Genomic DNA, 56443 nt, shown 5'->3' on the forward strand with positions numbered 1-56443 from the left:
AACTCGTGAATGATATGAAGCATATCGGCCATGCACTGGGTGGGGTGGTCGATATCGCACTGGAGATTCACCAGGGTAGGCCGCTGCTCCAGCACCCCGTCCCGGTAGCCCTCGGCCACCGCGTCGGCCACGGACTGCATATAGGTGTGACCCTTTCCGATGTACATATCGTCCCGGATACCGATGACATCGGCCATGAAGGAGATCATATTGGCGGTCTCCCGCACGGTCTCGCCGTGGGCGATCTGGCTCTTGCCCTCGTCCAGGTCCTGGACCTCCAGGCCCAGCAGGTTGCAGGCGCTGGCGAAGGAGAAGCGGGTCCGGGTGGAGTTGTCCCGGAAGAGGGAGATGCCCAGGCCGGAATCAAAGATCCTCGCGGAAATGTTCCGCTCCCGCAGATCCCGCAGCGCGTCCGCCACGGCAAACACCCCGGCGATCTCCTGGTCCGTCTTGTCCCAAGTGAGGAAAAAGTCGTTTTTGTATAGCCTGGAGACATCCAGGGTCCCCAATTCCTTCAAAATCTCCTGAAACTGGCTCATGGTCTTTCCTCCTGACGTAATCGGCCTTCCGCCTCTTCTCTTACCACCCATCATAGCCACCCGGCGGCCTCCTGTCAATGCATCTTACAAATTCTTAGCCGTCCAAACTGTTTTTTGATTCTCGACTTGATTTCTGTCTCTCATGTGCTATGATGGAGATACCAATAAAATGACGGCAAGATATCCGGGCGCAGGTTGGGGGCCATTGCCTCCCCTGCTCTCCTGGGCCTGTCGGGCGCGGTCGCGCCGCCCGCGGACGGATATCCGGGCTGCCTGGCCCACGTCCCAAAGAGGCCGAGCCCTTGTTTGCGCCGCCTCACCTTCTCACCTTAAAAATGGTCTATTGATAAAGGAGGTTTTTCCATGATCGACCTGACCATCCACCATGAGAACTTGGCCCACAACATCCGCAAGGCCCGCGAAAACCGCGTCGTTATCCCCACCTATCGGCAAATGAAGCACCCCGAGACCATTCCGGGCGTCATCCGGGATCGGCTGAAGGCTGTGGGGCTTTGGGACGTGGATCCCCTCAATCTCTTCCGCATCACCTGGAAAAACGAGGCCAAGGAGACCGGCGGGCTCTATCAGGACGTGCCCAATTACATCGAGCTGCCCCCCTCTCTCACCGGCGTCCCCGCCCGCATCGTGTGCCTGGTGGGAAAGTGGTTTCCCACCGGCTGCCATAAGGTGGGAGCCTCCTACGGCTGTCTGGTACCCCGTCTGGTCACAGGTCAGTTCGACGCCACCACAGATCACGCCGTCTGGCCGTCCACCGGCAACTACTGCCGGGGCGGCGCCTTCAATTCCAAGCTGCTGGCGGTGGACTCGGTTGCCATCCTCCCCGAGGGCATGAGCCGGGAGCGTTTCGACTGGCTGCGCTCCATCGCCGGTCAGGTCATCGCAACCCCCGGCTGCGAGTCCAACGTGAAGGAGATCTTCGACAAGGCCAACGAGCTCAAACGCCAGCCCCACATGATGGTCTTCAACCAGTTCGAGGAGATGGGCAACCACCTGTGGCACTATCAGGTCACCGGCGACGCCATCGCCACCGTCTTTGAGCATGTCAAGCGCCCCGGGGACCGGATGGCCGGGGCCTGCTTTACCTCCGGGTCGGCGGGCACCATCGGCTGCGGCGACTACCTCAAGGAGCAATATCCCGCCATGCGTCTGGCGGTGGGAGAGGCCCTCCAGTGCCCCACGATCCTCAACAACGGCTTCGGTGGCCACCGCATCGAGGGCATTGGAGACAAGCATATCCCCTGGATCCACAACGTGAAAAACACCGACATGGTCATCGCCATCGACGATGAGGATTCCCAACGCCTCCTGCGCCTTTTCAGCGATCCGGCCGGGCTCCGCTACCTCAGGATGGAGGCCGGTGTGGACGAAGAAACGCTCTCCCGGCTCTCCTGGCTGGGCATCTCCGGCATCGCCAACGTTCTGTGCTGCATCAAAATGGCCAAATATTACGAGTTGACCGGCCGGGACGTGGTGTGCACCGTCCTCACCGACTCGGCCGCCATGTACGGCTCCCGCATCCAGGAGCTCTCTGCGCAGTACGGTCCCTACGACGCCGCGGCAGCAGCCGTGGACCACCAGCTCCACATGCTGGGGCTGCGCACCGACTCCATGGAGGAGCTCACCTACCAGGGCCGCAAGCGGGTCCACAACCTCAAGTACTACACCTGGGTGGAGCAGCAAGGCCGGACGGTGGACGAACTGAACGACCTGTGGTATGATGAGGAAAAGACCTGGAAGGGCGTCCACGCCCAGGCGGACGAGCTGGACGGACTCATAGAAGCCTTCAACGAGGCCACCGGCGTGCTGAAGAGCCTGTAGAGGGCGGCGATATGAAATATGTCCGTCACGCCCGCTGTGTCCGCTGCGGCGCCATCTACGAGGCCGTCCCCGCCCTCACCACCTGCCGCTGCGGCGGCATCCTGGACATCGAGTACGATTACGAGGCCATCCGGGCCGACTTTTCCCCCGCAGACCTGGACGGATGCCGGGATTATTCCATGTGGCGCTACCGTCCCTTCCTTCCGGTGGAGGACGGCTCGCCGCCCACGCCCCTGCGGGTGGGCTGGTCCCCCCTTTACCGGGCCGACAGGCTGGCCCGCACGCTTGGGCTGAGGACCCTCTACCTCAAGGATGACGGCCAGAATCCCACCTCCTCCCTGAAGGACCGTGCCTCCGCCATGGCGGTGGTCAAGGCCAGGGAGGCGGGGGCGGATACCATCGCCTGCTCCTCCACCGGCAACGCCGCCTCCTCTCTGGCCGGGAACGCGGCCGCCGCAGGCTTCCGCACCTACATCTTCGTGCCCGCCCGGGCCCCCAAGGGAAAGGTGGCCCAGCTTATGATCTTCGGCGCCGCCGTCATCACGGTGGACGGCTCCTATGAGGACACCTTTGCCCTCTCTAAGGAGGCCATCGACCGCTGGGGCTGGTACAACCGGAACGCCGCCATCAACCCCTACCTCTCCGAGGGAAAAAAGACCGTCACCCTGGAGATCATGGAACAGCTCCACTGGCAGGTCCCGGACTATATCGCCCTCTCCGTGGGGGACGGCTGCACCATCGCCGGAGCCTGGAAAGGACTCAAGGACCTCTGCGCCGCCGGGTTTATCGACCGGCTACCCCGCCTGATCTCTGTTCAGGCGGAGGGCTGTTGTCCCTTGAACCGGGCCATTCAGACGGGAGAGCCCTGGCGCCCCATGGAGGAGAACACCTTGGCCGACTCCATCGCCGTAGGCGTCCCCCGCAACGCGGACAAGGCCCTCGCCGCCATCCGGGAGTCCCGGGGACTGGCCGTCACTGTCTCCGACGAGGAGATCCTGGATGCCATGCGCCTGCTGGGCCGCACCCAGGGGATCTTTGGCGAGCCCGCCGGTGTCACCGGCACCGCCGGCATAAAAAAGGCCCTGGAGCTCGGCCTTATCGATCCGGATTCCACTGTGGTTAGCGTGGTCACCGGCAACGGTCTCAAGGACGTGCAGAGCGGCATCCGGGCCTCGGGCGAGCCTATGCTGGTCCCGCCGGATATGGACGCCCTGCTCTCCGCCTTCGCCCAGCGCCGCATCGCCCCCTAAAATAAGGAAAAGTGAGGATACCCCCTATGGATCAGACTTCCAAGGCCGTCACGACCGGCGTCATCGTCTACCGCATCATCACCGTGGCCAACCTGGCTCTCACCTTTGCCCTGTTTATCAGCGGCAGCGGCGGCAGCCTGACCCGCACCGTTGTGTTCATGGCCTGGCTGGCCCTGGGAGTGTATTCCCTCATCCACATGCTCAGCGACGTCCTCTCCGGCCAGCACAAAAAAGCGCAGAATTTTCAAAACACCATCGCCCTTTGGGAGCAGAACACGGGAGATCACGGAACCGCCATGCGGTATTTTACCCTGATGCTGGTCGCCTCCTCCCTCCTCAAGCTGGCGGTCCCCGTGGCCCTCTGGGTGCTCTTTCGCTGACCCGGCGGCCCCGCGCCGCAGCGCGCGGGCTTCATTTTGACGCGGCAGGGTCAGAATGGGGCCCGTTTTTCTTTCCGCATCTCTGTCCACTTTTAAAATAATATCGCTTTGCAGTGTCTTTTGGCAAATTCCGCCGCATTTGAAAAGAGGTGTCTCCTGATGTCCATTCTGATCCAAAACGGCATCCTCGTCCTCCCCACGGGCCCTATCCAGGCCGACCTGCGGGTGGCAGGCGGCAGGATTGCAGAGCTGGGGCCCGGCCTCGCCCCTGGCGCTTCCCGTGTCATCGACGCCCAGGAACGGCTGGTCTTTCCCGGCTTTATCGACACCCACACCCACTTTGAGATGAACAAGGGCTTTCCCAACGAGACCGCTGACGACTGGTACACCGGCACCCGGGCGGCGCTGGCCGGAGGCACCACCACGGTGCTGGACTTCGCCGAGCCGGAGCGCGGCGCCACTCTGGCCTCTGCGTTGGAGACATGGCATGGCCGGGCGGACGGCGCGGCCTGCTGCAACTACGGCTTTCACATGACTGTCAAGGACTGGTCCCCCTCCATCCGCAGCGAACTGCGGGAGATGACCGCCGCTGGAGTCACCTCTTACAAGGTCTATCTGGCCTACGACAACCTCCGCCTCTCCGACGCCGCCGCCTATGAGGTGGTGAAGGCCGTGGGGGCAGAGGGCGGCGTGGTGGGCTGCCACTGTGAAAACGGCGACCTGGTGACCGAGGGCATCCGTGCTCAGCAGGCGGCCGGAAATCTGAGTCCGGCCGCCCATCCCCTGTCCCGCCCGCCTGCGGTGGAGGCCGAGGCGGTGGGCCGCTGGCTGACCATCGCCGAGCTGGCGGGCTGCCCGGTAAACATTGTCCACCTGTCCACCCTCCGGGGGCTGGAGGCCGTGCGGGCCGCACGGACCAGGGGACAGCGGCTGTATGTGGAGACCTGTCCCCAGTATCTGCTGCTGGACGAGCGGAGCTACCGTCTGCCCGGCTTTGAGAGCGCCAAGTTCGTGCTCTCTCCTCCCCTGCGCGCGCAGGAAAACTGCGCCGCCCTGTGGGACGCCCTGGAGGCGGGAGAGATCGACACCATAGGCACCGACCACTGCTCCTTCCGCTTCCACGGCGCCAAAGAGCTGGGACGAGAGGACTTCTCCAAGATCCCCAACGGCATCCCCGGCGTGGAGCACCGTCCCAGCCTGATGTACACCTACGGGGTGGCGGCGGGGCGCATTACCGCCGTGGATATGGCCCGGCTGCTTGCGGAAAATCCGGCCCGTCTCTTCGGGATGTATCCCCAAAAGGGGGTCCTGGCCGTGGGGAGCGATGCTGATCTTGTTATTTTTGATCCAAATGATACAGGCCGTATTACCGCTGAGACCCAATATCAGAATGTGGATTACACCCCTTATGAGGGAATGGCGCTCCGCGGGCGGGTGGACACCGTCCTCCTGGGGGGCGAGGTGGCGGTGGAGGGCGGCCGGGTGCTGCTGGAGCGCCGGGGCCGCTATGTCTCTCGGGGGCCCAGCGGTTTCTGGCGGTGAGGGCGGGACCATGGAGATCGGTTGCGTCCTCCTCTGCTCCGGCTACGGCCGCCGCTTCGGCTCCAACAAGCTGCTGGCCCTTTTGGACGGAGTTCCCCTCTATCGCCGGGCCTTTGCCGCCCTGCCCCCCGCCCTCTTTACAAAGGCGGTGGTCACCAGCCAGTATGGCGAGATATTGGCCCAGGCGGGAAAGCTGGGCTACCTTCCCCTCCTCAATTGCCACCCCTGGGAGGGGGTGGCGGCGGGTATCCGGCTGGGCCTCGCCGCCCTGCGGAATATGGACGGAGTCCTGTTTTCGGTCTGCGATCAGCCAAATTTGACAACAAAAAGTATTGAAAACTTGATAAATTCCTTTCTGGAATCGCCCGATTTCATTCATGCCCTCTCTTGGCAGGGCCGGCGGGGCAATCCGGTCCTCTTCCCCAAGGCTCTCTTTCCAGAGCTGATGGCCCTCACCGGAGATGCCGGGGGCAGCGCGGTCATCCGGCGCCACGCGGAACTTCTCCGCCTCACCGAGGCGGGGTCTCCCCGCGAGCTCTCCGATGTGGACTACCCTGAGGAACTGTAGGCCGCTCCGTATCAGATACGGCGCCCCGCAGCGGTCAACCGCTGCGGGGCGCTTTCGTCTCGAAATTTTTTGCCGGCTCCCAAGAGGAGCAGGTTGGTTCTGGCGTCCGCCTTTTGGGGCGCGGACAGCGGCAGTGCCCGTACCAGATGGCGCTGTATTTCCCATGCCGGAAAATATAGTGCTGGTAATAATGCACACATATCCCGCAAACCTCGCCTGCAACGATCTCATGTTTGTACATAAGATCCCCTCAGACACCGTTTGGTGTTTATCTAAACATATTATCTATACACCAAATGGTGTATAGTATCAACAACAGGAGGGATGATTTATGGCACTCTATCCACGCATGCGGGACTTACGGGAGGATTTAGACTACTCGCAGGCCAAGATGGCCGCCGCATTGGGGTTATACAAGACGACCTATGCCCGCTATGAGAGCGGAGAGCGGGACATCCCCCTCTCTGTTGCAATCAAAATTGCTGTCTACCATCATGTCACTCTGGACTACCTGTGCGGTCTCTCCGACAAAAAGACGGCGGACAGCTAATGCTGTCCGCCGTTTACAGATGCGGCCGCCGGCTCTTCGGCTGCCAGGCAAAAGACCCGCTCGATGTCCTCCCGCTCGGCGTGGCCCTCATGGACCTTTTCCCCGCCCACGTAGTAGGTCGGGACATAATAGTAATCATACGAATTGGCCAGCTCCGGCTCCTCCGCCTCGTCGATCATCTGCAGCGGGATGTCACGCCATTCGGGGTGCGCCTGAAAGAGCTCCTCCTGAAGCCGCAGGGCCAGCTTGCAGTGGGGACAATAGGTCAGCTTGAACAAGATCACGTCCTTCATCCTTCTACCTCCTTGCCTTTCTTCAGGCTATCCGAGATGTTCCCCCAAAATCTTGAATCCTATCCCGATGAGCACCAGTCCGCCGGCCAGCTCCGCCCGCTTCTGAAAGAGGCAGCCCAACCGCCGCCCCAGCAGCCCGCCCGCCAGGGAGAAGGCAAATGCCACACCGCCGATGACCAAGGCCGCCCACAGGATATTCACATGCTGGAGAAACGCCATAGAGACGCCCACGGCCAGGGCATCGATGCTAGTGGCCACAGCCAGCAGGCACAGCCGCCGCCGAGTGAGCTCCGACGGGGCCCGGCCCCCCTCTCCTCCACAGCTCTGCTCCAGGGCCCCGGCCACCATCCGTCCGCCGATGAAGGCCAGGAGTGCGAATGCCACCCAGTGGTCCACCGCCCGGATGCAGCCGCTGACGCCGGTGCCCAGAGCCCACCCCGCCAGGGGCATGAGAAACTGAAAGAGCCCGAACCAGAGTCCCACCCGTGCCGCCTGCCGGACCCCAAATCCGGGCACGGAGATGCCGCAGGATACGGACACGGCAAAGGCATCCATCGCCAAGCTCACCGCGATGAGGAGAATCGTCACAGGCACCCGATCACCGCCCTCGTCAATACTGTTATAGCACAGGAACATATGCTTTTCCACCTGAATTTATGCCGGACCCTTGCCTTTTGGAGGAAAACCGGCTAAGATAGCATCGACAATCCCGAGAAGGAGGCTCCGCCGTGACTTCAGAAGATTATATGCGCCGCGCCCTCGTCCTGGCCCGCCGCGCCCTCAGCACCGGGGACGTGCCCGTGGGCTGCGTCGTCGCGGATGCGGATGGGGCGATCATCGGCGAGGGCTGGAACCGCAGGGAAGCCGAAGGGGACGCCCTGGCCCACGCCGAGGTGGAGGCCATTCGCAGCGCCTGCCGGCGCCGGGGCGGCTGGAACCTGCACGGCTGCACCCTCTATGTGACCCTGGAGCCCTGCCCCATGTGCGCCGGGGCCATCATCAACGCCCGGCTCAAAAGCGTCTGCTACGGCGCACGGGATGAAAAGGCCGGGGCCTGCGGCTCCGTCCTCAACCTCTTTATGGAGGACTTCAACCACAAGCCCCGGCTCTACGGCGGCGTCCTCCGGGAGGAATGCGCCGCGCTGCTCCAGGAATTTTTCCACACCTTGCGCAAAAAAGGCGGGATATCCACGCTGATTTAAAACATTTGTAACAACTCCGGTCTTCTTTTTTAACAAAGCCCTGATAGGATATCCTCAGCAAGAGACGATACTTCTTTTCATTCTATCCTCCAAATCCGGAAAAAAGCGGCGGAATATCCGCCGCTTTTTTCTGTCCAAACGCAAATTACACAGATTTTACTGCTTTCTGCAAAGATTTAATCTTTTTGTAACAACTCCAGATTTGATTCTTAACAACTCCCGGGTATTATAATACTTGCAAGAGACAGTTTCTTTTCATTTCATTGTATCCTCTTTCCTTTGGTGAGAGCCGGACGTCAGGAGCAGGCGTCCGGCTTTTGCTATGCTCAGGGGGTCTCCCTCTCCCTGGCCGAGCAGAGATAAAGGGGGATCGCGGCCAACTGCGCGGCCATGGAGACAGCTACCATCGCCGGAATGCTCACATCGTACAGCGCGCCCAGGAGCCAGCTCCCCAGGAACCAGAACACGCCGAAGGAGCACTCGAAAATACCATAACCCGTGGCCCGACTGCTCTTGGGCACCATGCTGCTCACGGCGGCCTTCAGAATGGACTCCTGGGCCCCCATCCCCACTCCCCAGAGGGCGATGCCCAGAAGCAGTGCGGGAATAGAGTCAAAGGCGAATACAAACAGGGCGAAGGGGGCGGAGAGCAGGGTGGACCAAACCAGGGCCCTGACTCCTTTTTTATCGTACATGTGACCGAACACCAGGGCGGCGGCCGCATCCACCAGCATGGCTCCGGCGTACAGCAGGGGCAGGGTGCCGCTGTTCACCAGTGCGGAGGTCTCGGCAAGGCCCGAGGCCAGGGGCGTATACAGCCGTGAGACATGCATGAGGATGATGGAGTAGTCGATAAAACCGAAGGCGAAGAGGCTGATCCCGGCGATATACAGCACGAACTCCTTTTTCATCCGAAAGGGCACGTATTCCTTGGGCTCCGGCTCAAACTGCTCCGGATTGGGGAATTTGTGCTTGGTCACCAGCAGCAGCACAATGGTGATCGCTCCGGGGACTGCCAACACGGCAAAGCAAGCCGAGTAGATCTGAAAGGTGCTCCCCTCCGTCTGGAAAAGCATCACCAGATAGAGCAGCACCGGCCCCAGGAAGGCCCCGATCTGATCCAGCAGCTCCTGGAGGCCAAAGCTCTTGCCCGTGCCCTCCTGGGTGGCGGCAAAGGACATGATGGTGTCCTTCGCAGGCTTCTTGATGGCCTTGCCCATGCGCTGAACCACCAGCAGAGCGCAGGCCCAGAGCCAGCCGTGTTCTCCCACCAGGGCCAGCGCCGGGACGGCCAGCACATCCAGTACATAGCCCAAGATGGTCATGGTCCAGTATTGGCGCGTCCTGTCCGTGAGCTTTCCGAACACATAGCGCATGGAATAGCCGATGAGCTCCCCCAGCCCGGAGACAAAACCGATGGCGGCCGAAGAGGCCCCCAGCAACGTAAGGTAGGCCCCCCGTATGCTGGAGGCTCCCTCATGTGTCATGTCGGAGAACAGACTCACCACACCGAAGAGCAGGATAAACAGCATGGCCTGGGACAGCCTCCGCTTCTTTTTTTCATTCCTCATTTCGATCCTCTCCCTTTATCCGCTCCGCTACATTGGGAAAGCCCGCCCGGCTCTCCGCCTTGGACCGCTGATACAGGAGCTCCAGGACCCGGACGAACTCCCTGCGCTCCTTCTTTCCCAGAGGCTCCAGCAGCCACTCGTAAAAGAGCGTCTCCACCTGGGTCTTTGAGTTCTTCAGCCGCTCGGCTTTCTCCGTGGCATAGAGGAGCTGGCTCCGGCCGTCCTTGGGGTTGCGCGCCCGGATCAGATAGCCTTTGCTCTCCAGGTTGGCCGCCTGCCGGGCCACGGCTCCCTTGTCCACGCCCAGTCGCTTGCAGGCCTCCGCCTGCGTGATGCCAGGGGCATGGCGCACCACATGGATGAGGTCGAACTCCGCCGTCCCCACCCCGTCGGCCCGCAGCGTACGGGTGGTGAACTTGGCGGCCTCCCGCGCGATCTTCGTCATTCTCCGCTGTGTGATGTCCACTGTCATCTCTCCCAAACAAGTTGTAGTATCAACCTGATAGATGATACTACAACTTGTTTCCTTTGTCAATGCTTCCCACAAAGACGGCCGCCGCCCGAAATACCGGGCGGCGGCCTTAGGCTGTCGAAAAGGTCACCCTGTCCGTCATGAGAAGTGTCATCTCCGAGGCGTATGTCCCCGAAAACGGCGAATCTTGTGTTTCTTCCGTCGTATGTGGACGCCGGGATTCTGTGAAGCGCGCCTGCGGGCATTTTTTTGACAGACCACGGCCGCAGTCATCGCTCCTCGCGGAAGAAGGGCAGGCCCAGGCTGGCCGGGGGCTGTTTATCCTTGCTGTTGCGCATGCTGGTGAAGATCAGGACGATCACCGTTACCACATAGGGCAGGATCTTATAGAGCTGGTCGGGGATGAAGGGGAGCTGGAGCCTTAGGTAGAGGATCATCAGAGCGCCGAAGAGCACCGAGCCCCAGATGGCGTTGACGGGCCGCCACAGGCAGAAGATGACCAGCGCCACCGCCAGCCAGCCCTCGCCGGAGAGGCCCTCATGGTTCCAGACGCAGCCTGCGATGGTCGTAATATAGACCATGCCGCCGATGGCCGAAATCCCACCGCCGATCACAGTGGACAGGTACTTGTACTTTGTGACGTTGATTCCGGCAGCGTCTGCGGTGGCGGGACTCTCCCCCACCGCCCGCAGATGGAGGCCGGGGCGGCTCTTGTTGAAGAAGAACGCCATGGCCACCGCAATGGCCACGCCCAGGTAGACGAAGATGTTGTAGCTGAACAGCAGCGGGCCCGCCACGGGAATGCTCTGGAGTGCCGCGGGAAAAGGCGAGCCCTGAAAGACCGCCTTGAGCTCGTTGCTGATGGCCACATAACCGCCGGAGGTCACGCGCATATACTCGCCGATGAACTGCCCCGCGCCGGTGCCAAAGATGGCCAAGGCCAGACCCGTGACATTCTGGTTGGCCCGGAGCGTGATGGTGATGAAGCTGTAGATGAGGGCCCCGAACGCGCCCCCCAAGAAGGCGAACAGGATGGCGATGAGCACGGCCACCAGACCGTTTGTGTTTCCGCCGGTCATCATCTCGTAATAGAAGGCACCGCCTAGGCCCATGGCGCCTCCCATATACATCATGCCCTCCACGCCCAGGTTCAGGTTGCCGGACTTCTCCGACAGGATCTCTCCCACCGTGCCGAAGAGCAGCGGCGTGCCGTTGAGCACTGCGGCGCTGATGAGGAGAACCAGAAAGCTCTGATTGATGTTCATGCGCCGGACACCTCCTCCCTATGCTTTCCCCGGAAGATCATCTGATAGTTGATGAAAAATTCACAGCCCAGCATGCAGAAGAGGAAGATGCCGGTGATGATGTCGGAGATGGAGGCAGGGACCGTCATGCGGGTCTGCAGGGTGTCCGCCCCCTTCTCCAGCACGGCCAGCAGCCCGGATATCCCGATCATGGCAAAGGGATTGAGCTGGGCCAGCCACGCCACGGTGATGGCGGTAAAGCCCACTCCGGCCGCCACGCCGTCGTAAAGGGTGTTGTTGGCGCCGGAGCACACGATAAAGCCCACCAGACCGCTGATGGCCCCGGAGAGGAACATGGTGCGCATGATGATCCGCCCCACGTTCATGCCCGCATAGCGCGCGGTGTTCTCACTCTCTCCGATGACGGCGATCTCATAGCCCTGCTTGGTATATTTCATGTAGATATACATGAGCACGGTCAGCGCCAGCACGATGATCCAGCCGCAGTGGACCCCGAGGACCTTGGGCAATACGGCGGCGGAGTCGAACTGCGGGATGATCTGGGACCCGGGGCGCCCCTCCCAGGGGCCGCCCTGGAGCCATTTGACCACACCGATGATGATATAGTTCATCATCAGAGTGAAGAGGGTCTCGTTGGTACCCCATCTGGCCTTGAAAAAGGCGGGGATCAGGGCCCACAGGCCGCCGAACAGCGCGCCGGACGCCGCCATGACCGCCAGCAGCACCGGAGAGGGCAGCTTGTCGTACCAGAAGAGGGCAAAGTAGCTGGCCGCCACAGCCCCCGCGGTGATCTGCCCCTCGGCCCCGATATTCCAAAACCGCATCTTGAAGCAGGGCGCGATGGCAAGGGCGGTGCCCAGCAAGGGGATGGCGATTTTTACCGTCTGCCAGACGGCCGTCTTTTTGCCCAGGGAGCCGGAGAGGATGGTGCCATAGGCCGACACAGGACTATGGCCCATAATGAGGAAAATCAGCGCACCCAGCAGAATGGCCGCCACAAAGGAGCCGCCGCGGATGCACCAGACCTGCCACCGGGGCATGTCGTCCCGTTTGGCCAGACGGATCAGGGGCGTGTTCTGTTCGTGCATCTACGCTTCCTCCCTTCCGCCGCCCACCCGGGTCATAAGCAGGCCGACCTCTTCCTTGGTGGCGGTACGGGCGTCCACCACGCCGCTCACCCTGCCGCCGCAGAGGACCAGGATCCGGTCGCACAGCTCCAGCAGGACGTCCAGGTCCTCCCCCACGAAAAGAACGGCCACTCCCTTTTTCTTCTGCTCGGTCATCAGATTATAGATGGTATATGAGGTGTTGATGTCCAGACCCCGGACGGCATAGGCGCTCATCAGCACCGTGGGCGAGGAGGCGATCTCCCGACCCACCAGCACCTTCTGGACGTTGCCGCCGGAGAGCCGCCGGACGGGGAACTCCACGCTGGGCGTCACCACCTCCAGGCTCTCCTTCACCTTTAGGGCCAGCTCATTGGGGTCCTTCCGGTTGACGAAGGCGCCCTTCCCCTTCCGCCAGGAGCGGAGCATCATGTTGCCCGTCATTCCCATGCCGCCCACCAGGCCCATACCCAGCCGGTCCTCGGGCACGAAGGCCAGAGATACGCCGGCCTGCTTGATCTGCATGGGAGTCCTCCCCACCAGATCGAAGGTCTCCTTCCCCTCCGGCGTATACCGGATCGACCCCTTGGTAATGGGGTAAAGGCCGGCGATGGCCTCCAGCAACTCCTTCTGTCCCGAGCCGGCGATACCGGCCACACCCAGGATCTCGCCGCTCCGGGCGGTAAAGCTCACATCGTCCAGCTTCTTCACGCCTTCGGCATCCAGGCAGGTGAGCCCCTGGATCTCCAGACGGGGCTCCGGGTTCACAGGCTCAGGGCGGTCAATGTTCAGGGTGACGGCGTGTCCCACCATCATATCGGTCAGCGCCTGGGGGTTGGTCTCGGCGGTGTTCACCGTGCCGATGTATTTCCCCTTGCGCAGCACCGCCACCTTGTCCGAGAGGGCCATGACCTCGTGGAGCTTATGGGTAATGATAACGATGGCCTTGCCGTCTGCACGCATGGCGCGGAGAATATCGAAGAGCCGGTCCGTCTCCTGGGGCGTGAGCACCGCTGTAGGCTCATCCAAAATCAGGATGTCGGCGCCCCGGTAGAGCACCTTGACAATCTCCACCGTCTGCTTCTCGGAGACCGACATATCGTAGACCTTCTTGTTGGGATCGATTCCGAAGCCATACCGGTCGCTGATCTCCTTCACCTTCGCCGCGATCTCCCTGCGGTCCAGCCTGCTGCCGTCGTGAAGGCCCAGAACGATGTTCTCCGCGGCGGTAAAGACATCGATCAGCTTGAAATGCTGATGGATCATCCCGATCCCGTGGTCGAAGGCGTCCTTGGGGGAACGGATAGCCACCGGCCTGCCCTCCACCAGGATCTCCCCCTCGTCGGGAAAGTAGATGCCCGAGAGCATGTTCATCAGGGTGGTCTTTCCGCTGCCGTTCTCTCCCAGCAGGGAAAGTATCTCACCGCGGTCCAGGGCCAGGTCGATGTCGTCGTTGGCCACCACCTTGCCGAAGCGCTTGGTGATGTGCCGGAGTTCGATTGCATGGACAGTTTCCAAGGCTGTCATCCTTCCTTTTCATGCGGCAGGAGCGAAATCCCTTCGGCTTTGGCTCCTGGGCGCCAGACTTGCGCTGGGAAATTCGGCGCGCCGATCCGGGTGCGGGCGGGCGCCCTTCACAAGAGCAAAAGGGGGCTGCCGTCGCAGCCCCCTCTTGGTGATACGCGCATCAGAATGCAGAGTTCAGCCACTCGATGCCGTCAATGGTCAGGGCGAAGTAGGGAGCGGACTGGAAGTAGGACTCGTGGAACGCGCCGTCAAACACGGCCTCCTCGGAGTCGGGCGTGAAGTCGCCGTCGGTATCCAGCGCAAAGGCCTGGGTCAGCTCAGCGCCGTCAATGGTGAAGGTGGAGGTGTCGAACACCTGGAGGGTCCCGTCATGGATGGCCTTTTCCACCTCGGCCAGCTTCTCGGCGGTGCCCTCGGCGGCAATGGCCTCGTTGAGATCGGTCATGACCACGGCTCCCATATCCATGCCGTGGCACCAGTCCTGGTCAAAGCTCTCGCCGTTGGCAACGGCCTCGATGGCGTACTCAAAGTAAACGGACCAGTCGATGCGGGTGGAGATGAGTGAGGCTTCGGGGGCCACGGAGATCATGTCGTTGTTGTAACCGCAGCTGAAAGCGCCCTTGGACTGGGCGGTGGTGGCGGGAGAGGTGTTGTCGGAGTGCTGGGAGATCATGATGCAGCCCAGGTCGCACAGCGCGGCGGCGGCGTTCCCCTCCTCCGTGGCGTTGGACCAGGAGCCCACGAACTGGACCTTCATGGTAGTGCTGGGGCACATGCTCTTGGCGCCCAGATAGTAGGCGGTGAAGCCGGAGATCACTTCCGCGAAGGAATAGGCGCCCACATAGCCGATCACGGCCTGCTCGGGGGTGATGTCGCCGTTGTCGATCATCTCCTGCATCTTCATGCCGGCCACCACGCCGGCCAGATAACGGCCCTCGTAGATGTTGGCGAAGGCGTTGTGGGTGTTCTCCAGCCCGTCGTTCCAGGAGCCCTGGTTGGTGCAGGAGATGAACTCCACCTCGGGATAATCGGGAGCCACCTTCAGCATGTAAGGCTCAAAGCCGTAGGAGTTGTTGATGATGAGGTCGCAGCCCTCCTCGGCCAGCTCGATATTGGCGTCCTCACAGCCGGAGTCCTCGCCGATGTTCCACTTGACGACCCACTCCACCTCGATGCCTTTGGCGGCCAACGCCTCGGTGGCGGCCTCCTTGCCGCGGACAAAGTTGTAGGTATAGCCCTGGTCGTTCTCGTCGCCGATGCAGATGAGGCCCACCTTCACGGTCTTGGCCGGCTCAGTGGTGTCGGCGGGCGCGGAAGTATCCGCGGGGGCGGTGGTGTCGGCGGGGGCCGGGGTGGAGCTGCCGGAGCCGCCGGAGCATGCGGCGAGGCTCAGCGTCATGGCGCCTGCCAGGAACAGGGCAAGAATACGTTTCTTCATTCTTTTCATTCCTCCTCAAAATAGTTGGTCGATATCCGGATCCGTCAAAATGAAAAACGGCTGCCACAGCCGGGATATCCAAGAAAATGTCGTATACCGCCAGCGGGCAGCCGAAGGGCTCCATCCGCTCATCCCAGGAGAGCGGCGCTCTCTCTGGCTGCGGCAGCATGCGGGGCGCGCGGGCCCCGCGAAATTTGGTATGCAACCAGGCGCGTCAGCAGAACGTGATCCCGTTCTCCTCGCTCATGGACTTGACCCGCGCCAGAGATTCCACCCGGACGCCCATGCTGCGGATCAGATCTCCGCCGGGCTGAAACGCCTTTTCCACGCAGATGCCCGCCCCAACCAAGGTGGCGCCCGCATCCCGGACCAGATTGATGAGTCCCTGCAGCGCCGAGCCGTTGGCCAGGAAATCGTCAATGAGCAGGACCCGATCGGTGGGAAGCAGAAACTCCTTGGCCACAATGATATCATACACCTTGCCGTGGGTAAAGGACTCCACCTGAGAGGTATAGACATCCCCCGCGATATTCTTTGTCTTATTTTTTTTGGCGAAGATCACCGGGCAATGAAAAAACTGCGCAGTCACACACGCGATCCCGATCCCCGATGCCTCGATGGTCAAAATCTTGGTGACTCCGCAGTCCCCGTACAGCCGCTGAAACTCCTTGCCGATCTCATTGAAGAGGTCCACGTCCATCTGATGGTTCAGAAAACTGTCCACCTTGAGGACGTCGCCGCCCTTAATCTTTCCGTCCTTCCGGATCCGATCCTCCAAAAGCTTCATTGCAGCCGCTCCTCTGTAAGTATACTCAAAAGCAAAAGTAAGATAACCTTATTCTACAGTAAAATCTACCAGCGTTCAATGAAGCAAATGTAACAAAAAACCCAATGTATTCCACACGCTTTTGACGAAAGCGACGGCATGTCCAGCCGTCCATCCACCTCTTTCCTTCCTGGAAATAACCGTTGTATAACCGCCTCCGACCTGCTAAAATAGGGTCTGTCGAATCAATTGTTTTACGGTCCGCTTCCACCGGCCTCAGGAGGGCGCGGATCTCTGCCGCTGCTTCGCCGGTCCCCGGCGGCAGCCTGGAGGAGGAAATCCATGTTTATCAAACGCATCTCCGCGCTCCTGGTCTGCGCTGCCCTGCTCAGTGGGCTCACCGCTTCGGCCCAGGCAGTGGAGTTTCCCGACGTGTCCACGGAACACTGGGCCTATGCCGACATTCAAAAGGCTTCGGGATACGGGCTGATCCAGGGGCTGGAAGACGGGACCTTTCGTCCGGAGGAGACCCTGAACCGCGCCTCTTTCGTCACCATCCTTCAGCGCATGTTCTCCTGGGAGGACGTATTGCCGGCCTCTCCCTCCTTCTCCGATGTCCGGCCCGGCGACTGGTATTACGCGGCCGCCGAGACAGCCCGTGCCCACGGCGTTACCGGCGAGGAGACGCTCTTTCAGCCTATGGCCTACATCACGCGGGAGGATATGGCGGTCATGCTGGTGCGGGCGCTGGGGTATGAATCCCTGGCCGGCGACATCGCCTCCCTGGGCGTCCCCTTCCCCGATGTGACCTCCCACCCCGGTCACATCGCCCTCTCCGCCGCCATCGGTATGACCACCGGCGTGGAGGTGGACGGCCAGCTTCTCTTCCAGCCAGATGCCTTCGCCACCCGTGGACAGGCCGCCGCCATGCTTTCCCGTGTCTACGAGCGCTACTGCTCAACCATCGACTGGCTCAATGGCTTTTACGCCTTCTCCTCGTATTCCCAAATCTCCTTTACCGACGAGATGGACGTGGTGTCGGTGGGCTGGGCCCGAATGAGCTATGACGCCGACGCCGGCCCCTGGCTCAACTCCACCAGCTCGGGGGGAAACGACTGGGTCAAGCCGCAGGATGCTTCCACCGCCACCTCTTATTTCCAGGGAAACGGCACGCCCTATACGCTCAACGTCTATGCAGACACCACACAGGACGTCGCCCTTCCCGACGGCTCCAGGACCAGTGTACTGGAGACCATTCTCCCCGACCCGTCGGTCAGGGCGCAGGCCGTGGCCGCCTTGACCGCCGCGGCTTCGGACTATGCGGGCATCACCATCGACTTTGAAGGACTGCGGACCGATCTCTTAAAGGCCGACTTTGTCTCCTTCATGACCGAACTGCGGGCCGCGCTTCCCTCCGGCAAGACCCTCTTTGTCTGCGTTCCCCCCAACGACTGGTACAAGGGCTATGATTTCAGGGCCCTTGGCGAGGTGTGCGACAAGGTCATCTACATGGTCCATGACTATCAGTGGACCAGCGTACCCAGCTATCAGATCGGCAAGCCCATGGGGACCACGGAGGATACCTCCTCCCCAGTCACCCCCTTCCCCGACGTCTACCGGGCCCTGCAGGCCATCACTGACGCGGAGACCGGTGTGCAGGACAAGAGCAAAATCGCCCTCCAGATCTCCTTCGGCACGGCGGGTTTTCAGGTGGATGAGAACGGGAACCTCCTCTCCTCCACCATCTACCATCCCGCCCAGAATACCATTGCCAAGCGCCTGCTCCAGTCCGACACGGTGGTGACTTACGATGACCACACCCGCAATCCTGCGGCCCTCTATACCACTGAGGACGGCAGCCGCATTCTTCTCTGGTACGAGGATGCCCGAAGTGTGGCGGACAAGCTGACCCTGGCCCGGATGTTCGGCATCACAGGGGTGTCGGTGTGGCGCTTGGGAAATATTCCTGCCTACTCCGACGTCCCTAATTATGACGTCTGGTCCGCCATTTTGGCCCAGCGGTGAAGCTGCTGCGCCCATTGATCAGGAGATGATGCGCCCATGCTCACAAAGAAGACCCTTCAGGAATTTCTGCTTCTCTCCCTCGGCACGTCTCTGGTATCCATCGGCGTCTATTTCTTTAAGTTTCCCAACCACTTTTCCATGGGCGGCGTCTCCGGTCTCTCTATTTTGCTGGGTGAGCTTTTTTCCGCTCCCTGGCTCACCCCCTCCACCTTTAACACCCTAATCAACATCATCTTTCTCGCTTTGGGCTTTGTGGTGCTGGACAAGGGCTTTGGGGTCCGTACGGTGTACTGCTCACTTCTCTACTCCGGTCTGGTCCAGGTCCTTGAGTGGATCTATCCCATGGAGCGTCCCCTCACCGACGAGCTGATGCTGGAGCTCTTTTTTGCCGTTATCCTGCCGGCTCTGGGCTCGGCCATCCTCTTCAACCTGGGCTCCTCCACCGGCGGTACGGACATTGCGGCCATGATCCTCAAGAAGTATACCGGCGTGGATGTGGGGCGGGCTCTGCTCTACTCGGATGTTCTCATCGCCGCCTCGGCCCTCTTTGTCTTTGGTATCACGGCCGGCCTGTGCTCACTGTTGGGCCTGGTCCTCAAATCGGTGCTGGTCGACAATGTGATCGAATCCCTGAACCGCCGAAAGGCCTTTATCATCGTCACCGCTCATCCCGAGATCGCCTGCAGCTATATCACCGACAATCTGGTCCGGGGCGCCACCCTCTGGGATGCCGAGGGGGCCTACACCCATCAGGAACACCATATCGTGCTCACGGTCCTCTCCCGGAGTCAGGCCGTCCTCCTCCGCCGCCATCTGAAGGCACAGGATCCCCAGGCTTTTATGATCGTCACCAATTCCAGCGAGATTTTTGGAAAAGGCTTTCTCAGGGCCTGACCCGTAATGCAAAGTCGGCCCAGAGCGGGGACCTCCTAAATGAGGCCCCGCTCTGGGCCGACTTTGCGCTTTACGGCTGGACACCGTCCTACAGGCGGTAGCGTTTGCGCAGATATTCCAGAAAAGAGCACAGCTCCGTTCGGGCCGCCTCGGGCAGGTTGTCAAAATAGAGAAATCCGCTCTCCGTGTGCCGGATGGGCACCTCTTCTCTGGTCAGCCCCATGAGATAGTCCATTGACACGTTGAAATATTCAGCGAACTTTTTCTTCAACGCGTCCTCAGGTTCATTGACATTGCGCTCATATTTGGACAGCGCACTCACTGAAATCCCCATCAATTCCGCAAATTCCTTCTGGCCGATCTTTCTGCCCTTTCGGAGCTCCGCCAGACGTTCACCCTCCATTGCAATGACCCCCACTTCGGGAAAAGAGTATTCTCCCTCTCCACCTCATTTTTATATTCTGCCCAAATCAGAAAATATTTACTTGATAATGGCCGAATTCTGCGTATAATTAGTTTTGAATAGCAAATAACGGCGAATGGCGTGGTTTTATGATTGAGCGTTTCCTTCTCCTGTCCGGCGGCTATTTTCCCGAAGCCCTGCGAAAGACCGTTCTCTTCCATGCGAAGGAGTCTATGGAACAGGCGAGGCGGGACGGCGCCCTTCTTTGGACGGATCTCCCCCTCTTCGACCTTTCCCCTCTCCCCTGGAGCCACGGTATCATCTCCATCCCCCGCTCTTTCTGGCAGCGCTTTGACACCGATCGCGCCTATTACGGCTGTCTGGTCCGTCGATCCGCTCAGGTCTGTATTCTGGCCCTCCATGCCGATCCCTACCATCGGGAACGGGTGGCCCTGGTCAGCGGGCTATGCACGCTCCATGAGGTGCCTTTCCGTGCCCATCTCTTTTAGCGCATCGTTCCAATATTCAAAACAATCCCTAAGCGCCCTGCTTATGGACGCAAGTGTGTTTGCTCCTGCCATACTCCGGAAATAAAAAAATTTCCCCCTCGACGGTTTTCCCCTTCTTTCTCTTACAGCTATGGTAAAATATGGTTATCAAAGCAGAAGGGAGTCCTCTCTATGCAGTTTCTTCGCAAAAAAGGCCTCTTTGAGTCTGGCAGGGTGCTCTATCTGTCGGTGGACTCCCTGCGGCCCAATCCCAATCAGCCCAGGACTCAATTTTCTCAGGAGGGCCTGGAGGAGCTATCCGCCAGTATTCAGGAGCACGGGATTCTCCAGCCTCTCTCAGTTCGGCGGGTTGAGGGCGGATATGAATTGGTTTCCGGAGAGCGGCGCCTCAGAGCCGCCAAGTTGGCAGGGCTGAGGGAGGTCCCCTGTATCGCGGTAGATGTAGATGATACGGCTTCCTCGCTTCTGGCCCTAGTGGAAAATCTACAGCGCCGGGATCTGGACTTTCTGGAGGAGGCCTTTGCGCTGGACAAGCTGATCCGCACCTATCACCTCTCCCAGGAGGAGGCGGCCCGGCGCATTGGGAAGTCCCAATCGGCAGTAGCCAACAAGCTGCGGCTCTTGAAGCTTCCTCCGGAAGCGCTGTACCTGCTCCGTGAGAGCGGCCTTACTGAGCGTCACGCCCGGGCGCTGCTCCGCTTGGAGGGGGATGAGGCAAGGCTTTCCGCTCTTCGCCATGTGGCCGCCAATCACTTGACGGTGACCAAAACCGAGGCTTATGTGGAAAGCCTTCTTTCTCCCAAGCCGCAAAAGCGGAAGCCCACTTATCTGATTAAAGATGTGCGATTTTTCCTCAATACCGTTACCCGTGGCCTCTCACTGATGAAGGGTGCCGGAATTGATGCTCAGTGTGGCCGGCAGGAGACTGCAGATGCCATTCTTCTCACCATCCGCATTCCAAAGTGCTCTTGACAGGCTCCCCTCTTCTCCCCCGGCGGAATGTTTCACGTGAAACATTCCGCCGGCTTCTTTTTGGAATGTTTCACGTGAAACACGGAAATTTAGTTGAATTACCACGGCGCACGCATTATAATAGAACCTGTTGAAATACCGGGCACCCCTGCAAGGGGGTGCTCGCCCGCTCCGGCCTTTGGTCCTCAATCCGCATTACTTCCAACCTCCCGAAAGAAAGAGAGCAGGTGTCCCATGGGAAAAACCATCGCAATCGTCAACCAGAAAGGCGGCGTCGGCAAAACCACGACTTGCGTCAACTTGGCCGCCGCACTCAAGGCCCTGGACCGTCGCATCTTGGTCTGCGACTTTGACCCACAGGCCAATACCACTTCGGGATTTGGGGTCGATAAGACCGCCTCTTCCCCCTCCATCTACGATGTGCTGATCGACGATGCCGACTGCCGGAAAGCCATCGTCCCCACCGTCTGGGCCGATGTGATCCCCTCCAACAAGGCTTTGGCCGGGGCCACTGTGGAGATGATCGGTATGTCCCGGCGGGAATATCTGCTCAAGGATGCTTTGGCTCCCTTCCATGAGGAATATGACTACATCTTTGTGGACTGTCCCCCCTCTCTGGAACTTCTCACCCTCAACGCACTGTGCGCCGCAGACACCATTCTGGTTCCCGTTCAATGCGAATACTACGCTCTGGAAGGCCTCAGCGACCTTCTCTCTACCATACGCATCGTAAAGCGGTCCCTGAATCCGGACATTGATCTGGAGGGGGTGGTCCTCACCATGTTTGACGGACGGACCAACCTTTCCATGCAGGTGGCGGAGGAGGTCAAACGTCATTTCCCCGGTAAGGTCTATGCCACGGTCATCCCCCGGAACGTCCGCCTCTCCGAAGCCCCCAGCCACGGGAAGCCTGTCACTGCCTACGACGGCCTTTCCCGGGGCGCCGAAGCCTATCGCGCCCTGGCGGAAGAGCTGGTGGAAAAGAACGGCTACGCAGTGACAAGAGTCTGAGCTCCGCCTGTTTTCCTGCGGCGCAAGCGAGCTTCCTTTTATCAAAACCCAAGTAAACTGTAACGTAGAAGGAGTGATCCTATGGCATCAGAACGCGGCCTGGGCAAAGGTCTGGGTGCTCTGCTGGGCGACGCGGCCCTGCAATCCCAGGAGGGCGGCTCGGTCTCTCTCCCCCTGGCCCAGGTGGAGCCGGGCCTGAAACAGCCCCGGAAACGATTTGATGAAGAGACTTTGGCCGATCTGGCCGACTCTATTCGTACACACGGTATCATCCAGCCCCTTACTGTGCGGCGGCTGTCCTCCGGCTATTATCAGATCATCGCAGGCGAGCGCCGTTGGCGGGCCGCCAAGCTGGCCGGTCTGTCAGAGGTGCCCGCTGTCATCATAGAGGCCGACGATCGCAAGGTGATGGAGCTGGGCCTTATTGAAAACCTCCAGCGCGAGGACCTCAATCCCATGGAAGAAGCCATGGGATATCGAACCCTAATGGAGGAATACGGTCTCACCCAGGAAGAGACTGCTCAGCGCGTAGGCAAATCACGCCCCGCTGTAGCAAATGCGCTGCGGCTGATCGCCCTGCCCGACGCCATCCGTCATCTTGTGGAAGAGGGGCAGCTCTCCGCAGGCCATGCCAGAGCGCTTCTGAGCATCTCCAGCAGCACCCTTCAAAAAAAGCTGGCCCAAAAGATCATTGCCGAGGGACTCTCCGTCCGGCAGACCGAGGCCCTAGCAAAACGCTTTGCCAGAGAAGAGGCGCAGGAGGAAACCGCATACGCAGCGCCGCCCGACCCCATGAAGCTCTATCGGGACGCCGCAGCGAAGGACCTCACCACCCGCTGGGGCAGAAAGGTCTCGATCACGATGGGGCCCAAAAAGGGAAAGCTGGAATTTGAGTTCTATAATGACGAAGACCTCACCGAGCTGTTGGACAGGCTCTCCGACCTGAGGGGAGGAGGCCAGTCTTGAACCGGGAACCAGAAGAAAAGCAGGAGCATGAATCCGGAGGGCTCCAACACGCCGCCGAGCATGAGCGGCCCCATAAGCGGCTCTCTGTCATGAATTACCTCACCATCCTCTTTGCCGCCGCGTTTTTGCTGCTGCTCCTCAGCTATCTGATGCAGCAGCGCACCAACAGCGAAACCATCGAGGGGCTGAAACAGTCGGTTTCCGCCATGCAGTCCATCGACAGCCTCCAAAAAGAAAAAGAGGGACTGGAGTCCCAAGTGGCATTGCTGGAGGAGCAGGTCGCTCACCTGGAAGGCCAGGTCAGCGCCCTCCAAAATGAAACTGCGGCGCTTCAGAGCACCGCCGAGGACCAAGCACACGCTGCCGAGGCCATGGACTGGTTCTGGAGAATTCAGCGGGAGCTCTCCCGGGGCCGTTACGGCTCAGCGCGTTCCCTGGTGGAGGCATTCCAGGCCACCGGCTTGGAGGACTGCCTGCCCACCGACCACCCTGCGGACCCTGAGGGTCCTTCCCCCGCCGAGCAGTATCAGGAGATCCTCGCCGTGCTATACTAAGGCGTAGCCGACCAGATAGAACGCCCACCCGAGGGCCTTTGTTTCACGTGAAACATCCCCGCGCTGAACGACTAACAATGAGGTGAACAACATGTTGGATATCAAGTTTATCCGCGAAAATCCCGAAGCGGTGAAAGAAAACATCCGGAAAAAATTTCAGGAGGAAAAGCTTCCCCTGGTTGACCAGGTGCTGGAACTGGATAGCCAAAACCGCCAGACCATTCAAGAGGCCCAAGACTTGAGGACCCAGAGGAACACCCTCTCCAAGCAGGTGGGAATGCTGATGGGGCAGGCCAAGAAGGACCCGTCCAAACTGGCAGAGGCTGAAGCCCTGAAGGCCAAAGTCACGGCCGACGCCCAGCGCCTGGCCGAATTAGAGGCACAGGAAACCGCCCTTGCTGAGGAGATCCGAAAAATCATGCTGGTGATCCCCCAGATCATCGACCCCTCCGTCCCCATTGGGCCAGACGACTCCGCCAATGTGGAGGTCCAGCGTTTCGGTGAGCCACTGGTGCCCGACTTCGAAGTCCCTTACCACACCGACATCATGGAGTCCTTTGATGGCATCGATATGGACGCCGCCGGGCGGGTGTCCGGCTCCGGCTTCTATTATCTGCTGGGCGATATTGCCCGCCTCCACGAGGCTGTTCTGGCCTATGGCCGGGACTTCATGATCGACAAGGGCTTCACCTACTGTATCCCCCCCTTCATGATCCACGGGAACGTAGTGGAGGGTGTGATGAGTCAGACCGATATGGACGGCATGATGTATAAGATCGAAGGGGAAGACCTCTACCTCATCGGTACTTCTGAGCACTCGATGATCGGGCGCTTTATTGATCAGATCATTCCAGAGGAAAAGATCCCCCAGACCCTCACCTCCTACTCCCCCTGCTTCCGCAAGGAAAAGGGCTCCCACGGCATTGAAGAGCGGGGCGTCTACCGCATCCACCAGTTTGAAAAGCAGGAGATGATCGTAGTCTGCAGGCCGGAGGAATCCATGGACTGGTATGAAAAGCTGTGGCGGTATTCTGTAGAGCTCTTCCGCAATTTTGATATCCCCGTCCGGCAACTGGAGTGCTGCTCCGGCGACCTGGCCGATCTAAAGGTAAAATCCTGCGACATCGAGGCCTGGAGTCCCCGGCAGAAAAAATACTTTGAAGTCTGTTCCTGCTCCAACCTAGGCGACGCCCAGGCCCGGCGGCTGAAAATCCGCATCCGGGGAGAGGATGGGAAAAATTATCTGGCCCACACCCTCAACAACACCTGTGTGGCCCCTCCCCGCATGCTCATCGCCCTCCTGGAAAACAATCTCCAGGCCGATGGCAGCGTAAAAGTCCCCAAGGTCCTCCAACCCTATATGGGAGGAAAGGCGCTCCTGGTCCCGAAGACAAAATAAGAACTGCCGCCCGCAGATCCCATACCCTTCCGCGTCTCCCGCTGAAAGAGAGGAATCCAATGAGACCCCGATTTTTTCCCCTTGCCCTGGCGCTGTCCGTGCTGCTCGCCCTCCCCGCGGCCGCCTTTTCCGACGTGCCCGCAGACACCTGGTACGCCAGCAGCGCAGCCCAATGTCAACAGGCCGGCCTGCTCAAAGGCACCTCCTCAGACACCTTTTCCCCAGACAAAACCGTCACCTTGGCAGAGGTCATGACTGTGGCCGCCCGTCTGTCCTACCAGCAGTCAGGCGGAAACGGAGACCTCCCGACGGCTCCGGAGAGTTGGGGAACCGGTTCGATCAACACGCCTGCCGGTGCAGTCCTGCTCTCCTTCTCCTCTGAAGACCTGGACCACAAATTGTCCTATTATTTTGACAGTACTACACCCCGCCGTCTCCACCTGCTGTTGGAGGTGAACAGCCAGGAATATAAAGCCCTCTCCCCCGCTGGCGGAGCCGCAGAGGTGAGTCTGACGCTGAATGGAGCCATTGTGCTCACAGGCTTCCTCGCACCCGCATCCGACGGCACGCTCCGCATCGAGTTTACCGCCGCCGTAGGGCTCGACTACACTGCCTTCCACCGCGAACTCTCCTCTTTTCTTCCCGCACCGGCCCGTGGATTGTGGTATCGAAACGCCCTGTGGTATGCGCGCGAACACGGCCTGATGGACGCGCAGCCCATGGAAACCCCCTTTGAAGCCCCCGCCTCCCGGGAAGAACTGGGGGAGTGGATCCTGTCCGCACTGCCAGCAGACTGTTTTCCCGCCATCACCACCCTGGACTCCCTCCCTGACACGGAAGATCCGGGCGTACTCACGCTTTACCGCGCGGGAATCTTCACCGGTGTGGATGCACAGGGTACGTTTGCAGGAAATCGCACCCTTACCCGCGCCGAACTGGCTGCCGTATTGGCCAGAGTTCTGGACCCACAGCAAAGAGTTTCCCTTAATTCCAGGAATTAGTTTCTATTTTTATAATTTTATGGTATTACACAGGCTGCTCATAACCAAAAGGAGGGTCAGATCATGTATCAGGAAAAAACCAAAGGGTTTATCGCAGAGTTCAAGCAATTCATTGCCCGCGGCAACGTCATGGACATGGCGGTGGGCGTCATCGTCGGCGGCGCGTTCAAGGCCATTGCCGATTCCCTCACCGCCGATATCATCATGCCCATCATTGGTATCTTTGTCAGCGAAAATTCTTTTGCGGACCTAAGCCTCACCGTGGGGACCGCCGTCATTACATATGGAAATTTCATTCAGGCTGTGCTCAATTTCCTCATTATGGCCCTTGTCGTATTCTGTCTGGTCAAGGGTATCAACCGCTTCCATCGCAAAAAGGAAGAGGCGCCCGCCGCTCCCCCGGCACCCGCCGAGCCCTCTGAGGAAGAAAAGCTCCTGATGGAGATCCGCGACTTGCTGAAGGAGCAGAAGTAACCTCTATTTCAATCCGCAAGGAGAACATTATGCCTGACGAAAAGCAGAATCAGGACCCCGGTCAGCAAAGCGAACCTCCCGTCTACGCATCTCCCGTCAAACGGGCCTGGGCATGGGTGGGAATCGCCTATATGCTCATCACCTTGGCCACCTTCACCTACTATCTGGCCACCGCGAGGATACTCACCGGCATCGGCCCTCTCCTCTTCTGCCCCGCGCTGGCGGGGCTGGGAGCCACCGCCGTACTGCGCTATCGCGCCGGCGAAGGGCGGGGCGGACCGGTGGCCTGCGCCGTTCTGACCGCCCTCTGCGCGGTGCTGCTGCTCCTCAACCTGGGGATCGGTATTCCCGCACTGCTGCGGAATTTTGGAGGCTGAGCCATGACCGAACAGCTAAAAGAGGGGCTGGCCCAATTGGGGCTTACACCGCCGGAAGGCGCCGTGGCACAGATGGTCCGGTACGCCGGACTGCTCCTGGAGCAAAACAAGGTGATGAATCTCACCGCCATCAAAGAGCCTGCGCAGGTGGCAGCCCTTCACTTTCTGGACTCCGCCGCCCTGCTGGGCTGTGCCGACCTGAGGGGAAAATCCCTGGTGGACGTGGGCACCGGCGCCGGTTTTCCCGGCATGGTGCTCAAGCTCATGGTCCCGGAGCTGCGGCTCACCCTGGTGGACAGTCTGGGCAAGCGCCTGGACTGGTTGGGCGAGGTGTGCGGAGCACTGGGACTGGAGGGGGTGGAGCGCCGTCACGCCCGCGCCGAGGAGCTCGCCCTCCAGTCGGGCTGGAGGGACTCCTTTGACTTTGCAACGGCCAGAGCCGTAGCCGAGCTGCGGGTGCTGTGTGAGATCTGCCTCCCCTATGTAAAAGTGGGCGGCCGGTTCCTCGCCATGAAAGCCGCGGACTGCGACGAAGAACTCTCCGCTGCTGCACACGGTGCAGAACTCCTGGGGGGGCGGCTTCTCCCCTCCTATCGGTACCACATCCCCGGCACAGAGGTCGACCGAAGGGTCATCGTCGTGGAGAAGGTCGCCCCCACGCCCAAGGGCTATCCCAGACGTTGGGCTAAGATCCAGAAATCGCCTCTCTCCTGACGACGGTCCGCCCGCCGGAACACCGCCGACGCGCCCGAGAAGAAATTTCACATTTCGCATAAAATGATTTGAACTATCTGATTGCAAATGGTATAATAGTAACCATCTGGTAGGAGGCACTCTATGGGTACGGTAATCGTCGTCACATCGGGCAAGGGCGGAACTGGAAAGACCTCGCTCACCGGCGGCGTGGCCTCCTGTCTGGCGGCGCTGGGCAGACAGGTGCTGTGTATCGACATGGATATCGGCCTGCGCAACCTAGACATCTCTCTGGGCATGACCGACCGGGCCCTGATGGACTTTACCGACGTACTGGAGGGCCGCTGCTCTTTGGAGCGGGCCGCCGTGGAACATCCGGTCATCCGAAACCTCTACCTCCTTACCGCACCGGTAAGCCCTCCCCCCCACCCGTTGGGAGAGAGTTCCATGCTGGACCTGCTGCGGCAGGCCCGGGAACGATTTGACTATGTGCTCATCGACTCCCCCGCCGGCCTGGGCTCCGGCTTTCGCCTGGCCTCCTGCGGCGCAGACCGCGCCGTGGTCGTCTCCACCAACGACTCCTCCGCCCTTCGGGACGCACAGCGCACCGTTACCGAGCTGGGCCGCAGCATAGACACCATCCACTTGGTGATGAACCGCATCCAGCCCAAGCTGATGCGCCGGCTGAGGACCACCATCGACGACGCCATGGATGCCGCAGGTCTTCCCCTCCTGGGCGTGGTGCCCGAGGACGCACAGGTCATTCTGGCCGCCAATACCTCCCAGCCCTTGATCCTGACCAGCCGGAAGGGCGCGGCCCTGGCCTATCTGAACATCGCCAAACGGCTGCTGGGCGAACGTGTCCCCCTGATGAAAATACATTGACGATATATTTTAGAGAGGATGAGCTAAGATGAATCTTGCACTGATGAGCCACGACCGTAGAAAGGAATTGATGGTGCAGTTCTGTATCGCTTACTGCGGCATTCTCTCCAAGCATACCGTATGCGCCACCAACACCACCGGCAAGCTGGTGGCCGAGGCCACCGGTCTGCCGGTCAATCTTTTCCTGTCTCACGAGCACGGCGGGATCCAGCAGATCGGCGCCCGCATTGCCTACAATGAGATCGATATGGTGCTCTTCTTCACCGAGCCCCAGTCCGACGACCTGGACGACGACGTCCGCTATATCCGTAAGCTCTGTGACCAGTATAACATTCCCCTCGCCACCAATGTGGCCACCGCTGAAATGCTCATTCTGGGCCTGGAGCGGGGCGATCTGGACTGGCGCGATATTGTCAGCCCCAAAACTGCGCCCTTCCGGGTATGACAGGGCCGCATGTCCTGCCCTGACGGTGATGGCCGCCGGAGCCGCTTTCTTTCCAAAAAGCTGTGATTTTTGGTTGACTTTTTCCCAAAAGTGGGATACTATTTGAAAGAATCGAACCGCAAAGACGGAGCATGAGTACCCCGCAGCACCGCCGGACAGAGAGGAACCCCAAGGCTGAAAGGGCTCCACGGCCAGGAGTGGGAGAAGACGGCCCCAGCAGCGGGCCCGGAGACGGGTGCGGTCCCCTTCCCGCAACAGAAGGTCGGAGGACGGCCCCGCGTTATACCGCAGGCCGTTAAAAATGGGTGGCACCACGAAAGCAGGCGCTTTCGTCCCATTGGGGACGAAAGCGCCTTTTTGTCCTTTTTACAGACAAGACCCCAACATCTTATCACAAAGGAGCGTTTCCATGGACCGTATCAAACCCAGAACCCTCTCCGGCTTTATGGAGCTGCTGCCGCAGCGGCAGGTACAGTTCGAGCGCATGGTGGAGGCCCTGCGCAAAACCTACTCTCTCTATGGTTTTACCCCCCTGGATACCCCCGCCATCGAGGCCAGCGAGGTGCTTCTGGCTAAAGGCGGCGGAGAGACCGAAAAGCAGATCTACCGCTTTACCAAAGGGGACACGGACCTCAGCCTGCGTTTTGATCTCACCGTCCCCTTGGCCAAGTATGTGGCGCTGCACCACAATGAACTTACTTTCCCCTTCCGGCGCTTTCAAATCGGAAAGGTCTACCGGGGAGAGCGGGCACAGCGGGGCCGGTTCCGGGAGTTTTATCAGGCCGATATCGATGTGATCGGCGACGGCGCGCTGGATATCGCCAACGAGGCCGAGGTGCCCGCCATCATCTACAATACCTTCACCGCCCTGGGCCTCAGGCGCTTTAAGATCCGTGTCAACAACCGCAAGGTCCTCAACGGCCTCTTTGACGCCTTGGGCCTCCGGGCGCAGTCCGGAGACGTGATGCGCACCATTGATAAGCTGGAGAAAATCGGCGCGGAAAAGGTTAGAGCGATTCTCACCGAGGATTTTGCCGTGCCCGCCGACACAGCGGACAAGCTTCTCGCTCTCCTTGCCACTAAGGACCCCATGTCCGCTCTGGAACATTACCGCGGTCAAAATGCCCTCCTGGATCAGGGGATCGAAGAGCTCTCCACCGTGGTGGGCTATATGTCCGCCTTCGGTGTGCCAGCCGACCACTTTATGGTGGACCTGACCATCGCCCGCGGCCTGGACTACTATACCGGGACCGTTTATGAGACCGTCATGCTGGATCACCCCGAGATCGGCTCCATCTGTTCCGGCGGCAGATATGACAACTTAGCGGAATATTACACTGATAAACAACTCCCTGGAGTCGGAATTTCCATTGGTCTCACCCGTCTGTTTTTTGTCCTGGAGGACCAGGGCTATCTCAACGACGCACTCCTCACCGCGCCGGCGGATGTCCTCATTCTCCCCATGACCCAGGATCTCTCCCCCGCCATCTCACTGGCCACCACTCTTCGGGAGGCGGGGGTCCGGACCCAGCTCTATACGGAGCAGAAAAAATTCAAGGCTAAAATGAACTATGCCGACAAGCTGGGGATTCCCTATGTGATCTTCCTGGGAGAGGACGAGGTGAGCGCAGGGGTCTGTGCCGTCAAGGACATGGGCTCCGGCGAACAGGTCAAGGCCGACCCTGACCAGGCTGTGGCGCTCATCCAGGCGGGTATTCGGCAGCGCAGTACTGGCACGCCCATTCAGGACAAGGTTTCAGAGCACATGAGAGGGCAGCCCTGAAGCCTGACTCTTTCCTTTGAGAACGGTCATTTTTGATTCCATTTTGTATATTTTATTTTATAATAAACATTAAGGAGAGATATTGATATGTTTCAGTCCCGCACCCACACCTGTAACGAGCTCCGCATCGAGCACGTGGGGCAGCAGGTCACCCTTGTCGGCTGGATGGAAAATGTCCGGGAAGTGGGCGGAAATCTGGCCTTTGTCATCCTCCGGGATTTCTATGGCACCACCCAAGTAGTGGTCGAGACCGAAGACATGATGAAGCTCGTCAAATCCATCAACAAGGAATCCACCATCCGGGTAGAGGGCATCGTTCGGGAGCGCGACAGCAAGAATCCCAAGCTGTCCACCGGGGATATCGAAGTCCTGCCCAGCAAAATCGAGGTTTTGGGCCGGTGCCGCTACCATGAGCTCCCCTTTCCGATCAACCGCAGCCGCGAGGCGGATGAGGCCGCCCGACTCAAGTACCGCTACCTGGACCTCCGGAATCCCGCTGTAAAGGGCAACATCGTGCTGCGCTGTCAGGTGGTGGCGGCCCTGCGCCAAGCCATGACCGATCACGGCTTCCTGGAGATCACCACCCCTATCCTCACCGCCTCCTCCCCCGAGGGGGCCCGGGATTATCTGGTGCCTGCCCGAAACCATCCGGGTAAGTTCTATGCCCTGCCGCAGGCGCCCCAGCAGTTCAAACAGCTCCTGATGGCCTCCGGCTTCGACCGCTACTTTCAGATCGCCCCCTGCTTCCGGGACGAGGATGCCCGGGCCGACCGCTCCCCCGGCGAATTCTATCAATTGGATATGGAGATGGCCTTCGCCACCCAGGAGGATGTCTTCGCCGTGCTGGAGGATGTGCTGCCTCCCATCTTTGCCAAGTACGGCAAGTATCATACGGCCTCCTCCGCACCCTTTACCCGCATTCCCTTTGCCCAGGCCATGGACACCTACGGCTCCGACAAACCGGACCTGCGCATCGATCTCACCGCGGTGGACGCCACAGCGCTCCTCGCCGACTGCGGCTTCGGTCCCTTTGAGGGAAGTGTGGTAAAGGCCGTACCCGTCACTAACTTTACCGCCACACGCAAGCAGATCGACAAGCTCTGCGCCGATGTGGAGGTACAGTCAGGTGGCAAAGTCTACTGGTTCCGGCTGGACGAAAAGGGAGAGCTGGTGGGCGGTATCTCCAAGTTCCTACAGGACCGGAAGGAGGCCGTGATTGCGGCCCTGGGCTTGAAACCCAATACCTTTGTGGGCTTGACCGCCGGGAAAAAGCTGGCGGCCCAAAAGACCGCCGGCGTACTCATCAAGATGCTCCCCGCCCTCGCCCCCGAGCATATGGATAAGGAACGGTACGCGTTCTGCTGGATCACCGACTTCCCCATGTATGAGATCGGCGAGGAGTCCGGTGAGCTGGAGTTCTGCCACAACCCCTTCTCCATGCCCATCGGTGAACTGGAGATCCTGGAAAAGGCCCACCGGGGAGAGGTGGACCCCCTCACCATCATGGCCTATCAGTATGACTTGGTGTGCAACGGCGTGGAACTCTCCTCCGGTGCAGTCCGGAACCATGACCCTGAGATCATGATCCGGGCCTTTGAGCTGGTTCGGCTGGGTGAAGAGGACGTCAAGGCCAAGTTCCCCGCCATGTACAACGCCTTTTGCTATGGAGCTCCCCCCCATGCGGGTATCGCCCCCGGCGTAGACCGGATGGTCATGCTCCTGGCCGGTGAGGATTCTATCCGTGAGATCATCCCCTTCCCTATGAACAAAAATGCACAGGATCTGATGATGGATGCCCCTTCCACCGTCAGCCAGAAACAACTGGACGAGCTGCATATTGCGTTGGTAGAGCCGGAAGCATGATCCCGGCTTGCCCTGGTGACGGAAGGAGCCCCGGACCTTTGAGGTCCGGGGCTCCTTCCGTTATGGTCCGTTTGAGATGTACTATGTAAAGGGTGAATCAACCACCCAATACATCACATTGACCGACGGCTCATTTGTGGCAGAATATCAGAAACTGGAATTCTGTGATCGACTCGCAGGGGGGGCCGGAGCGGGAGCGTCTGGGAATGACCTGGACGCTCTTTCTTTTTATAAGCCCCGGTAAGGGCGCACTTACTCACCACCCGCCGCTGGCCGGTGGTGGTATGGCCTTGCGCCCTCCGGGGGACGGGGGGTGGGGCGGCTCCGCCGTCAGCTTCCCCCCGCGCCGGTATATACAGCAGACGCCAACGGCGGCTTGGGCATCGGACGCCGCTGCTTCGATATACTGGGGCTTGGGCGCCGTCAGCCACCAACAAGCTGCGCCGGGTATATACCGAGGCATTGCTTGCTACTACTGTCAACGTCCGTCAAAAAAGGATGAACATTGTTCGGATTAGTGGTATAATTTACCATATCAATTTGGTAAATGGAGTTTACCAAGCAATTTTAGAAAATGAAAAAACCGGTATTGGAGATATGGGTAAATGAATGAATATATGGAGTATTTAGCGAAAATAATCCCCGAAAAAGATAGTCTTAAACTTGTAAAAAATGAAGCAGAAAAATATTATAAATCACATTCTCTTGACGATTGTTTTAACATGGGAATTGAACTTTATCATTCGGATAATTTTCAAATCCAAGAAGTGGGGATTTTCCTTTTGGGATATTCTGCACATCACAATATCTCTGCACTTTCCTTTTTGAAAGATACTGTTAGCCAACATGATAGTTGGAAAGTACAAGAAATCTTAGCTATGGCTTTTGATAATCATTGTAAAATTATTGGGTATAATGTAGCTTTACCTTTGATTAAAGAGTGGTTAAATAGCGATTGTGCCAATGTTCGCAGAGCTGTTTCAGAAGGATTACGGATATGGACAAGTCGTCCTTATTTTAAGGATAATCCTCAAATAGCAATACAGTTATTATCTGCTCATAGAGAAGATCCAAGTGAATATGTGCGAAAATCGGTAGGAAATGCTTTGAGAGATATTAGCAAAAAATATCCTGAGCTAATTTCAAAAGAATTAAGTTTATGGAATTTATCATCTAAAGAAATCATACAGGTATATAAACTGGCGAACAAATTTTTGGATTTAACTTGAAAATAAACAACATCTGGTCGGGCAGATAACAAGGCTAACCGAACCAATCAACGGTGAAGATGAACGGTGCTTTCAGCGGCGCCGTTGACAGTCTAGCCCGTCTTTTCTGCTGGGTAGTCAAGGGGGGGAGTTCCACTTTGGTGAAATCCCCCTTGACAAATCTTCTCTTGAGACAGTGTGTGGAAAAATATGTGGAAAAGTGTGTTTTGTCTCTTTTCCACCTGTTCCGTTAAATCTGTATCTCTCCACATCCATCCGCCACCCTGTCAAAACAGGGTACGAGAGCGAGCGACAAGATCATACACAGGGCATAGCCCGGGGACCAGAATACCCGGCGCTTAGGCGGGCCCGCAATCTTCAATCAAGCCATAACCCTTCCAAAAAAATTGTGATAGAAAAACCCTCCATGCGAACAGCATTTATCCGCATGGAGGGCGATCCCGCTCTATTCCGCCGGGGCCTGCTCCTATTCCGCTGCCGGAGGCTTGGGCTGCCCTCCCCCGCCCCGATGACGGCGGCGGTGGTTCCGCCCGCTCTGTTTCTTCTCGGTCTTTTCGCCCTCGGTCTCAGGACCCTTTGGTTTTTCTGTCCGGGGCGGCTTGTCCCCCTTAGGCTTGTCTGTATGGCGGGGGGGCTGCTGTTTTTTCCGCTCCTGCGGAATCCGCTGGGTCAGCTGCTCATACTCCTCTTCTTCCTCATTCCGGGGACGCCGCCGCCGCTCCGGACGCCGAGACCCTCCCCGCCGCTCCGGAGGCAACTTTTTCTCCCGCAGGGGAGCGGCATTTTCCTCAGCCGTCTGAAAGACACGCTCCAGCGCCTCCGAAAGAGCCGTTTTTTCCGACGCGGGCCGCTCCTCCAGCGCCTCCTTGGGATCCGTTTTCCGCAGCTTTGCCAACTCTTCAGGGGGCGGGGCCACATAGCCCTCCGGCCGTTTTCCCTTTCCATTGCGTACCACGCAGATCTCACAGTTGTGGTAACACTTTGGCGTCTCAGGCGCATCGTCCAAACGCACCTTTACCTGCTCCCGGAGCAAATTCACCTGACACACATTGCCCACACCGTCCGGTGTCTCCACAAAGGACTCCGGCTTGGGCATCCGCTTGACGGCATCTTCATAGGCGTCCTGCTCGTACTTGAGGCAGCACATCAGGCGTCCACAGGTACCTGATATCTTCGTGGGATTAAGGGACAGATTCTGCGTTTTCGCCATCTTGATGGACACGGGCTGGAACTCATCCAGGAAAGTGGCACAGCAAAAGGGCTTTCCACAGATCCCCAGGCCCCCCAGCATCTTGGCCTCGTCACGCACACCGATCTGGCGGAGTTCGATACGGGTGTGAAAAATACCAGCCAGATCTTTGACCAAGGCCCGGAAGTCCACCCTGCCCTCTGAGGTAAAGAAGAACAATATCTTGTTCCCCTCAAAATTGTACTCTACCTCCACCAGCTTCATATCCAGCTTATGCTCGGCAATTTTCTCCTGACAGATGTGGAAGGCCCGCTCCTCCTTCTCCCGGTTCCGGGCCACGGTCCGCTCATCCTCCTCCGTGGCCACCCGAAGCATGGGGCGCAGCGGAGCCACTACGGCCTCATCCTCCACCATGGTATTGCCCTTCAAACATTCTCCGTATTCGATCCCCTTGGCCGTTTCAACAATGACGCCCTGTCCGGGTTCCACTTGAATGCCTTTCGGATCGAAATAGTATTGCTTTCCGCCGCTTTTAAAACGGACGCCTATAATTTCTGTCATTGGGGTACCTCGTATCTCTTTTGATTCGGACCTGTTCAAACATGCGCAAAGGCTCCCACACAGAGCCAACCGGCAATATGGCCGGCCCCTACATGGAAGGAGAGCGCCTCCTTGAGTACCTGAATATGGCCGATGAGCCGAAGGGAACGGCCCGGCGCATCTCCGCGAAGAAGTCCGTCCCGGAGCTGCTGTACCGTTTCATCCATCAGGCCGGAGAGCGCGTCCCGATCCCATTTCTCCAGCCCCACGCAATATTCCAGCAGCTCGCCCTCTCCTCCGTCCTTCAGGAGAGAAGCCAGCCTGGAAGCGGCCTCACGGATCCGTTCCTCCTCTTCTCCTCCGCCCTCCAGCCAAGCTACCGCCCGCCCCAGAACGCCCTCGCAGCGCCCTGCGGCATCCAGCACCCTTTCTCTCGGCAGGGTAGAAAATCTGGTGAGCAGATACTCCCGGCACTCCGCCGGGGTCACCGGGCTGAGGTTGAGCAGCTCACAGCGGGAACGGACCGTGGCAAGCATATTTCCGGCATTGTCGGTGAGCAGCAGGAACGCGGCATAGGCCGGACCGTCCTCCAGCAGCTTTAAAAGCGCGTTCTGAGCGCTTCCGTTCATGGTCTGGGCGTTTTCCAGCACATAGACCTTCCGCGCCGCTTCATTGGGGCGGACATAAGCGTCCGCCCGGAGCTCCCGAATCTGGGATACGCTGATATCCTTCCCATCCAGGCCGATACGGATAACATCCGGGTGGACACCTGCTCCCGCCTTCCGGCAGTCGGGGCAGTGTCCGCAGGGTGGCTCCCCTCGGCCGGAGCAGACCAGTGCCGAGGATAGGACCCCCCCCAGTGTCCGCTTACCGGTCCCGGACGGCCCTGCCAAAATGTACGCATGTGAAAGCCCACGACCGGTCTGAAGTCGGTGCTTGACCTGCGCGTTGCCTACCAGAGCGTCAAGTCCCCGCATCAGGCGCGCTCAAATCGTTCGATATCCACCACAAAAATGGTGGCACCTCCCACCGTGACTTCCACAGGCATACTGGGATAATAGCCGTAGCTCATCTCAGTGGTGGTGGGGATCATCTGCTTCCGACTGTGAGAGTGCTCTTTGATGATGTCGATCACAGCCTGCACCTTCTCCTCATCCACGCCCACGAGGATAGTGACGTTTCCGGCCATCAGAAACCCGCCGGTGGTGGCCAGCTTGGTCGAGGAAAAACCCTTCTTAGTCAGGGCATGGGTCACCGCATTGGCGTCGTCAAAGTTGATGATAGCAAGGATCAGTTTCATAGAACTCCCTCCTCAGGGACAGGCATACTGCCTCTTTACAATATGCCTATCTTATTCTTTATATTATAACCTACTTCGCAGAAATATGAAAGATGTTTTTTCGCTCTGCCCCGGGTCAGAAAGGAAAAAAACGGGAAGCGGCATACTCTCGCCGCTTCCCGTTTGGAATCTTATGCTCTGTGCTCTCCTCTGGAGTAGGCCACCACCGTGCGGCGGTTGGGTTCGGTGCCGGTGGAGTAGGTCGTCACGTCTGGATAATCCTGAAGGGCCGTATGGATCACATGGCGCTCATAGGCGTTCATGGGCTCTAACGTCACGTTCCGGCGGTACTTCACCACCTTGCCCGCCACCTTTCTGGCCAGACGCTCCAGGGATTCCTCCCGCTTGGCCCGGTAGTTTTCCGCATCCACATGGATGCGACTGCGCTTGGACGCTCCGCGGTTCACCGCGTAACTGGTGAGCTGTTGAATCGCGTCCAGCGTCTCGCCCCGGCGCCCGATGAGAGCCCCCAGGTTCTCACCCACCAGCTCCACCTTGTAGCTGCCGTCCTCCCCCATAGTGATCTTCGGAGTGGCCTCCACCTCCATGTGGGCCATCAGGCCGGTGAGAAAGCGATCAATGGATTCAGCCTTGTCCCCCAACTCCTCCGGGGCAGCCGTCGTCTGAGAGGTCAAATCGGCGGGAGCGGCCGTGTCCTCCGCCCTTTCGACCGCAGGATCCGGCTCCTTTTCCGCGGTCGAAGCAGGCTTCTTCTCCACAACAGGGACAGGGACCGGCTCGTCGGGCACCTCATAGGTCACTTTGATCTTTGCGGGGCTGCCTCCAATGCCCAAAAAACCACTCTTGGCCCGCTCCAGGACCTCCACGGACACCTCGTCCCGATCCAGACCCAACTGCCGCAGCGCGGCGGCAATGGCTTCTTCCTCATTTTTTCCAGTACACTCAATATACTTCAACATAGGTCTTCTCTTCTCCTTATGTTGGGGTCATTCCCGTCCCTCAGGCTTCTGGATCTCCTCGATTTCCTCATCCAGCTTGGCCCAGGGGTCCTCAGAATCGGTCCCGTTTTCCTCGACAGCGCTTTCGGAAACGGGATTCTCGTCGGGAGCTTCCGGAGTCTTCTCCTCCACAAGCTCCTCTGCGATCATCTCATCGGCGGCGGCCTCCAAAGCCGCCTCTTGCAGCTTGTCCGATTTTTTCTCCAGAGCGGCCTCCACGGCGTTCTCATCGATGGGGGCTCCCGGATCCTTGTAAAGGGTCGGCCCGTCGGGGCTGTAGCGATAGGGGTCATACGCCCGGCCCCGGGCATAGGAGCGAATGCCCACACGGCTCACCTCGATTACAGAGGCGTCGCTCTTCTTCTTTTCCACCGCGGCGGCCTTTTTCTTACCCTTATTGGTCTTGGCCTCAGCCAGCGCCTGGGCTTTCCGCTCCGCGGCCTCCCGGCGCCTTTTCTTCTCCTCTTCCTTCTCCAGGCGCTCCTGTTCGGCGCGGGCCGCGGCAGCGGCCTCATAATCCTTTTTCAGAATTTTACCCGCCACAAACTCCTGCAGCAGAGACAGCAGGTTGTTCACCACCCAGTACACGCCCAGACCGGCAGGCATGATAAAACCGATCCACAGGGACATCAGGGGACTCATGATCATCATCATACGGTTGGTGGAGTTTTGCTGGGCATTCTGGGACTGGCTGTTCATCTGATTGGTCCGCATGGAGATGATGGAGAACAGAAGGCCTGTAACAGCGGAAATCACAGGGATGAGGAACAGCCCTATGCTGCCCCAGCTGATGCCGTTGACCCAGAACTTGGCGTTGGGCACCTGAGAGAGGTCCAGGCCGAGGAACTGGAAGTTCATCGCAAACATCTTTGCGGCGCCCTCACCTACCGCGGCCTGAGCGGCAGAGAGGTTTTCCGGATTGATGAGAGAGGCCAGGAAAAGCTGGTTGTAGCCCGTATTGCTGAAAGCGTTGACCGCGCCCTCAGCCACGTTCTTGACCCAGCCGTTTTCAATGGAAATGGTGGCCCAGTTCAGGGCGTCGGCCACGGCGGAGATCTGTTCGCCGTTGAGGCCCATCATGTACTTCAGCGGCTGACGGATGATGGCATACAGGGGAAACAGCACCAAAATGGGAAGAAAAGACCACAGGCAACCTCCCATGGGGTTGACCTTTTCTTTCTCATAGAGCTTTTGAATCTCCAGATTCTGCCGCTCTTTATCATTGGCATACTTTTTCTGGATCTGCTGCATCTTGCCGGAGAGCATATTCATCTGGATCATGCTCTTCTTTCCCTTGAGCGAGAAGGGGAACAGGATCAGCTTCACCACAACGGCGAAGAAGATCAGAGCAAAGCCATAGCTGCCGGTGATGTTATAAAACAGCTGGAGCAGCCAGGTAAAGGGGGTGAGAATGTAGTACCAAATATCCATTTAGGGTCCTCCACACAATATTTTAGAAGAGGAGTCAGGGCACCGGATCATACTCGATGCTCTTTTGCTTATGGAAGGGCTGACATTTCAGGATACGCCTGAGTGCCAGCCATCCGCCCTTCCACGCGCCGTACTTTTCCACCGCCTCCAAGGCATAGGCCGAACAGGTGGGAATAAAACGGCAGCAGGGCGGCCGGGCGGGCGACAGGTTGCTTCGGTAAAACCGGATCAGCTTCAGCAGCAGTGCCTTCACGGCTCTCCCGCCTCCCTGGCCTTCAGCCCCAGCTTGTCCGCAAGGGAAAGAAAGGACCGCTCCAACTGGCGGTACGTGGCGAAGGCTGCCTTGACCCTGGCTACCACCACGATATCGTAACCGGGACGGAGCTGTCCTTCATGGAGCCGGTAGATCTCCCGGACGCGGCGGCGGACCCGGTTCCGGGTCACAGCGCCGCCCACCTTTTTGCCTACCGTCAAGCCCAGCCGGTTCTCCATACGCCGGTTTTTCCGACAGTAGAGGGCCAGATAGGGCGTAACCGCGCTCTTTCCCTTGTGGTAAAGGCGCTGGAATTCATGATTTCGTTTGATGGTGACGGTAAACTTCAAAAAAGGTACCCCACTTTCGGACATTGAGGCGGAATTTTTGCGTATGCACTACAGGGGCGGTGGGAATGCTCCCCCGCCCCTTGATGACGCTCTATTCCGGTTCTGCCTGCATCTGCCTTAGTAGGTCAGGCGAGCGCGGCCCTTCGCACGGCGGCGGGCCAGCACCTTCCGGCCATTCCGGGTGGCCATGCGCTTACGGAAGCCATGCTCCTTGGAGCGCTGGAGCTTCTTGGGCTGATAGGTACGCTTCATCTCTGTACACCTCCTGTACGCGGCATAAAACGGGCTGAGCCCGTCTACCACAACGGCCGTTTTGACCGGCCGCGGTCGTCAGAATATACGTCTCCCTTGTTTTCAGGACGCAATCGTTATTATAGCCTATATTTTTATCCCCTGTCAACCACCTTTTTTCTTCTTTTTTCAGTCTATGACAAGGATTTCCCCTTCCATACAAGATATTGTGGTTGTCTATTCTGCCTGAGGCTGGGTTATATTTATAAATAATGTATAGGTGGAAAACCGTTGCCTCCAACCGGTTTTTTTGATATAATTAATTAGATATGGACACTACAAAAAAAGGGAGGTCCCGCGATGAATTCCGCCGCGGATATCTGGTCCAAAGTGCTCTCCCTCATGGAAGCGGACATGACCGCCACCACCATTCACACCTGGTTTGACGACACGGTGGCCTTGTCCCTGGATGAGGACAAGTTCATTCTCCACACACCCTCAGACTTCAAGCGGGATATTATCCTCTCCCGCTATCTGCCCCCCATTCAAAAGGCCCTGCACGAGCTCTTCTCCGCCGACTTCCAGGTGGTAGTACTGGGCGTGGAGGAGCTGGAAAAGTATCAGAACAGCCGCCGTCCGAAGGAAGACGGCTTTCTGCCCGGTACCGAGGAGTATACCTTCGAGCGCTTCGTGGTGGGCTCTTCCAACAAATTCGCCCACGCTGCGGCCCGCGCAGTGGCGGACCACCCGGCCCTCAACTACAATCCCCTCTTCATCTACGGAGAATCCGGCCTGGGAAAGACCCATCTGCTTTACGCCATCGCCCACAAGATCCACGCAGACCATCCGGACTACCGCATCGTCTACATCAAGGGCGACGCCTTCACCAACGAGCTCATTCAGGCCATTCGGGAAGGCCGAAATCAGGAGTTCCGGGAGAAATTCCGATCGGCGGACGTCTTTTTGATGGACGACGTACAGTTCATTGCCGGCAAGGACTCCACCATGGAGGAGATGTTCCATACCTTCAATACCCTCTACGAGACCCGAAAACAGATCGTCTTTACCGCCGACCGCCCTCCCAAGGAGATGCTCAAACTGGAGGACCGGCTGAAGACCAGATTCGAATGGGGTCTCATTGCCGACATCCAGCCCCCCGACTATGAAACGCGCATGGCCATCATCAAAAACAAAGCCATCCGTATGGGGGTGGAGCTGCCCGAGGCGGTCTTGCAGTATGTGGCTGAGAACATCACCGCCAATGTCAGGCAGATCGAAGGAACCGTCAACAAGATCATGGCCCTGCGGGATCTGGAGGGAAGCAATATCGACGCCGCCACTGTCACCCGTGCGGTACGGGATATGTTCAAAGACCCCTCCGACATCATGCCCACCTCCGACGTCATCATCGAAGAGGTGTGCAACTTCTACAACATCGACAACAGCGCTCTGCGGGGACAGGGACGGACCAAGGATACGGCCCTCGCCCGCCAGGTGGCCATGTACCTGATCCGTGAAATGACCAATCTCTCCCTCAAAGAGATCGGCCGTGAATTTGAAAATCGGGATCATACCACGGTTCTCCACTCCATTGAGCGGGTAGAGAAGCTGAAAAAAAGCACCCCGGAAATCACCGAGGTCATCAAGGATATCCGCTCCAACATCAACGCACGATACGAATAGCTTTTCGAATCTTTATCCATATCGACTTCCATTTTTCCAATCCATACAGCTTGTCGCTTTCCACCACATTTTGTGGAAATGTGGACAACTGTGTGTGGACAATTTTCTCCCCTTTTTCCCCTGTGTGGAAACCCCTCGCTTTTCTGCACACCCCCTGTGGAAGCACAACCCTTAGCCCTCCAACCGTTTCAGGGTCTTTTCCACAAAATTTTATACTACGAGTACTATTGCTATCTTTAATCCTCTCCTCTCCTCAAAAAGAGCGGAAACGAAAGGAAGGAAGTCTCCATGAAGTTCTCCTGCGAAAAAGCCCTTTTGCAGTCGGCAATTGCCGTCACGGCCCGGGCTGTCTCCCCAAAAAGCTCCATTCCCGCCTTAGAGGGTATCCTCCTGGAAGCCGGGACCGACCTGCGCCTGACGGGCTATAACCTGGAAACCGGGATCCGTACCGTGGTGCCCGCTCAGATTGATCAGGAGGGAAGCCTGGTACTCTCCGCCCGGCTTTTCGGCGAGATCATCCGGAAGCTGCCCGACGATATCGTCTCCTTTCAGGCCGATGGCTATATGGTCAACATCACCTGCGGTATGAGCCAGTTCAATATTCTGGCCACCGATCCCGAGGACTTTCCCGAGTTGCCCACAGTAGAGGACAAAAACGGTTTCACCATTCCCAGGGGCAAACTGGGCTCTATGATCCGCCAGACCATCTTTGCCGTCAGCGACAACGAATCCCGGCCCATCCATACCGGTTCCCTCTTCGAGATCGACGATACGGGCCTTACCGTGGTCTCTGTGGACGGCTACCGGCTGGCTCTGCGGCACGAGCCCATCACGGAGCGTGACGGCGCCCTCTCTTTCTCCTTCGTCGTGCCCGGCTCCGCTCTCTCAGAGGTGGAGAAAATCTGCGGCGACGGTGAGGAGGAGGCTACGGTCACGCAGGGAGAGCGGCACGTCATGTTCCGCGTAGGGGATACCATGCTGGTCTCCCGCCGTCTGGAGGGTGAATTTCTGGCCTATCGGCAGGCGATTCCCCGCAACAACGGCATCAAAGTGGAGGGGGACACCAGGGCTCTGCTCACCTCGATTGACCGTGTCTCCCTCATCATCAGCGATAAGCTCAAGTCCCCCCTCCGCTGTGTCTTTGACGACAATGTGCTCAAGATCACCACCAAGACCGGGATCGGGGACGCCTCCGACCAATGTCCCATCTCCGGCGATGGAGGCGGACTGGAGATCGGCTTCAATAACCGCTATCTGATGGACGCGCTGAAGGCCGCTCCCGCGGACCGGGTCCGGCTGGAGCTTTCCTCCGGTGTGGCGCCCTGCGTCATCCTCCCGGCGGAAGGAGAGGAGAACTTCCTCTACATGGTCCTCCCCGTGCGGCTGAAGGCGGGAGAATGATGGAACCAAGACCCTGCCTGCGCAAGAAAAAATCAACCCCCTCAAACGAATTCTGCCAGAGCTGTACCGGCAGTTTGAGGCTTTGGCGGAGAAGGAGCAGATATGCAGACAAGCCAAGTGAAGATTGCAACTGAATTCATCAAACTGGACGCTCTTTTAAAGTTTTCCGGGGTCATGGAGACCGGAGGAGAGGCCAAAGAGGCCATTCAGGGCGGTAAAGTCCGAGTCAACGGCGAGGTATGCACCATGCGGGGCAAAAAGCTCCGTCCAGGCGACGTGGTGGAGCTCAGCGGCGTCCGGCTGACCGTACAATGATCGTCAAGCGCATCACACTGGATTTTTTCCGCAACTACCTCCATCTTGAGTGTGCCTTTTCCCCCGCTACTAACGTGATCTATGGGGAGAACGCCCAGGGAAAGACCAATCTGCTGGAGGCCGTCGCCTATTTGTCCACCGCCTCCTCCCACCGGGCCCGATATGACCGGGAACTCATTCAGCTTGGGGTGGACTCCGCCTGGATCCAGGCGGAAGTCTTTGCCCGTGAGCGGGAGTTTGCCCTGGAGGCCCGCCTCTCCCGGGGGACACGGCGGCAGCTCTCCGCCAATGGTGTGCGGCTGAAATCAGCCGGAGAGCTCTCCGGCGTTCTGAATACTGTCCTCTTCTGTCCGGAGGATCTGTCTCTCATTCGTGACGGCGCGGCGGCGCGGCGGCGCTTTCTAGACGAGTGCATCTGCCAGCTCCGCCCCCGGTATGCCATGGCCCTGGCGGAATATAAAAAGCTTTATGAACATAAGATCCGCATTCTCCGGGACTGGACGGAAAAACCCTCCCTCCTGGACGCCCTGGATGAGTTTTCCCTCCGTATGGCTCAGACCGGAGCGGTGCTCATCCACTACCGGGCCCACTTTATACGGCGGCTCCAAGAGGTGGTCCCCCCCATCCACAGCGACTTTTCCGGCGGAAGGGAGCGCCTGGACCTCCGCTACGAGACGGTTAAGACCGTGACTGACCCGGAGGCGCCGATGCGGGATATCCTTTCCCAGCTGCTGGAGCACCAGGAATCCCACCGGCAGGCGGAGCTGGAATCCAGACAGTGCCTGTCCGGGCCCCATAAGGACGACCTGGCTGTGGATTTGGATGGCGTATCCGCCAAGACATACGCATCCCAAGGGCAGACCCGTACGGCGGCCCTCTCCCTGAAACTAGGGTGCCGTGAGATTTTTTTTCATGATACCGGGGAATGGCCTGTCCTTCTGCTGGACGACGTGCTTAGCGAGTTGGACCACCGGCGGCAGGAGTTCGTTCTCAACCGCATTGCCGGCGGACAGGTCTTCATTACCTGCTGCGAGGACGACCGCCTGGAGGGACTTGGAGAAGGAAGTACGTTTCACATCCACAACGGACGGCTGGTATAGCCGTCCTCTGAACTGGAAGAGGAGCGATCTATGTATCTGCATCTGGGGCAATCCGTGGTGGTGCCCTTTCGGGATGTCATCGGTGTATTCGATATGGACAATACCACCTCTTCTCATCTCACCCGCAAATTTTTAGAGCGGGCGGAGCGGGAGGGCCGTGTGGTGGATGTGTCCGGCGATCTGCCCAAGTCCTTTGCCCTGTGCAGGGCCGGGGATGGAGCGCCGGTGGTCTATCTCTCCCAACTCTCCACGGCCACCCTGCTCAAGCGGGTGGAGAACAATCTATTTGAATGAAAAAGCACGCCGACAGGTTCTGTTTGAACATAAAAGAAACAGGGCCTCCGTCTGCGTGTAAACACGGAACCCAGGAGGTTTTAAAATGTCTGAAGAACTGGAAAACAGCGAGATCAGCCAGCCGGAACAGGTATCACATGAGTACGGCGGTTCTGAGATCCAGGTGCTGGAGGGATTAGAGGCCGTCCGCAAGCGGCCCGGCATGTATATCGGTTCCACCTCTTCCTCCGGTCTCCATCATCTGGTGTATGAGATCGTAGACAATGCCATCGACGAGGCTCTGGCCGGTTACTGCGATGAGATCAATGTGATCATCAAAGAGGGCAACGTCATTACCGTCACCGACAACGGCCGCGGCATCCCTGTGGACATACAGCCCCAGACCGGACTTCCCGCGCTGGAGGTCGTGTTTACCATCCTCCACGCGGGCGGTAAGTTTGGCGGCGGGGGCTACAAGGTCTCCGGCGGCCTGCACGGCGTGGGCGCCAGCGTGGTAAACGCCCTGTCTGAGTGGCTGGAGGTCCAGGTTTACAAGGACGGCAAGATCTATGAGATGAAGTTTGCCAGAGGGAAGGTCACCCAGCCCATCACCGTGGTGGGGGATACCGATAAGCACGGCACCGTGGTCACCTTTCAGCCGGATCCGGAGATGTTCACCGACACCACCGTATACGATTACGATATTCTCCATACCCGTATGCGGGAAGAGGCTTTCCTCAATGCCGGACTGCGTATCCACACCATCGATCAGCGCGCGGGCAGGGAGCAGCATGATGACATGTGCTATGCCGGCGGGATCCGGGAGTTTGTCACTTGGCTCAACCGGGCCAAGAATCCCATTCACGATGGCGTCATCTATATGGCGGGGCAGAAGGGGGATTCCATCGCCGAGTTGGCCTTCCAATACACCGACAGCTACAGTGAGAGTATCCTCTCCTTTGCCAACAACGTGCATACCCCCGAGGGCGGCATGCACGAGACCGGGTTCAAACAGGCGCTGACCTCCACCCTCAATGCCTATGGGAGAAGGATGAATCTGCTCAAGGATGGCGATGAGATCAAGGGCGAGGATTACCGGGAGGGGCTCACCTGCATCATCTCCGTGAAGCTTACCGACGCCCAGTTTGAGGGACAGACCAAGGCCAAGCTGGGAAATTCCGAGGTGCGTACCCTGGTGAGCGCCATCGTATCGGAAAAGCTGGAAGAGTTTTTGGAGGAAAATCCGGCGGTAGGCAGGGCCATCCTGGACAAGGCCCTCACCGCCTCCCGGGCCCGGGAGGCGGCCCGAAAGGCCCGGGAGTCCATCCGGCGCAAAACCGCTTTGGGCGGCGCGGCCATGCCCGACAAGCTGCGGGACTGCAATGAGGTGAACCCCGAGCTCACCGAACTCTATATCGTCGAGGGTGACTCCGCCGGCGGCTCGGCCACCCAGGGCCGGGATTCCCGCTTCCAGGCCATTCTCCCCCTGTGGGGCAAGATGCTCAATGTGGAGAAAGCCCGCGCCGACAAGGTGTACGGCAACGACAAGCTCCAACCGGTCATCACGGCTCTGGGGGCCGGGATCGGGGACGAGTTCGACCCCAATAAGCTCCGCTATCACAAGGTCATCATCATGGCCGATGCCGATGTGGACGGCGCCCATATCCGTACCCTGCTGCTTACCTTCTTCTTCCGCTTTATGCGCCCGCTGATCGAGCAGGGCTATGTATATGCCGCCGTGCCCCCCCTTTACAAGCTGACCAGGGGCAAGCTCACACGGGTGGCCTTCTCCGATGAAGAGCGGGACAAGGTCTCCGCTGAGCTGCGGGGCGACAATCCCAACGCCAAGGTGGACATCAGCCGCTATAAGGGCCTGGGTGAGATGGACCCCCATGAACTGTGGGAGACCACCATGGACCCAGAAAAGCGCACGCTCAAGCGGATTGAGCTGGACGACGCCGTCCGCGCGGACGAGACCTTCACCGTACTCATGGGCGAGAAGGTGGAGCCCCGCAAGGAATTCATTGAAAAGAACGCCAGATACGCCGTCAATTTGGATTACTAAATATGAAAAAGACGGGATATATCACGATCTGTATTTTTCTCTGCGCCGCACTGACCGCCTGCGGAAAGCCGCCCGCCACAGAGACGCCGGTACCGTCTCCTGCCGCCGCCGTACAGACGCCCGGGCCCAGCCCTTCCGGAACGATTGACCTGTCGTCCACTCCGGAGCCGGAGACACTTCCAGTCTCTCCCCTGACCGAGGAAAATACGCCCGCCCGGACGGCTTATGCTGCCGCATTGAACACTCTGCTGGACACCAACGTTCTGCCGAACGGCGATAAACCATCCGATGATTACACCGGGAGCATCGAGGACCGGGAACGCATGGCGAGAAACCGATTTTCGGTCTGTGATGTGGACGGAGACGGGGCGGAGGAGCTGATTCTTCTCTATACCACTGACATTACCGCTGCACAACGGGGTTTTATTTTCTCCTGTGAGGAGGAGACAGGCAAGCTGGGGATTCAGTTGGAGTCCTATCCCCTTTTCACCTTCTATAAGAGCGGTGCGGTGGAGGGCGGATGGTCCCACAATCAGGGGAAGGGAAACACCTTCTGGCCCTATGACCTCTACCGCTACGATTCCTTTTTGGACGTCTATGTGGATGTGGGTTCGGTAGACGCCTGGGACGAGAGCCTGGGTATTGAAGATTATCCCAGCCAGGCGGACAAGAGCGGCAGCGGCTTCGTCTACTATATCGAGACCAATGGGTCTATGACCTGGGAGGACCCTTTGGACGTCTCCATCTATGAGGCATGGCGTTACCCCTATGTGCGGGACGGACAAGAAATTTTGCCGGAATATCTGCCCTTGACGGCGGAAAATATTCAAGGTCTGCTGACAGCAGGCTGATCTGACGCAAAGAGAGCAACGCGCTTTTGAAAAAGAAAGGCTGTTTTTGAATGAGTAAAAAACCGCAGTACGATCCTGAGGAGATCCGGTATCCGGACCAAGTCATCGTGACATCCCCCCTGGTGCCGGAGATGGAGCAGTCCTACATCGAATACGCCATGAGCGTCATCGTGGGCCGGGCCCTGCCCGACGTCCGCGACGGACTTAAGCCGGTCCACCGCCGTATCCTCTACGCCATGTATGAGGACAATCTGACCCATGACCGGCCATTTAAAAAGTCCGCCACCTGCGTGGGCGACGTACTGGGCCGGTACCATCCCCACGGAGACCAGAGCGTATATGACGCTCTGGTTCGTCTGGCACAGGATTTTTCCATGCGCTATATGCTGGTGGACGGCCACGGCAACTTTGGTTCCGTGGACGGAGATCCCCCGGCCGCCTACCGTTATACGGAGGCCCGGCTGGCCCGTATTTCCGAGGAAATGCTCCGGGATATCGACAAAGAAACCGTGGACTGGGACCCCAACTTTGACGAGTCCAGAAGGGAACCCAGGGTCCTCCCCTCCCGCTTCCCCAACCTGCTGGTGAACGGCTCCTCCGGCATTGCCGTTGGCATGGCCACCAATATCCCTCCCCACAATCTGCGGGAGGTCATCAATGCCTGCATCTGTGTACTGGATAACCCCGAGGCCACTCTGCCCGACCTGATGGAGCATGTCAAAGGGCCGGACTTCCCCACTAAAGGCATCATCATGGGACGTTCCGGCATCCGGGCCGCCTATGCCACCGGACGGGGACGACTGATGGTTCGGGCCCGCACGGAATTTGAGGAGTTCGGCAAGGACCGCACCCGTATCATCGTCACCGAGATCCCCTATCAGGTCAACAAGAGGATGCTCATCAAAAATATGGCCGACCAGGTGGAGGACAAGCGCCTGGAAGGGATCTCCGACATCCGGGACGAGACCGACCGGAACGGTATGCGCATCGTCATCGAGCTGAAGAAGGATGCCAATCCCCAGGTGGTCCTCAACCGTCTCTTTGCCCAGACCCAGCTTCAGACCACCTTTGCCATCAATATGCTGGCGCTGGTCAACAACCAGTCCCAACCCAAGATTTTGTCCTTGCGGCACATTTTGGACGAATACCTGGCCTTCCAGGAGGAGATCATCATCCGGAGGACCAAGTATGACCTCCGCAAGGCACAGGAGCGGGCCCATTTGCTGGAGGGCCTGCTCATCGCCCAGGACAACATTGACGAGGTCATCAAGATCATCCGTACCAGCTATGATAACGCCAAGGAGAATCTGATGTCCCGTTTCCATCTGGACGATGTCCAGGCCCAGGCAATCTGCGATATGCGCCTCATTGCCCTTCAGGGCCTGAATCGGGAAAAGCTGGAGAACGAGTACAAGGAGTTGGAGGAGCGCATCGCCTACTTCAACAAGCTCCTCTCCGACGAGGAGATGCTCAAGGGAGTGCTCAAGGAGGAGCTCACCGCCATCCGGGACAAGTACGGCGACGACCGCAAGACAGAGATCCAGGATGTGGAGGATGAGCTGGATATCGAGGACCTGATTGAGGAGGAGGAGTGCGTCTTTACCCTCACCCGCGCGGGTTACATCAAGCGGACGCCGGCCTCGGCCTATCGGGCCCAAAAGCGGGGCGGAAAGGGCGTCAGCGCGCAGACACTAAAGGAGGAGGACTGTGTGGAGACCGTGTTCACCGCCTCCACCCATGACTATATCCTGTTCTTTACCAGCATGGGCCGGGTCCATCGGAAAAAGGGATATCAGATCGCCGAAGCGGGCCGGACGGCCAAGGGTACCAACATCGTCAACGTCCTCCCCATTGAGCAGGGGGAGAAGGTCACGGCCATGATCCACCTGCGGGAGTATGCCGAGGACCGCTATCTGGTGATGGTGACCCGGAACGGCACGGTAAAGCGCATTTCTCTGCCTGTGATCAATACGGCCCGAAAGGCCGGTATCCGCTGCATCACTCTGGACGAGGGGGATGAGCTCATCTCGGTCCGGGAGACGGACGGCAAGCAGGCGATCCTCATTGTCACACACGACGGTATGGCCATCGCCTTCCTGGAGACGGACGTGCGCTGCATGGGCCGGGACGCCACCGGCGTCCGGGGCATCAAGCTGCGGGAGGGCGACTATGTGGTGGGCGCCGCCCGGGCCAAGTACGATCACCAGGTACTGATGGTAACGGAGAACGGCTATGGAAAGCGCACCCCCATGGACGAGTATTTCCGGGCGGACGGACCGCAGAACCGGGGCGGTTATGGCCTTAAGGGCTATCAGGTCACGGAGAAGACCGGCCCTATCGCCGGGGTCAAGGTGGTCTCCGGCGAAGAGGATATCCTCATCATCTCAGACGACGGCGTGATCATCCGGATGCCGGTAAAGGATATCAACAGCTACAGCCGTACCGCCCAGGGCGTGATTCTGATGCGTCTCCAGGAGGGCGTGAAGGTCATCTCCATCGCCCGGACCGACCATGAGGGGGAGGAGATCGAGGAGCCCGTGGAAGACGAGATTCCCGAAGCGGGGAGCGACCAGGGGGGCCGGACGGAACCGGAGCAGTAAAAGCGCCCGGACAGCGTGAAAGGAGCTTTGCATACGACTGCGATGAAAACGGTGACCATCTATACCGACGGGGCCTGCTCCGGCAATCCCGGTCCCGGTGGCTGGGGAGCGATCTTGATGTATGGATCGTTCAAAAAGGAACTCTCCGGCGGCGAGGCCCATACCACCAACAACCGTATGGAGCTCACGGGCGTCATTGCCGCTTTGGAGGCGCTCCGAGAGCCCTGTATCGTGGAGCTTTGGTCCGACTCCAAATATGTCATCGACGCCCTGGAAAAGGGCTGGGCCAAAGGCTGGCGGGCCAAGGGCTGGGTCAAGGCGGACAAAAAGCCCGCCCTTAATCCCGACCTGTGGGGCCGGCTGCTGGACCTGTGCGATTATCACAAAGTCCACCTCCACTGGGTCAAGGGCCATGCGTCCAACCCCTACAACAACAGGTGCGATGAGCTGGCGGTCATGGAGAGTCGAAAGTATAAGGAATAAAAAAGTGGGGTCCGAGCTTGGTTCGGACCCCACTTTTTTACACCATTCCGAGAGAACGAAGAAGGTAGAGCCATCCCGTCAGAGTAAAGGCGCTCAGACAAGTGGTGAGCATGACGGTATTGGCGGTGAGGGCACCCTCATAGCCCAGATTCCGGGCCATAACAAAGCTGCTGGAGGTGGTAGCGGAGCCAAGCATGATAAGCACGGTCACCAGCTTGTCGGTACGGTACCCCAGAAGGACCGCCACGGGAAGAAAGAGGGCCACGAAAGCGATGAGCTTGAAAAAGCAGCAGACCATGGCCGGGGGCAGTTCCTCCCTGGCCCTGGCCGCGTCCACCGATGCGCCCAAACCAATGAGGCCCATAGGGGTAGCGACCCCCGCAAAGTTGGAGAGCGTCTTTTGAAAGATAACGGGCTGCGGGATCCGCAGCAGCGACCAGAGAATCCCGACCAGAATCCCGATCAGGATGGGATTGGAGGCCACATCCCAAAACGTCTTTTTGAGGAGCGCTCTTTCCAGCCGCCCGCGGCCTGGCCGCATCAGCGTGAGCACCAGCACCGCCGCGATGTTGTAAAGGGGCACGGCCCCAATGATCATCAGAGGGGCGGTTCCCGCGGTCCCGTAAATAGTCTCAATAAAGGACACGCCCAGAAGAGCTACGCTGCTGCGATAGGAGGCCTGGACAAACTCCCCCGGATCTCCGCTGAGAACAGCCGGGAGACCAGGAGCACGGACAGGATGCTCACACCGGTGGCGAAGAGGCAGAAGAGGACGAAGGGGCCGTCCCAGACGGCGAAGAAGTCCGCCCCCGCCAGGTCTTTGAAAACCAGCGCCGGCAGCGCCGCCTTGAATACAAAGGCATTCATCTTATCGGCAAAGACTTTGTCCACAAGACCAATGCGCCGGAAGAAAAAGCCGACCGCCATCATGAGGAAGATGGGGACTGTGGCGTTGAGGCAGAAAATCAGATGTTCCAAGGGGAGGCGCCACCTTTCTTGGACTTTGACAGGAGATGAGGATGAGGCCGTGCTGCCGGGATTGGACAGATGGCCGGGGATCGGTCTACAGCTTTACCACAAGTCCCATCCGGCGGGAGAGCTCGGCGGCCTGATAGAGATCCACCACGGCGCCTTTGAGTTCATCGCAATGTTCGGAGAGGACAAGCACGTCAATGGTGCAGGTGGTCAAATCCACATGTTCCAGCGGAGTGTGGAAAAAGTTCACCTGATTCAGATCACACTGCTGAAATTCCACACCGGTAAAAGTACAGCGGCTGAAAAAGGAACCGGTGAGCGCGGAACTGGAAAAGCGTACTTCCCGCAGCCGGCTCTGGTTCCAGTTGGCGGCGGAGAAGCGTCCCTGCTCCAAAAGACCGCGCCGCATCCGGCAGTTCTGAAGCCGGACGCCCAGGGCTTTTGTCTCATGGCAGGCGAACCGCAGCCAATAACTGTTTTCAAAATTTCCACCGGAGAGGTCACAGGTGTGGAAAGTAACGTCGGAAAAAGAAGTTCCAAACCAGTCGCAGTCCGGAAGCCGGCAGTGGTCAAAGACCACATCCTGCAAAACAAGGCCGCTGAGGTCCTCCCTCTCCAGCTGGAGATCCCGGATCAAGAGGCCGGAGAGCTCCTCGTCCTCCTCCCGTGCCCTGCGGGCAAGGGCCGGAAAATCATCAACAGGCTGTGGAAATTTTGTGTGTATAGGTTCAGACTGTGCCATGGCGGCTGCCTCCTTCAAAAGGGCCGCCGGAGGATCCTATCGTCCCACGGCGGCCTTGTCTCATTTTGCGCCGCATCCCGCGGTTTTGCTCAGGATATGCTGTCATAGGCGAAGTGCCTGCGCCAGTAATACTGCAGCATGTGATAGTCGTCCACCAGAGCCTGGCCCTCCGGCGTCAAGGCGGCGGTGAGCCTGCCGCCCTCCACGTAGAGACCGGTGGGGGTGTTGATGACCGGCACCTGGTCCATCACCTGCTGGGTGGCCTGCATAAAGGCGTTCCCATCCCAGCCGCACTGGCGAAAGACCTCGTTCATCAAAAAGTTGGGGCTGATGGTGGGGCCCTGTCCGGTAAAATCCCGGTCCAGCGCCTCTTTGGCGGCATCATTGGCCCAGATGAGGTAACGGGTGGAGTAGTAGTTGTAAAACCCCTCCTCTGTGGAGAAGTCCAGATCCAACCCCATGGCCTCATATACCGCGTTGCCGTCTCCCAGCCAGGGGTTGTGGTCCCCAAAGACCACGATGACCACCGGTTCGCTCTCCCCGCGGAAATAATCGAAGAAGGCTTTCAGATTCTGGTTGGTATTATAGATCGACCCAAAGTAATTGTTCAGGATATTTCGTTCCGCATCGGTGTAATCCCCGCCCAGCACATAATCATAGCCGTCCTCCCACCAGAGTGTGTCGTCGCTGTATGGGCCGTGGCCCTGATAGGTGAGGTCATAGGTGAAAACCGGCTTGCCCAGGGCCTTGTTCGCCTCCCATAGCTGGATGAGCTCCGGGAAGAAGAGATCGTCATACCCCACGTCTCCACCTGTCATCGGCGAAAAATAGTTTTCCACAAACTTGTAGTCCTCAAAGCCCAGGTTCCGGTTGATGTTTTCCCGGTTGTAGAACCAGGCATAGCAGGGATGGGCCCCGGTGACGGTGTACCCCTGGCTCCTGAAATACCAGGGATAGGAGTTGCTGAGACTGCGGAAGGAACCCAGGCGGGAGAACCCGGTGAGAAAACAGCGCTCGGAGTCCACGGTGCCCCCGGCAAAGATATTGGTGATGAGGTTTCCCGTGACACTTTCAGCCTCCAGGGCGTGGTAGTCCTCGTACACCTTGGGATCCAGCTCTGGTACGCCGTATTTGGTAAAGTCGTCGTAGGATTCCAGCATGATGGAGAGGACCGATACCTTTTGCTCTTCCGGAATATCCGCGTCCTCATAGGCGGAGAGGATGGACTGGGCCCGTTTCTCATCATAGCCGTCGGGAGGCGCATCGGAGGCGGACTTCACACTGTAAAGAAAGGGGTAGACGAAGCCCTTGGAGGTATAGACCTGTGTGGCCGACCAGCGGTTGATGAGAGCGTAATTTTCCGTGCGGTTATTGTAGATATCGTCGCTCTGTATGAGTGCAGAGAGGGGAAAGCACAACACCAGGGCCAGGGTAAAGCCCAGATACCGCAACCTGCCGCGGGGCCGCCACCTGGCACAGAAGTGGAGTGCCGCCCAGCCCAGCACCACCAGGAGGAGGGCGGCCGCCATGGTCTTGGTCAGAAAGAGCTGGTATTTCCCCGCCATGTTGCCCGCCTCCTTGAGGAGAAGCAGGTCCTCAAACATCAAAGGATCATTGCGGAACTGAAGCTTGAACCAGCTTGCTATGGTAAGGCCCAGTACGATGACAGCGGTGATGCCGTAGCTGAGGCCGGCCCGGCCCAGAAGAAAGTAGAGCATCAACCCCAGCAGCAGCACTGGCGCCAGATTCAAAAAGGCGATGAGGGGGTGCTGAAAATAACTCAGAATCATGGCCTTGCGGTTGACGACAGCGGCAAACAGAAGTGAGAGCCCGCCGATGCCCAAGAAGCTGCAGAAGACAATCCCTATGTTCCAAAACCAGAACAGGAGCTTTTTCCACACAGGCCAGTGAGAGGGGGGACATGGCTGAAAAAGTGCAATTTTTTTCATAATATTTACCATTTCTTTACATTCGTAGAGAGAAAAAGGACATGGAGCGGCAGCCCTTGCTCTGGGCCGCCGCTCATGTCCGCTCAAAGACGGAGCTTCTGTGCAGGGTGGTCGGGTCAGAACGCCACGCCCCGGGTGATATAATCCTTCAGTTCGCTGATGGGCAGACGGACCTGCTCCATGGAATCACGATCCCGGACCGTCACACAGTGGTCGGCGGGGTTTTTTTCATCACCCACGGTCTGGAAATCCACCGTGATACAGAAGGGCGTGCCGATCTCGTCCTGGCGGCGATAGCGCTTACCGATAGAGCCGGCCTCGTCGTAGTCCACCATAAAGTCCTTGGAGAGCTGTGCATAGATATCCTGGGCGGCGGGCCCAAGCTTTTTGGAGAGAGGCAGCACAGCGCACTTGAAGGGGGCAAGGGCGGGGTGGAAGTGCATGACCACACGGGTGTCGTTCTTTTCGGCGTCCACCACCTCCTCGTCGTAGGCCTCCACCAGGAAAGCCAGCGTGACACGGTCGGCGCCCAGGGAGGGTTCGATGACATAGGGGATATAGTGCTCGTTCTTTTCCTGGTCGAAATAGGTGAGGTCCTTGCCGGAGTGCTCCTGATGCTGCTTGAGGTCATAATCGGTGCGGTCGGCCACGCCCCAGAGCTCACCCCAGCCGAAGGGGAACATAAACTCAAAGTCCGTGGTGGCCTTGGAGTAGAAGGCGAGCTCCTCCGGCTCGTGATCCCGGAGGCGCAGATTCTCATCCTTGATGTGAAGGCTCAGCAGCCAGTCGTGGCAGAAGTTGCGCCAGTACTGGAACCACTCCAGATCGGTGCCGGGCTGGCAGAAGAACTCCAGTTCCATCTGCTCAAATTCCCGGATGCGGAAGATGAAGTTACCGGGTGTGATCTCGTTGCGAAAGCTTTTGCCCACCTGGCACACACCGAAGGGAAGCTTTTTCCGGGTGGTGCGCTGGATAGCGGAGAAGTTCACAAAGATGCCCTGAGCGGTCTCAGGCCGGAGGTAGACCTCGGTGGAAGAGTCCTCGGTGACGCCCTGATGGGTCTTGAACATCAGGTTGAACTTGCGGATATCGGTGAAGTCGGACTTTCCGCAGCCGGGACAGGTCACGTTGTTGTCCCGGATAAAGGATACTAGATCCTCGTTGGTCATGGCCTCCACATTGACGTCCGTCCGGCCCTGCTCCCCGCACCAGGTCTCAATGAGCTTGTCGGCCCGGTGGCGCATTTTGCAGGCCTTGCAGTCGATGAGGGGATCGTTGAAGGTGGTCACATGTCCGGAGGCCACCCAGACTTCCGGGTTCATCAGGATGGCGGCATCCAGGCCCACGTTATAGGGATTTTCCTGCACAAATTTTTTCCACCAGGCCCGCTTTACATTGTTCTTGAGTTCCACGCCTAGGGGACCGTAGTCCCAAGAGTTGGCAAGGCCGCCGTAGATCTCGCTTCCGGGATAGACGAAGCCCCGGCCTTTGCAGAGAGCGACGATCTTTTCCATGGTCTTCTCTGTGTTTTTCATCATAAGACACTCCTCATTTCACCTTAGATAGTATGGACGAAAACCAAAAAACGCCCTGAGCCATGAAGGCTCAGGGCGAACTTCTGTCCGTGGTGCCACCTGAATTCGGGGCCTGGAGAGGCTCCGCGCTCTTGCCCCGGTAACGGCGGGGTCCGGCAGGGCATTTCCGCCCCGCGGCTCATGGGCGCCTTGGGCGCGTCCCAGGGGGCCTCACACCTTCCGGCCCCTCTCTTCTGCTGGAGATCGCGCCTACTCTTCCCGGTCATTGCCAATGTTCTGGGGTATTTTATCATCTTTTTTTCACTCCGTCAAGGCCGTTACACTTTCTTTCCGCTTTGTCATCCAAATGTAACAACTGGAGGCGGGGCCAGTGCTATACTGAAAAAAA

General features: G+C 58.7%; 55 protein-coding genes, 2 pseudogenes and 1 other annotated feature. Of the genes and pseudogenes, 33 read left to right on the forward strand and 24 right to left on the reverse strand.

Translation table 11 applies throughout. The annotated features are described in order from the left end of the window. Positions 1 to 539, reverse strand: a pseudogene (locus tag ABUA09_RS02215) (knotted carbamoyltransferase YgeW); the annotation flags it as partial. 363 nt (positions 540 to 902) lie between these two features. On the opposite strand from ABUA09_RS02215, the gene ABUA09_RS02220 reads away from it, so the two are divergent. The 6 genes from ABUA09_RS02220 (at position 903) to ABUA09_RS02245 (ending at position 6668) form a co-directional block, all read left to right on the forward strand. After that, a complete protein-coding gene (locus ABUA09_RS02220) occupies positions 903 to 2378 on the forward strand; it encodes a pyridoxal-phosphate dependent enzyme (RefSeq protein ID WP_195973596.1) in 1476 nt (491 codons plus the stop codon). Positions 2379 to 2389: 11 nt separating this feature from the next. After that, positions 2390 to 3628 carry a threonine synthase gene (locus ABUA09_RS02225; protein WP_349949057.1) on the forward strand — a complete coding sequence of 413 codons (1239 nt, stop codon included), beginning with the start codon at positions 2390 to 2392 and terminating at the stop codon, positions 3626 to 3628. A 26-nt stretch (positions 3629 to 3654) separates the two neighbouring features. Continuing rightward, on the forward strand, positions 3655 to 4008 hold the full coding sequence (locus ABUA09_RS02230; RefSeq protein WP_033117583.1) for a hypothetical protein: 354 nt from the start codon (positions 3655 to 3657) through the stop codon (positions 4006 to 4008). A 159-nt stretch (positions 4009 to 4167) separates the two neighbouring features. Next, a complete protein-coding gene (gene hydA / locus ABUA09_RS02235) occupies positions 4168 to 5550 on the forward strand; it encodes a dihydropyrimidinase (RefSeq protein WP_058118666.1) in 1383 nt (460 codons plus the stop codon). A 10-nt stretch (positions 5551 to 5560) separates the two neighbouring features. Further along, entirely contained in the window at positions 5561 to 6118 is a 558-nt protein-coding gene (locus ABUA09_RS02240) for a nucleotidyltransferase family protein (protein WP_058118667.1), read from the forward strand. Between the two features lie 331 nt (positions 6119 to 6449). Further along, entirely contained in the window at positions 6450 to 6668 is a 219-nt protein-coding gene (locus ABUA09_RS02245) for a helix-turn-helix domain-containing protein (RefSeq protein ID WP_058118668.1), read from the forward strand. Here ABUA09_RS02245 and ABUA09_RS02250 read toward each other — a convergent pair. Both ABUA09_RS02250 and ABUA09_RS02255 read right to left on the reverse strand, forming a co-directional pair. After that, entirely contained in the window at positions 6665 to 6961 is a 297-nt protein-coding gene (locus ABUA09_RS02250; protein ID WP_058118669.1) for a thioredoxin family protein, read from the reverse strand. The two genes, ABUA09_RS02245 and ABUA09_RS02250, sit on opposite strands and share 4 nt — an antisense overlap. A gap of 27 nt (positions 6962 to 6988) precedes the next feature. Next, positions 6989 to 7597, reverse strand: coding sequence for a manganese efflux pump MntP (locus tag ABUA09_RS02255; protein ID WP_208319379.1), 609 nt, complete (start codon positions 7595 to 7597; stop codon positions 6989 to 6991). 92 nt (positions 7598 to 7689) lie between these two features. Here ABUA09_RS02255 and tadA point away from each other — a divergent pair, with 92 nt between their 5' ends. Continuing rightward, complete coding sequence (gene tadA / locus ABUA09_RS02260; RefSeq protein ID WP_116721620.1) at positions 7690 to 8163, forward strand: tRNA adenosine(34) deaminase TadA; 474 nt, start codon at positions 7690 to 7692, stop codon at positions 8161 to 8163. 326 nt (positions 8164 to 8489) lie between these two features. On the opposite strand, the gene ABUA09_RS02265 is transcribed toward tadA, so the two are convergent. From ABUA09_RS02265 to ABUA09_RS02295, 7 genes are all read right to left on the reverse strand, one after another. Next, on the reverse strand, positions 8490 to 9734 hold the full coding sequence (locus ABUA09_RS02265; protein WP_033117588.1) for an MFS transporter: 1245 nt from the start codon (positions 9732 to 9734) through the stop codon (positions 8490 to 8492). Next, complete coding sequence (locus tag ABUA09_RS02270) at positions 9724 to 10206, reverse strand: MarR family winged helix-turn-helix transcriptional regulator (RefSeq protein ID WP_349949077.1); 483 nt, start codon at positions 10204 to 10206, stop codon at positions 9724 to 9726. Before ABUA09_RS02270 ends, ABUA09_RS02265 begins: the two co-directional genes overlap by 11 nt. 269 nt (positions 10207 to 10475) lie before the next feature. Beyond that, on the reverse strand, positions 10476 to 11471 hold the full coding sequence (locus ABUA09_RS02275) for an ABC transporter permease (protein WP_033117590.1): 996 nt from the start codon (positions 11469 to 11471) through the stop codon (positions 10476 to 10478). Further along, positions 11468 to 12559, reverse strand: a complete 1092-nt coding sequence (locus tag ABUA09_RS02280; protein WP_033117591.1) for an ABC transporter permease — start codon at positions 12557 to 12559, stop codon at positions 11468 to 11470. Before ABUA09_RS02280 ends, ABUA09_RS02275 begins: the two co-directional genes overlap by 4 nt. After that, positions 12560 to 14104, reverse strand: coding sequence for an ATP-binding cassette domain-containing protein (locus ABUA09_RS02285; RefSeq protein WP_033117592.1), 1545 nt, complete (start codon positions 14102 to 14104; stop codon positions 12560 to 12562). It lies immediately after the preceding gene. Between the two features lie 160 nt (positions 14105 to 14264). Next, positions 14265 to 15542: a BMP family ABC transporter substrate-binding protein gene (locus ABUA09_RS02290; RefSeq protein ID WP_033117593.1), complete on the reverse strand. Its 1278-nt coding sequence runs from the start codon at positions 15540 to 15542 to the stop codon at positions 14265 to 14267. Between the two features lie 214 nt (positions 15543 to 15756). Continuing rightward, the gene (locus ABUA09_RS02295) at positions 15757 to 16329 is read right to left on the reverse strand and encodes a xanthine phosphoribosyltransferase (protein WP_058118671.1); all 573 of its coding nucleotides are present in this window, start codon (positions 16327 to 16329) and stop codon (positions 15757 to 15759) included. 321 nt (positions 16330 to 16650) lie between these two features. Here ABUA09_RS02295 and ABUA09_RS02300 point away from each other — a divergent pair, with 321 nt between their 5' ends. Both ABUA09_RS02300 and ABUA09_RS02305 read left to right on the forward strand, forming a co-directional pair. Beyond that, positions 16651 to 18333, forward strand: coding sequence for an S-layer homology domain-containing protein (locus ABUA09_RS02300; protein WP_227152090.1), 1683 nt, complete (start codon positions 16651 to 16653; stop codon positions 18331 to 18333). Between the two features lie 36 nt (positions 18334 to 18369). Continuing rightward, on the forward strand, positions 18370 to 19227 hold the full coding sequence (locus ABUA09_RS02305) for a YitT family protein (protein WP_033117596.1): 858 nt from the start codon (positions 18370 to 18372) through the stop codon (positions 19225 to 19227). 88 nt (positions 19228 to 19315) lie between these two features. On the opposite strand, the gene ABUA09_RS02310 is transcribed toward ABUA09_RS02305, so the two are convergent. Continuing rightward, positions 19316 to 19630: a helix-turn-helix domain-containing protein gene (locus ABUA09_RS02310; protein WP_033117597.1), complete on the reverse strand. Its 315-nt coding sequence runs from the start codon at positions 19628 to 19630 to the stop codon at positions 19316 to 19318. A gap of 149 nt (positions 19631 to 19779) precedes the next feature. On the opposite strand from ABUA09_RS02310, the gene ABUA09_RS02315 reads away from it, so the two are divergent. The 15 genes from ABUA09_RS02315 (at position 19780) to ABUA09_RS02385 (ending at position 33791) form a co-directional block, all read left to right on the forward strand. Next, a complete protein-coding gene (locus tag ABUA09_RS02315; RefSeq protein WP_033117598.1) occupies positions 19780 to 20139 on the forward strand; it encodes a hypothetical protein in 360 nt (119 codons plus the stop codon). A gap of 171 nt (positions 20140 to 20310) precedes the next feature. After that, positions 20311 to 21111 (forward strand): ParB/RepB/Spo0J family partition protein, encoded by an 801-nt coding sequence (locus tag ABUA09_RS02320; protein ID WP_279204414.1) that lies wholly within the window; start codon positions 20311 to 20313, stop codon positions 21109 to 21111. Positions 21112 to 21345: 234 nt separating this feature from the next. Further along, positions 21346 to 22122 (forward strand): ParA family protein, encoded by a 777-nt coding sequence (locus ABUA09_RS02325; protein WP_033117600.1) that lies wholly within the window; start codon positions 21346 to 21348, stop codon positions 22120 to 22122. Between the two features lie 81 nt (positions 22123 to 22203). After that, on the forward strand, positions 22204 to 23088 hold the full coding sequence (locus ABUA09_RS02330; RefSeq protein ID WP_116721616.1) for a ParB/RepB/Spo0J family partition protein: 885 nt from the start codon (positions 22204 to 22206) through the stop codon (positions 23086 to 23088). Continuing rightward, positions 23085 to 23642, forward strand: coding sequence for a hypothetical protein (locus tag ABUA09_RS02335; RefSeq protein ID WP_052082651.1), 558 nt, complete (start codon positions 23085 to 23087; stop codon positions 23640 to 23642). The genes ABUA09_RS02330 and ABUA09_RS02335 overlap by 4 nt, the downstream gene beginning before the upstream one ends. 91 nt (positions 23643 to 23733) lie before the next feature. After that, entirely contained in the window at positions 23734 to 25041 is a 1308-nt protein-coding gene (gene serS / locus ABUA09_RS02340; protein WP_279204419.1) for a serine--tRNA ligase, read from the forward strand. Between the two features lie 59 nt (positions 25042 to 25100). Further along, on the forward strand, positions 25101 to 26042 hold the full coding sequence (locus tag ABUA09_RS02345) for an S-layer homology domain-containing protein (protein WP_279204421.1): 942 nt from the start codon (positions 25101 to 25103) through the stop codon (positions 26040 to 26042). A 63-nt stretch (positions 26043 to 26105) separates the two neighbouring features. Then, positions 26106 to 26516 (forward strand): large-conductance mechanosensitive channel protein MscL, encoded by a 411-nt coding sequence (mscL, locus tag ABUA09_RS02350; protein ID WP_033117604.1) that lies wholly within the window; start codon positions 26106 to 26108, stop codon positions 26514 to 26516. A 29-nt stretch (positions 26517 to 26545) separates the two neighbouring features. Next, positions 26546 to 26893 (forward strand): hypothetical protein, encoded by a 348-nt coding sequence (locus ABUA09_RS02355; protein ID WP_033117605.1) that lies wholly within the window; start codon positions 26546 to 26548, stop codon positions 26891 to 26893. A gap of 3 nt (positions 26894 to 26896) precedes the next feature. Further along, positions 26897 to 27607 (forward strand): 16S rRNA (guanine(527)-N(7))-methyltransferase RsmG, encoded by a 711-nt coding sequence (gene rsmG, locus ABUA09_RS02360; protein WP_033117606.1) that lies wholly within the window; start codon positions 26897 to 26899, stop codon positions 27605 to 27607. 123 nt (positions 27608 to 27730) lie between these two features. Continuing rightward, a complete protein-coding gene (minD, locus tag ABUA09_RS02365; RefSeq protein WP_033117607.1) occupies positions 27731 to 28471 on the forward strand; it encodes a septum site-determining protein MinD in 741 nt (246 codons plus the stop codon). A 28-nt stretch (positions 28472 to 28499) separates the two neighbouring features. Then, positions 28500 to 28916 carry a methylglyoxal synthase gene (locus ABUA09_RS02370; protein WP_033117608.1) on the forward strand — a complete coding sequence of 139 codons (417 nt, stop codon included), beginning with the start codon at positions 28500 to 28502 and terminating at the stop codon, positions 28914 to 28916. 409 nt (positions 28917 to 29325) lie between these two features. Next, positions 29326 to 30699, forward strand: coding sequence for a histidine--tRNA ligase (hisS, locus tag ABUA09_RS02375; protein WP_033117609.1), 1374 nt, complete (start codon positions 29326 to 29328; stop codon positions 30697 to 30699). A gap of 87 nt (positions 30700 to 30786) precedes the next feature. Then, positions 30787 to 32562 carry an aspartate--tRNA ligase gene (gene aspS, locus ABUA09_RS02380; protein ID WP_033117610.1) on the forward strand — a complete coding sequence of 592 codons (1776 nt, stop codon included), beginning with the start codon at positions 30787 to 30789 and terminating at the stop codon, positions 32560 to 32562. Positions 32563 to 33167: 605 nt separating this feature from the next. After that, a complete protein-coding gene (locus ABUA09_RS02385) occupies positions 33168 to 33791 on the forward strand; it encodes a DNA alkylation repair protein (protein ID WP_082636153.1) in 624 nt (207 codons plus the stop codon). Positions 33792 to 34647: 856 nt separating this feature from the next. Here the strand turns inward: ABUA09_RS02385 and ABUA09_RS02390 are convergent. The 8 genes and pseudogenes from ABUA09_RS02390 to rpmH all read right to left on the reverse strand — a co-directional run. Beyond that, positions 34648 to 35541: pseudogene (locus tag ABUA09_RS02390) on the reverse strand (PSP1 domain-containing protein); the annotation flags it as partial. A gap of 35 nt (positions 35542 to 35576) precedes the next feature. Beyond that, complete coding sequence (locus tag ABUA09_RS02395; protein WP_195614627.1) at positions 35577 to 36497, reverse strand: DNA polymerase III delta subunit-related protein; 921 nt, start codon at positions 36495 to 36497, stop codon at positions 35577 to 35579. After that, positions 36497 to 36820 carry a cyclic-di-AMP receptor gene (locus ABUA09_RS02400; RefSeq protein WP_033117614.1) on the reverse strand — a complete coding sequence of 108 codons (324 nt, stop codon included), beginning with the start codon at positions 36818 to 36820 and terminating at the stop codon, positions 36497 to 36499. Before ABUA09_RS02400 ends, ABUA09_RS02395 begins: the two co-directional genes overlap by 1 nt. 170 nt (positions 36821 to 36990) lie before the next feature. After that, positions 36991 to 37779: an RNA-binding cell elongation regulator Jag/EloR gene (gene jag, locus ABUA09_RS02405; RefSeq protein ID WP_033117615.1), complete on the reverse strand. Its 789-nt coding sequence runs from the start codon at positions 37777 to 37779 to the stop codon at positions 36991 to 36993. A 27-nt stretch (positions 37780 to 37806) separates the two neighbouring features. Next, a complete protein-coding gene (locus tag ABUA09_RS02410) occupies positions 37807 to 39249 on the reverse strand; it encodes a YidC/Oxa1 family membrane protein insertase (protein ID WP_033117616.1) in 1443 nt (480 codons plus the stop codon). 34 nt (positions 39250 to 39283) lie between these two features. Continuing rightward, entirely contained in the window at positions 39284 to 39502 is a 219-nt protein-coding gene (gene yidD / locus ABUA09_RS02415; RefSeq protein WP_075704849.1) for a membrane protein insertion efficiency factor YidD, read from the reverse strand. Next, positions 39499 to 39852 carry a ribonuclease P protein component gene (gene rnpA / locus ABUA09_RS02420; RefSeq protein WP_227152085.1) on the reverse strand — a complete coding sequence of 118 codons (354 nt, stop codon included), beginning with the start codon at positions 39850 to 39852 and terminating at the stop codon, positions 39499 to 39501. Before rnpA ends, yidD begins: the two co-directional genes overlap by 4 nt. 117 nt (positions 39853 to 39969) lie before the next feature. Then, the gene (gene rpmH / locus ABUA09_RS02425; protein WP_033117619.1) at positions 39970 to 40104 is read right to left on the reverse strand and encodes a 50S ribosomal protein L34; all 135 of its coding nucleotides are present in this window, start codon (positions 40102 to 40104) and stop codon (positions 39970 to 39972) included. Between the two features lie 339 nt (positions 40105 to 40443). Here rpmH and dnaA point away from each other — a divergent pair, with 339 nt between their 5' ends. The 9 genes from dnaA to rnhA all read left to right on the forward strand — a co-directional run bounded on the left by dnaA (position 40444) and on the right by rnhA (position 50854). Beyond that, positions 40444 to 41766, forward strand: coding sequence for a chromosomal replication initiator protein DnaA (gene dnaA / locus ABUA09_RS02430; RefSeq protein ID WP_058116688.1), 1323 nt, complete (start codon positions 40444 to 40446; stop codon positions 41764 to 41766). Positions 41767 to 42054: 288 nt separating this feature from the next. Further along, positions 42055 to 43167 (forward strand): DNA polymerase III subunit beta, encoded by a 1113-nt coding sequence (gene dnaN / locus ABUA09_RS02435; protein WP_058116689.1) that lies wholly within the window; start codon positions 42055 to 42057, stop codon positions 43165 to 43167. Positions 43168 to 43269: 102 nt separating this feature from the next. Next, entirely contained in the window at positions 43270 to 43482 is a 213-nt protein-coding gene (locus tag ABUA09_RS02440) for an RNA-binding S4 domain-containing protein (protein ID WP_058116690.1), read from the forward strand. After that, positions 43479 to 44582, forward strand: coding sequence for a DNA replication/repair protein RecF (gene recF / locus ABUA09_RS02445; RefSeq protein ID WP_033117623.1), 1104 nt, complete (start codon positions 43479 to 43481; stop codon positions 44580 to 44582). The genes ABUA09_RS02440 and recF overlap by 4 nt, the downstream gene beginning before the upstream one ends. A gap of 30 nt (positions 44583 to 44612) precedes the next feature. Beyond that, positions 44613 to 44876, forward strand: a complete 264-nt coding sequence (remB, locus tag ABUA09_RS02450) for an extracellular matrix regulator RemB (protein WP_058116691.1) — start codon at positions 44613 to 44615, stop codon at positions 44874 to 44876. Between the two features lie 85 nt (positions 44877 to 44961). Continuing rightward, complete coding sequence (gene gyrB / locus ABUA09_RS02455) at positions 44962 to 46920, forward strand: DNA topoisomerase (ATP-hydrolyzing) subunit B (protein ID WP_033117625.1); 1959 nt, start codon at positions 44962 to 44964, stop codon at positions 46918 to 46920. Positions 46921 to 46922: 2 nt separating this feature from the next. Then, positions 46923 to 47771: a hypothetical protein gene (locus tag ABUA09_RS02460; protein ID WP_058116692.1), complete on the forward strand. Its 849-nt coding sequence runs from the start codon at positions 46923 to 46925 to the stop codon at positions 47769 to 47771. 50 nt (positions 47772 to 47821) lie between these two features. Next, positions 47822 to 50371, forward strand: a complete 2550-nt coding sequence (gyrA, locus tag ABUA09_RS02465) for a DNA gyrase subunit A (protein ID WP_033117627.1) — start codon at positions 47822 to 47824, stop codon at positions 50369 to 50371. Between the two features lie 42 nt (positions 50372 to 50413). Next, positions 50414 to 50854 carry a ribonuclease HI gene (gene rnhA, locus ABUA09_RS02470; protein ID WP_033117628.1) on the forward strand — a complete coding sequence of 147 codons (441 nt, stop codon included), beginning with the start codon at positions 50414 to 50416 and terminating at the stop codon, positions 50852 to 50854. Between the two features lie 37 nt (positions 50855 to 50891). Here rnhA and ABUA09_RS02475 read toward each other — a convergent pair whose 3' ends face one another. The 5 genes from ABUA09_RS02475 to ABUA09_RS02495 form a co-directional block, all read right to left on the reverse strand. After that, positions 50892 to 51500 carry an AEC family transporter gene (locus ABUA09_RS02475; protein WP_347568496.1) on the reverse strand — a complete coding sequence of 203 codons (609 nt, stop codon included), beginning with the start codon at positions 51498 to 51500 and terminating at the stop codon, positions 50892 to 50894. 11 nt (positions 51501 to 51511) lie between these two features. Then, positions 51512 to 51832: an AEC family transporter gene (locus ABUA09_RS02480; RefSeq protein ID WP_347568495.1), complete on the reverse strand. Its 321-nt coding sequence runs from the start codon at positions 51830 to 51832 to the stop codon at positions 51512 to 51514. Between the two features lie 85 nt (positions 51833 to 51917). Beyond that, complete coding sequence (locus ABUA09_RS02485) at positions 51918 to 52571, reverse strand: pentapeptide repeat-containing protein (RefSeq protein ID WP_279204593.1); 654 nt, start codon at positions 52569 to 52571, stop codon at positions 51918 to 51920. An 89-nt stretch (positions 52572 to 52660) separates the two neighbouring features. Further along, positions 52661 to 54520, reverse strand: a complete 1860-nt coding sequence (locus ABUA09_RS02490) for an LTA synthase family protein (protein ID WP_349949064.1) — start codon at positions 54518 to 54520, stop codon at positions 52661 to 52663. Positions 54521 to 54636: 116 nt separating this feature from the next. Next, positions 54637 to 56055: a glycine--tRNA ligase gene (locus ABUA09_RS02495; protein WP_195614676.1), complete on the reverse strand. Its 1419-nt coding sequence runs from the start codon at positions 56053 to 56055 to the stop codon at positions 54637 to 54639. 68 nt (positions 56056 to 56123) lie between these two features. Next, positions 56124 to 56330, reverse strand: a binding site (T-box leader). Between the last annotated feature and the right edge of the window lie 113 nt (positions 56331 to 56443).

It is taken from the genome of Intestinimonas sp. RTP31139st1_F5_RTP31139_211217 (genome assembly GCF_040226735.1).
In the GTDB taxonomy this organism is placed as follows: domain Bacteria; phylum Bacillota; class Clostridia; order Oscillospirales; family Oscillospiraceae; genus Intestinimonas; species Intestinimonas butyriciproducens.

Excerpts from the sequence above, each read along its gene's own strand:
- ABUA09_RS02300 (WP_227152090.1), top strand. The coding sequence starts at position 16,651 with ATGTTTATCAAACGCATCTCCGCGCTCCTGGTCTGCGCTGCCCTGCTC.
- aspS (WP_033117610.1), top strand. The coding sequence starts at position 30,787 with ATGTTTCAGTCCCGCACCCACACCTGTAACGAGCTCCGCATCGAGCAC.
- ABUA09_RS02330 (WP_116721616.1), top strand. The coding sequence starts at position 22,204 with ATGGCATCAGAACGCGGCCTGGGCAAAGGTCTGGGTGCTCTGCTGGGC.
- ABUA09_RS02290 (WP_033117593.1), bottom strand. The coding sequence starts at position 15,542 with ATGAAGAAACGTATTCTTGCCCTGTTCCTGGCAGGCGCCATGACGCTG.
- ABUA09_RS02310 (WP_033117597.1), bottom strand. The coding sequence starts at position 19,630 with ATGGAGGGTGAACGTCTGGCGGAGCTCCGAAAGGGCAGAAAGATCGGC.
- hisS (WP_033117609.1), top strand. The coding sequence starts at position 29,326 with ATGGACCGTATCAAACCCAGAACCCTCTCCGGCTTTATGGAGCTGCTG.
- dnaA (WP_058116688.1), top strand. The coding sequence starts at position 40,444 with ATGAATTCCGCCGCGGATATCTGGTCCAAAGTGCTCTCCCTCATGGAA.
- ABUA09_RS02220 (WP_195973596.1), top strand. The coding sequence starts at position 903 with ATGATCGACCTGACCATCCACCATGAGAACTTGGCCCACAACATCCGC.
- ABUA09_RS02240 (WP_058118667.1), top strand. The coding sequence starts at position 5,561 with ATGGAGATCGGTTGCGTCCTCCTCTGCTCCGGCTACGGCCGCCGCTTC.
- ABUA09_RS02250 (WP_058118669.1), bottom strand. The coding sequence starts at position 6,961 with ATGAAGGACGTGATCTTGTTCAAGCTGACCTATTGTCCCCACTGCAAG.
- ABUA09_RS02270 (WP_349949077.1), bottom strand. The coding sequence starts at position 10,206 with ATGACAGTGGACATCACACAGCGGAGAATGACGAAGATCGCGCGGGAG.
- minD (WP_033117607.1), top strand. The coding sequence starts at position 27,731 with ATGGGTACGGTAATCGTCGTCACATCGGGCAAGGGCGGAACTGGAAAG.
- ABUA09_RS02395 (WP_195614627.1), bottom strand. The coding sequence starts at position 36,497 with ATGCGGGGACTTGACGCTCTGGTAGGCAACGCGCAGGTCAAGCACCGA.
- jag (WP_033117615.1), bottom strand. The coding sequence starts at position 37,779 with ATGTTGAAGTATATTGAGTGTACTGGAAAAAATGAGGAAGAAGCCATT.
- ABUA09_RS02485 (WP_279204593.1), bottom strand. The coding sequence starts at position 52,571 with ATGGCACAGTCTGAACCTATACACACAAAATTTCCACAGCCTGTTGAT.
- ABUA09_RS02320 (WP_279204414.1), top strand. The coding sequence starts at position 20,311 with ATGCAGTTTCTTCGCAAAAAAGGCCTCTTTGAGTCTGGCAGGGTGCTC.
- ABUA09_RS02295 (WP_058118671.1), bottom strand. The coding sequence starts at position 16,329 with ATGAAGCTTTTGGAGGATCGGATCCGGAAGGACGGAAAGATTAAGGGC.
- ABUA09_RS02355 (WP_033117605.1), top strand. The coding sequence starts at position 26,546 with ATGCCTGACGAAAAGCAGAATCAGGACCCCGGTCAGCAAAGCGAACCT.
- ABUA09_RS02275 (WP_033117590.1), bottom strand. The coding sequence starts at position 11,471 with ATGAACATCAATCAGAGCTTTCTGGTTCTCCTCATCAGCGCCGCAGTG.
- ABUA09_RS02255 (WP_208319379.1), bottom strand. The coding sequence starts at position 7,597 with ATGTTCCTGTGCTATAACAGTATTGACGAGGGCGGTGATCGGGTGCCT.
- remB (WP_058116691.1), top strand. The coding sequence starts at position 44,613 with ATGTATCTGCATCTGGGGCAATCCGTGGTGGTGCCCTTTCGGGATGTC.
- serS (WP_279204419.1), top strand. The coding sequence starts at position 23,734 with ATGTTGGATATCAAGTTTATCCGCGAAAATCCCGAAGCGGTGAAAGAA.
- ABUA09_RS02280 (WP_033117591.1), bottom strand. The coding sequence starts at position 12,559 with ATGCACGAACAGAACACGCCCCTGATCCGTCTGGCCAAACGGGACGAC.
- mscL (WP_033117604.1), top strand. The coding sequence starts at position 26,106 with ATGTATCAGGAAAAAACCAAAGGGTTTATCGCAGAGTTCAAGCAATTC.
- ABUA09_RS02325 (WP_033117600.1), top strand. The coding sequence starts at position 21,346 with ATGGGAAAAACCATCGCAATCGTCAACCAGAAAGGCGGCGTCGGCAAA.
- ABUA09_RS02495 (WP_195614676.1), bottom strand. The coding sequence starts at position 56,055 with ATGAAAAACACAGAGAAGACCATGGAAAAGATCGTCGCTCTCTGCAAA.
- ABUA09_RS02345 (WP_279204421.1), top strand. The coding sequence starts at position 25,101 with ATGAGACCCCGATTTTTTCCCCTTGCCCTGGCGCTGTCCGTGCTGCTC.
- ABUA09_RS02230 (WP_033117583.1), top strand. The coding sequence starts at position 3,655 with ATGGATCAGACTTCCAAGGCCGTCACGACCGGCGTCATCGTCTACCGC.
- ABUA09_RS02305 (WP_033117596.1), top strand. The coding sequence starts at position 18,370 with ATGCTCACAAAGAAGACCCTTCAGGAATTTCTGCTTCTCTCCCTCGGC.
- ABUA09_RS02265 (WP_033117588.1), bottom strand. The coding sequence starts at position 9,734 with ATGAGGAATGAAAAAAAGAAGCGGAGGCTGTCCCAGGCCATGCTGTTT.
- ABUA09_RS02245 (WP_058118668.1), top strand. The coding sequence starts at position 6,450 with ATGGCACTCTATCCACGCATGCGGGACTTACGGGAGGATTTAGACTAC.
- hydA (WP_058118666.1), top strand. The coding sequence starts at position 4,168 with ATGTCCATTCTGATCCAAAACGGCATCCTCGTCCTCCCCACGGGCCCT.
- gyrA (WP_033117627.1), top strand. The coding sequence starts at position 47,822 with ATGAGTAAAAAACCGCAGTACGATCCTGAGGAGATCCGGTATCCGGAC.
- ABUA09_RS02225 (WP_349949057.1), top strand. The coding sequence starts at position 2,390 with ATGAAATATGTCCGTCACGCCCGCTGTGTCCGCTGCGGCGCCATCTAC.
- ABUA09_RS02460 (WP_058116692.1), top strand. The coding sequence starts at position 46,923 with ATGAAAAAGACGGGATATATCACGATCTGTATTTTTCTCTGCGCCGCA.
- ABUA09_RS02385 (WP_082636153.1), top strand. The coding sequence starts at position 33,168 with ATGAATGAATATATGGAGTATTTAGCGAAAATAATCCCCGAAAAAGAT.
- ABUA09_RS02400 (WP_033117614.1), bottom strand. The coding sequence starts at position 36,820 with ATGAAACTGATCCTTGCTATCATCAACTTTGACGACGCCAATGCGGTG.
- recF (WP_033117623.1), top strand. The coding sequence starts at position 43,479 with ATGATCGTCAAGCGCATCACACTGGATTTTTTCCGCAACTACCTCCAT.
- rnhA (WP_033117628.1), top strand. The coding sequence starts at position 50,414 with ATGAAAACGGTGACCATCTATACCGACGGGGCCTGCTCCGGCAATCCC.
- ABUA09_RS02410 (WP_033117616.1), bottom strand. The coding sequence starts at position 39,249 with ATGGATATTTGGTACTACATTCTCACCCCCTTTACCTGGCTGCTCCAG.
- ABUA09_RS02315 (WP_033117598.1), top strand. The coding sequence starts at position 19,780 with ATGATTGAGCGTTTCCTTCTCCTGTCCGGCGGCTATTTTCCCGAAGCC.
- dnaN (WP_058116689.1), top strand. The coding sequence starts at position 42,055 with ATGAAGTTCTCCTGCGAAAAAGCCCTTTTGCAGTCGGCAATTGCCGTC.
- gyrB (WP_033117625.1), top strand. The coding sequence starts at position 44,962 with ATGTCTGAAGAACTGGAAAACAGCGAGATCAGCCAGCCGGAACAGGTA.
- ABUA09_RS02285 (WP_033117592.1), bottom strand. The coding sequence starts at position 14,104 with ATGACAGCCTTGGAAACTGTCCATGCAATCGAACTCCGGCACATCACC.
- ABUA09_RS02440 (WP_058116690.1), top strand. The coding sequence starts at position 43,270 with ATGCAGACAAGCCAAGTGAAGATTGCAACTGAATTCATCAAACTGGAC.
- rpmH (WP_033117619.1), bottom strand. The coding sequence starts at position 40,104 with ATGAAGCGTACCTATCAGCCCAAGAAGCTCCAGCGCTCCAAGGAGCAT.
- rsmG (WP_033117606.1), top strand. The coding sequence starts at position 26,897 with ATGACCGAACAGCTAAAAGAGGGGCTGGCCCAATTGGGGCTTACACCG.
- ABUA09_RS02490 (WP_349949064.1), bottom strand. The coding sequence starts at position 54,520 with ATGAAAAAAATTGCACTTTTTCAGCCATGTCCCCCCTCTCACTGGCCT.
- ABUA09_RS02370 (WP_033117608.1), top strand. The coding sequence starts at position 28,500 with ATGAATCTTGCACTGATGAGCCACGACCGTAGAAAGGAATTGATGGTG.